This window comes from Micromonospora sp. NPDC048999, assembly GCF_040649295.1.
Classification (GTDB): Bacteria; Actinomycetota; Actinomycetes; order Mycobacteriales; family Micromonosporaceae; genus Micromonospora.
On record NZ_JBEZFI010000012.1, the window covers coordinates 115,344 to 158,949 of the forward strand.

A 43,606-nucleotide genomic window follows, 5' to 3' on the forward strand; every position below is an offset into this window, starting at 1 on the left:
TCAGCTTCCGGCTCCGGACCCCGTCCAACGAGGGGTAGCGGTGGCGGACCAGCTGTATCGGCCCCAGGTCGAGGAACTCCGCCCGCGCGACGAAGTCGTCGGCATGCTCGGTGCGGATCCGCATGAGCGCGGGCGTGTTGGCGAGCATGTCCAGCCACAGTCCGAAGCGGTCGGCGGCGGGCACCTGTTTCGTGTCGAAAATTTGTCGCTTCATCCCGGTGTCCATGCCACGACCCCTCCCTGTGGTTCGTCCCTCCATCCTCGACGACGCCCTGGGTCAGGGTAGTGCCTCGTCATCGCGGCCGAAACGTTGACGCTCTGCCCGGTCGGATCCATTATGAACATATGTTCATGAACATTTGTTCATAAGGAGGCAGGGTGGCGACGACCGGGAACGAGCATCAGGACCAGGCCTGGAACGGTTACGAGGGGCGGCACTGGGCGACCCACCAGGCCCGGTACGACGCGATCAACAGCGGCTTCAACGACGTGCTGCTCGCCGCGGTCGGGCCGGGCGACCGCGCGCTCGACCTCGGCTGCGGCAACGGGCAGCTCACCCGGCTGGCCGCCCGGCGCTCCGGCGCCGGTCACGCCGTCGGGGTCGACCTGTCCGCGCCGATGCTGGACCGGGCCCGGGCATCGGCAGCCGAGGAGGGCGTGGCCAACGTCGAGTTCGTCCGGGGCGACGCCCAGGTCCACCCCTTCCCGCCCGACGGGTTCGACGTCGCGCTCAGCCGGTTCGGGGTGATGTTCTTCGCCGACCCGGTCGCCGCGTTCGTCAACGTCGGCCGGGCGCTGCGCCCCGGCGGCCGGCTCGCCTTCGTCTGCCTCGACGACGTGCGCCGGGGTGACCTCGGCGCGGTCCTCGCCCCGCTCGCCGCGCACCTGCCGCCGATCGACACCGACGGCACCGCCGTCGGCGAGCCGCTCTCCTTCGCGGACCCGGCCGTCGTCCGGGGCGTGCTCGCCGACGCCGGCTTCGCCGACGTGGCCTGCGTCGCCCACGAGGCGACGGGAACCTGGGGGCGGGACGCCGCGGACGCGGCCGGCTTCCTCGCCGGCTGGGGGCCGATCCGGCACCGCCTCGAACCCCTCGACCCGCCGGCCACCGACCGGGTCCGGGCCGCGCTGGCCGAGGCGATGCGCCCGTACGAGAGGCCCGAGGGTGTACGCCTGCGCAACGCCGCGTGGCTGGTCACCGCGCGGCACCCCGGCTGACCGCCGACCGGCTCCGGCCCCGACCCTAGGATGCCGGGTCATGGCACCGAGACGAGCGGCCGCGCTGGGCGGCGGCGAGCAGAGCCTGCGGGAGCACCTGATCGCCGCCGCCGGCCGGCTGGTCGCGCGGCGCGGCGTGGCCGGGCTAACCGTTCGGGACATCGCTCGGGAGGCGGAGGTCGCCGACGGGGTGCTCTACAACCACTTCGCCGACAAGGAAGAACTGCTGGCGTACGCGCTGCACGCGCACGTGCGGACGGTCGAGGCGGCGCAGGAGGGGCCGCCGCCGCAGCCGGGTGAGGGCGCCGTCGAGGCGAACCTGCGGGCGTACCTGCGGCGGGCGCTGGCGCTGCACGCGGCGATTCTGCCGGCCTTCGCGGGGCTGGCCACCCAGCCGAAGCTGCTGGCCCGGCTCGGCGACCTGCCCACCCCGCTCGGCGGTGGTCAGGGACTGCGGGCGGAACTCGCCGGTTACGTCCGGGCGGAGCAGGGGCTCGGCCGGGTCGGGGCGACAGCCAGCCCGGAGGCGGTCGCCACGCTGGTCGTCGGCGTCTGCCACGACCTGGTCCTCGGCCGGCTGCTCGACCCAACCGGACCGCCCCCGGAGCCTTCACCCGAACTGGTGGACGCCCTCGTTACCACCCTGCTGCACGGCATCGCACCCGTGGACAGCTGAGCCCGTCGGGCGTCCGCGCTCCGGCCGACATGCGTCGGTTGACCCGGTGGGCCACCATTCCGGCATGCCCTCGCCGACCATTCCGGCCACCGCTCCCGTCCACCCGTCAGCCAGCACCTGGATGGCCCGCCTCGCGGTCGTGGCGGCGCTGCTCTTCTCGCTGGCGCGGGCGGCGATCGTGCTATCCGGTGGTCTGCGCTCGTCCGGGTGGGACCTCGCGCTGGTGATGACGCCGGTCCTGCTGGCCCTGCTGCTCCTCGCGGGGGTCGGGCTGAGCTTGCTGGGGCCGTGGCGGCGGCCGGTCCGGCTGGTCGTCGTGGGGCCGGGTCGGCTCCGGGCGCCCGCCACCCCGTCCGTCGGCTGGCTCGTCGCCGCACAGGTCATGGTCTTCACCGCAGCGATTACGCAGTTCGGCGTCGTCAGCGTCGACCTGCTTCGCGATCCTGACGCCCCGGAACCGTTCGGCTACCTGTTGGCCGTCGTGACGTGGCTCATGGCGGCGCTGTGGCTGCTGCTGCTGGTCGCGTTCGTGGTGGCGTTCTTCGACGGCCGCCCCCGGATGGACCTCACCCCGTCCGGGATCGAGTACCGCGACCTGCTGGGCCGTCGGCACATCGCGTGGGAGGCCCTGGCGCCGGGCACGCCGGTGCGGGAGCCCTCCGGGAACTCGTTGGTCCTCACGGTGGTCCGCCCCGAGTTGGTCGAGCGTCGTGGCCTGGCCTGGGGTTTGGCCGCCAGGCCCTGGCTGACGTTGAGCTATTTGTCGATCCATCCGTGGTTCCTGACCGATGTGCTGCGCTGGTATGTCGACCATCCGCAGGAGCGGACGGCGATCGGCACCGCAGCCGGCAACGAGCGGCTGTGCCGGGCGTTGGGCGTGGGCTGTTGAGGTCGTAACTGTGGGTGGTCGTCGCATCCAATGAGGTTCTGTCACCCTCTGTGGCGGCGCTGCAGGTGCCGTTCTGCGGGATTTGTCGCCGGCTCAGCCGCGTGACCAGCGAAAACCCCGTGAGTCAGGGCTGGCCGGGAACACTCCTTCACCCGCCTTTGCTCTGCAGCCATATACGCAACCGAGGACGGTGCGTGACTGTTGCGGGTATGGCTGCAGAGCAAAGTCATTCTCGCCCCTCCCTGTCGGGTGTGGATAATGTGACAGAGAGTGGTGGGTGGGTCGGGGCTGGTGGGCGATGAGCCGGCCAGGAGAGGGTTGTGGGCTGTGGTGAGGCCACCCGATGGTCAGCGCAGCCGGGGGAACACCTCGCGCTGATAGAGGTCGAACAGGCCCTGCCAATGGGGGCCGGTGTTGGCCAGGTAGAGCTCGTCGAAGCCGGCCTTGGCGTACCGGTCGATCATCTCCAGGTGGGCGTCCGGGTTGTTGCCGCAGATGAAGAACTCCTTCATCATCTCCGGCCGCACCAGCTGCGCGGCCTGCTCGAAGTACCGCGGCGACGCCAGCACCCGGGACAGCTCGCCCGGCACGCCCTCGTTCGGCCACTTCTCGTACGCGAGCCGCATGCCCTCGTCCTCGCTGTCGGCGTACGCCGCCTTGAAGCTGGCCTGGCACGGCTTGTCGCCGCCGCCGTTGTTCCGGAATCGGCGGACCATCTCCGGGTCGGGTTTGACGCTGATGTAGCCGTCGCCGATCCGGGCCGCCAGGTCGATGGACTTTGGGCCGAGGCCGGAGACGTAGACCGGCGGCGGCGTGTCCGGGCGGGTGTAGATCCGGGCGTGCTGGACGGTGTAGTGCCGCCCGTAGTGGTTGACGAAGTGGCCCCGCCACAGCTTGCGCATCACCTCCACCGCCTCCTCCAGCATTTCCAACCGGACGTCGAGCTGCGGCCAAGGGTCGCCGAGGATGTGTTCGTTCAGCGCCTCGCCGCTGCCGACGCCGAGGACGAACCGGCCGGAGTGCAGGACCGCGCTGGTGGCCGCGGCCTGGGCGATCACCGCCGGGTGGATCCGCACCGTGGGGCAGGTGACCGCCGTGGTCACCGGCAGTGAGCAGACCTGGCTGAGCGCACCGATCGTGGACCAGACGAAGGCACTCTGGCCCTGGGCGTCGACCCAGGGGTGGTAGTGGTCGGAGATCCAGAGCGCCGCGAAGCCGGCCTGCTCGGCGGCGCGTGCCTGCGCGAGCAGCTCCGCCGGGCCGTACTCCTCGCTGGCCAGCGCGAAACCAATCCTCATCGCTCCCCCCTCCGCGGGTGCCGGGCGCACCTTCGGACAGCGACGTACCCGGGAGGGCGCCGGCCCGAACGCCGTGGGGTCAGCGGCGGAACATCGCGCGGATCGCGATCAGCAGGAACAGGCCGCCGACCACCAGGCCGAGCAGGCGTACGCCGGGGATGTCCGCGGCGGAGGTGGCGTCGGCGAGCAGCGAGGGGGACATGGTCGCACTCTCGCACGGCCGGTCCGGGTACGCCAGGTGTTAACAGTAAGGATTGTTGACTATTACCGGGCTCGGTGTGAACAATGGCAGCACCGTCGCAGGCGGCGGGCCGTGGGGAGAAAAAGACGGGGGTACGACAGCGCATGAGCGAGCGGATCGTGGGAGCGACCGGAGACCTGGCGGCCCTCGCCGCCGCCGTCCTGCAACCCGGATTCGTCGGCGCCACCCCGCCGCCCTGGGTGCGCCGGTGGCTCGGCGAGGGGCTCGGCTCGGTGGTCCTCTTCGCCCGCAACATCGTCGACCACGACCAGGTCGCCGCGCTCACCGCGACGCTGCGGGCCGAGCGGCCCGACGTGATCGTGGCAGTCGACGAGGAGGCCGGCGACGTCACCCGGATCGAGTCCGCCCGGGGCAGCTCACGGCCCGGCAATTTCGCCCTGGGCGCCGTCGACGACGCAGGCCTGACCGAGGAGGTCGCCCGCGACCTGGGCGCCGAGCTGGCCGCCCTCGGGATCACCCTCGACTACGCCCCGGACGCCGACGTCAACTCCAACCCGGCCAACCCGGTCATCGGCGTCCGCTCGTTCGGCGCTGACCCGGCCCTGGTGGCCCGGCACACCGCCGCCTGGGTACGCGGGCTCCAGGCCGGCGGGGTGGCCGCCTGCGCCAAGCACTTCCCCGGCCACGGCGACACCCACGTCGACTCCCATCACGACCTGCCCCGCATCGACGGCGACCGGGCCCGGCTGGACGCGGTCGAGCTGGCGCCGTTCCGGGCCGCGGTGGCCGCCGGGGTGCAGGCGGTAATGACCGGGCACCTGCTGGTGCCGGCGCTGGACCCGGAGCTGCCGGCCACGCTCAGCCCGCGCATCCTCGGCGGCCTGCTCCGCGACGAGCTGGGCTTCCAGGGCGCGGTGGTGACCGACGCGGTGGAGATGCGGGCGGTCGCCGACCGGTACGGCTTCGCCGGGGCGGCGGTCCGCGCCCTCGCCGCCGGGGCGGACGCCATCTGCGTAGGCGGGGAGCGGGCCACCGAGGCGGACGCGATCGAGCTGCGCGACGCCATCGTCGCGGCGGTGATCGCCGGTCACCTGCCGGAGGAGCGGCTGGCCGAGGCGGCGAAACGGGTCGGCCAGCTCGCCGCCTGGACCGTCGCCGCCCGGGCGGGCCGGCCGGCGACCGCCCCCGCGGTCGACGGCTCGGCGATCGGGCTGGCCGCCGCCCGCCGCGCGGTGCGGGTGGTCACCGGCCGATCCGGGCTGCTGCCGCTGGCCGGCCCGGCCCACGTGGTGGAGTTCGTCCCGCCCCGCAACATCGCGATGGGCGCGGAGACCCCGTGGGGGATCGCCGCGCCGCTGACCGAACTCGTCCCCGGCACCACCACCGTCCGCTATGCAGAGAGTGATGCCGTCGCCGACCCGGCCGTCGGGGCGGCCGAGCGCCCCCTCGTGCTGGTAGTGCGGGACCTGCACCGGCACGACTGGATGCGGGACGCGGTGGCCCGGGCCCTCGCGGCCCGCCCGGACGGCGTGGTGGTCGAGCTGGGCGTCCCCGAGCTGGTGACCGGCGCGGTCCACCTGGCCACCCACGGCGCCACCCGGGCGGCCGCGTACGCCGCCGTCGAGCTGCTCACCGGCCTGCGCTGATCCGGCGGGCCAGGCCCCTCGGCGACGGTCAGGACTCGGCGACCACCAGGTCGGCGTACTCCGGGTGACGCTGGATGAACGCGGCCACGAAGGGGCACTGGGGCACCAGCCGGTCACCGCGTTCGCGGAGCTGGTCGAGGGTGCCCCGCACCAGCGCCTCGCCGATGCCCATGCCCCGATAGCGTTCGTCCACCTCGGTGTGCGTGAAGACCAGCACGCCGTTGCGTGGCAGGTACTCGGTGAACCCGGCCAGCGCGTCGTCGACCAGGATCTCGAAGCGGCGCTTGGCGGGGTCGTCCTCGACCAGGAAGCTCACCGAGCCATTCTCTCCCCGGCACCTGCCAGCCGGTAAGGGTCGCGGCACATTCATGCCGGGCGCGTTTGTTCCGCCGGTTTCGGGGGACCTGCTGGGCACGTCCCGGTTCCGGTCCGTCTTCGGCGGCCGAGCGTCCCGTGGTGCGCGGCCGGGCCGGCCACGCGCCGCAGGATTGACGGGCGGCGACTCCGGGCATACAGCGCGGGGGTGAGGAAAGGAGGACAGCATGGCTGACGTCGCGAGTCGCAGCACGTCCCGGAACGGGCACGAGCCGTCCACCGCAGAACTGGTGCAGCGGGCCACCGAGCAGGTCACCCGCCTGGTGCGGGACGAGCTGGCGCTGGCCCGGGCGGAACTGGCCCGCAAGGGCAAGCACGCGGGGATCGGGATCGGCCTGCTCGGCGGCGGCGGGATGATGGCCTTCTTCGGCGCCGGCGCGATGGTCGCCACGGTGATCCTGGTGCTGGCGCTGGTGCTGCCGGCGTGGGCGGCCGCCCTGATCGTGTCGGGGGCGCTCTTCCTGCTCGCCGGGATCCTCGCGTTGGTCGGCAAGCAGCAGCTCAGCCGTGCCGTCCCGCCGCTGCCGGAGTCGACGGTCCGCAGCGTACGGGCGGACCTCGACACCGTCGCCGCCGCGGTGCGGGACGGGAGGCGGGGATGACCGGCAACGGAACCGGGGATGTGGAGGCGCTCCGCGAGGAGATCCGCCGGACCCGGGTCGAATTGGGTGAGACGATGGAGCTGCTGGCCGCCCGGGCCGACGTGAAGGCCCGGCTGCGGGAGTCCGCCGAGCACGCGAAGGGGCGGATGCTCGCGCAGGCCGCCCAGACCATGGCCCGGGTGCGGGGGCAGGCGACGGGGAAGGCCCGGTCTACCCGGGAGCAGGCGGCGAGCAAGACCCGGCTCGCGCGCACGCAGGCGCACGAGAAGGGTGCGGTGGTCCGGCGGAGCCCGATGCCATGGGCGGTCGTCGCGGCCGGCGCGGTGGCGGCCGTGGTGGTGCTGCTGATCGTCCGGGGGAGGCGCAGGTGAGCAACAGGATCGGCAAGGCCGCGTACAAGCCGGTCGGCGTGCTGCTCGGCTTGGCCGCCGGTACGGTCGCCGGGGTCATCTTCCGGCAGGTGTGGCGGATGACGGCGGGCGACGGGGAGGCGCCCAGCGCCACCGATGAGGACCGGCGCTGGGGCGAGATCCTGGCCGCCGCGGCGTTGCAGGGGGCGATCTTCGCGATCGTCCGGGCCGCCGTGGACCGGGGCGGGGCGATGAGCGTACGCAAACTCACCGGGCACTGGCCCGACTGAACCGTCCGCGAAGCGGCCCTTTTCCCTGGTGGGAAGGGCCCTTTCGCATAGCCCGCCCGGCCCGGCCAGAGGACCCGCCGCAACCGTCAGGTCACATGTCGGAGAATTTCGTCGGGTAGGCTGTGCAGAGTTTTTGCGTACGTGGTTTGCTGTCTCACGCTGTTGAGAGACGCGTGGGTTGAGAGAAGTCTCCTTCACCGGGGGCCGCCTCAGGCGCCGCTGCTCGAAAACGGCCAATCGGCCGCACGGCATGCTCGGCCGCCAGTTTCAGAAGGAGATACACATGGCGCAGGGAACCGTGAAGTGGTTCAACGCTGACAAGGGCTTCGGCTTCATCACCGTCGACGGCGGGGGTGCTGACGTGTTCGTCCACTTCTCGGCCATCCAGTCCAGCGGCTACCGCACGCTGGAGGAGAACCAGCGGGTGGAGTTCGAGATCGCCCAGGGTCAGAAGGGTCCGCAGGCCGAGCAGGTCCGCCCCATCTGAGCACGGTGCCGGCCTACGCCGGATGCCGCGTAGCCCCGCGTCCCGTTTGGGAGGCGGGGCTTTCCGCGTTCCCGGGGGCATTGTCGACCTCAGGTGCGTCGGCGTCGGGCCCGGATACCGTAGTAGAGGGCGACGAGTCCGATCAGGACGACGACGGGGCCGACGATCGCCCAGATTCGTTGCCCGGTCATCGCGCTGTCGCCCGCGTAGCCCAGCCCCTGCACCGTCCAGAGCGCACCCAGCGCGACGGCCAGCAGCCCCAGGGCGAGCCGGAACCAGCCTCTCATCGTTTCCCCTCCGCCGACGGGCACCGACTCCAGGATGCCCCCGACGGCCGGCCCCCGGCGGCGCCGCGCCGATTCCGCCCGCGGGCCCGGGTCACCACCGGTCGTGCACCCGGGGCCGGATCAGGTCGTCGTAGGTCCGGCGGACGGCGTCCTGCTCCGCCCCGGTCAGCGGCGGCAGGTCGGCCGTCGCGGTGTTGCGCCGGGCCTGCGTGGCGTCGCGGGCGCCGGGGATGACCACGGTGACGCCGGGCTGGTCGAGGATCCAGCGGAGCGCGAACTGGGCCATCGTCCGGTCGTCGCCGACCAGCGGCGCCAGCCGGCGTACGGCGGCCAGGCCGAGGTCGTAGTCGACCCCGGAGAACGTCTCGCCGACGTCGAAGGACTCCCCGTGCCGGTTGAAGTTGCGGTGGTCGTCCGCCGGGAACGTGGTGCGCTCGTCGTACCGGCCGGAGAGCAGGCCGCTGGCCAGCGGCACCCGGGCGAGGATGCCCACCCCGGCCGTCGACGCCGCGGGCAGCACCCGTTCGAGCGGCTTGAGCCGGACCGCGTTGAGGATGATCTGCACGCTGGCCACGCCGGGGCGGGCGATGGCGGTGAGGGCCTGGTCGCAGGTCTCGACGCTGACCCCGTACCCGGCGATCCGCCGCTGCGCGACCAGGGTGTCCAGCGCGTCGAAGACCCGGTCGTCGGCGAAGACGGCGGTCGGCGGGCAGTGCAGCTGCACCAGGTCGAGGGTGTCCACGCCGAGGTTGGCCCGGGAGCGGTCGGTCCAGGCGCGGAAGTTGTCCAGGGTGTACGCCTCCGGCGTCTGCGGCACCCGTCGGCCCATCTTGGTGGCCACGGTCAGGCCGTGCCCGGGGTGCTCGCGCAGGAACCGGCCGATCAGCCGCTCGCTGCGGCCGTCGCCGTACACGTCGGCGGTGTCCAGAAAGGTGACACCGGCCTCGACGGCGGCGGCGAGCACCTCCATCGCCGCGCTCTCGCTGACCTGACCCCAGTCGGCGCCGAGCTGCCAGGTGCCGAGTCCGACGACGCCGACGTGCCGGCCGAGCCGGTCGAAGCTGCGCTGTTCCATGCGGGCAGCGTAATGAGCCGCTTGCCGGCGCGGGAGCCGGGCCGTAGTCTTTAACAAGACGTACGTACGGTTTGGAGAAATGTCATGTGGGACCCGATTACCTACCTGTGCTACGGCGACGAGCGCTCCCGGCCCTTCCACGACCTGATCGCCCGGGTTCCGGCCGAGCGTCCGCGGGCCGTGGTCGACCTCGGCTGCGGCCCCGGCACGCTCACCGTCACCCTGGCCGGGCGGTGGCCGGGGGCCCGGCTCAGCGGGATCGACTCGTCCCCGGAGATGATCGCGAAGGCGAGCGCGCTGGACTCCCCGGCCGCCTTCGCCGTCGGCGACGTACGCTCCTGGCGGCCGGAGCCCGACGTGGACGTGGTGGTCTGCAACGCGGTGCTCCAGTGGGTGCCGGGCCACCAGGAGCTGCTCACCCGCTGGGCCGCCGCGCTGCCGGCCGGGGCATGGCTGGCCTTTCAGGTGCCCGGCAACTTCGCCGCCCCGTCGCACCGCGCGCTGCGCGAGGTCGCCCGGAGTGACCGGTGGCGGGACACACTCGCTCCGCTGCTGCGCGAGGCACCCGTCGCCGACCCGGCCGACTACGCCGCGCTGCTGGTCGGTGCCGGCTGCGCGGTCGACGCCTGGGAGACTACGTACGTGCACCTGCTCCCGGCCGCCGTCGGCGCGGACCATCCGGTGCTGTCCTGGATGGAGGGGACCGCGCTGCGCCCGGTCCGGGCCGCGCTGGACCCCTCCGGCTGGGCCGATTTCCGCGCCGAGTTGGGCATCCGGCTCGCGCAGGATTATCCGGTGCGGCAGGGTCAGGTGTACTTCCCGTTCCGCCGGATCTTCGCGGTGGCCCGCACCGGCGCCCGCGCAGAGGAGACCTCGTGACCGACCTGCCCGCGTTCATCGCCGGACTGCCCAAGGTGGAGCTGCACGTGCACCACGTCGGCTCCGCCTCGCCCCGGATCGTCGCCGAGCTGGCCGCCCGGCACGAGGGGAACAGTCCGGTACCGGCCGACCCGGAGCGGCTTGCCGACTACTTCGCGTTCCGCGACTTCGCCCACTTCGTCGAGGTCTACCTCAGCGTCGTGGATCTGATCCGCGACCCGGAGGACGTCTGGATCCTCACCCACGAGGTGGCCCGGGAGCTGGCCCGCCAGCAGGTCCGGTACGCCGAGCTGACCGTCACGCCGTACTCGCACGTGAGCCGGGGAATCCCGGCGCCGGCGTTCTGCGAAGCGATCGAGGACGCCCGCAAACGGGCCGAGGCGGACTTCGGCATCGCGCTGCGCTGGTGCTTCGACATTCCCGGCGAGGCCGGGCTGCCGGCCGCCGAGGAGACCCTGCGGGTCGCGCTGGAGCAGCAACCGGCCGGGCTGATCAGTTTCGGCCTCGGCGGCCCCGAGATCGGGGTGCCCCGGCCGCAGTTCAAGCCCTACTTCGACCGGGCTCGGGCCGCCGGGCTGCGCTCGGTGCCGCACGCGGGCGAGACCACCGGCCCGGAGACGATCTGGGACGCGCTGCGCGAGTTGGGCGCGGAGCGGATCGGCCATGGCATTTCTGCCGCGCTCGACCCCGAGCTGCTCGCCCACCTCGCCCAGCGGCAGATCGCGTTGGAGGTCTGCCCCACCTCCAACGTCCGGACCCGGGCGGTGGCGAGCCTCGACGAGCACCCGTTGCCACAGTTGGTCGAGGCCGGGGTGCTGGTCACCATCAACTCGGACGACCCGCCGATGTTCGGCACCACCCTGAACGACGAGTACGCCGTCGCCGCCCGGCTGCTGGGGCTCGGCCCGGACGGGCTGGCCGCGCTGGCCCGCGCCGCGGTCACCGCGTCGTTCCTGGAGCCGGCGGAGCAGGCCCGGATCAGCGGCGAGATCGACGCCTACCTGGCGAGTGCGCCTCGCTGAGAGGGCCGCCACCGCACATCGCCGGACGCGGCCCGAGGTGCGGTCGAGGAGGGAGTGGCGCGCGACGGGAGCGAGGTGTGGGGGGACCGATACTCCCGCCGCGCGCACGGCCCCGCCGGCCAAGGGTGGTGCTGGGGGCGTCCGGCCGACGGAACTGCTGGTTTCGGTCTGATCCTGGCACCCGGCCGGGCCGGCACGGCCGTGGTTAACCCAGATCTAAGGAAGATTTGCGCCGGGCCACAGCCACGACCCGGCGACGGTCAGCGCCGGCGGGGCAGGCGGCGGCTCTTCTGCTCCCGGACGTCCCGGGCCATCCGGCCGACCAGCCCGAACCGGTTGACCTGCCGGGGCGTCGCCTCCGGGTCGGCCAGCAGCATCACCACGCTGGCCCCGCCGAGCCGGGCCCGGTCGATGCTGACCGACCCGGAGGCCTGCAACGCGACCCGCCGGGCGATGTCCAGCCCGAGCCCGGTGGAGCCCTGGTCGCTGGCGCCCCGGCACAGCGCCCGGTCCGGGTTGGCGATGCCGGGGCCGGCGTCGTCGATGCGGATCGCCACCCAGCCGTCCCGGCGGCTGACGGCCACCTCGAACGCCGTGCCCTGCGGGGTGTAGCGGAAGACGTTGCCGATCACCGCGTCGAGCGCGGCGGCCAGCTCGGCCCGGGCCACCGGCGCCGGGATACGCAGCTGGGCGCCGACCACCCGGTGCGGCCGGTGCTGGTCGCCCGCGAGGGCCGACCAGAAGACCATCCGCTCCCGGACCACCTCGCTGACGTCGCACGTCGCCGGTCCGGTCTCCTGGCTGACCGCCTTGCGGGTGGTCTTGATCAGCTGGTCGACCTCGCCCTCCAGGGTGACGATCGCCTGGCGGATCCGCCGGATGCCGCGCCGGCGGTCCAGTTCGGCCTCGCTGAACGTCCCGATGCTGGTGTCGTCCGACTCCAACGCCTCCGCGTCCAGCCGCAGCGCGGTCAGCGGGGTGCGCAGCCGGTGCGACAGGTCCGCGACGAGTTCCCGCTCGTCGGCGCGGAGCGCGACCAGCCGCTCCGCCATCCGGTTGAACGCGTACCCGGCCTCGGCCAGCTCCCGCGGGCCGGCCGGCTCGACCCGTACGCCGAGTTCGCCGTCGCCGACGGCGAGGGCCGCCTTGACCAGTTCGCCGGTGGCGGACACCGCCCGCGCGGCGATCCGGTCGACCACGATCACCGCGGCCCCCACCAGCGCCGCCGCCACCGCGAACAGCAACAGCCAGCGCCGGCCGGAACCCTCGTCCAGCACCCGGTCGGGGACGAAGACCTCCACCACGGCGACCTGGTCGCCGAGCACCACCGGGTCCAGCCGGAGCAGCCCGCCGGGCACGTCGGTGACCAGCGAGCGCCGGTCGGCGCGGGTCCGGGCCAGCGCCGCCGCGTCTGCGCGGCCACCGGACTCGTCACCGCCGATGCCGTGTACGACCGGCCGTAGCGCCGGGTCATCGGCGCTGGCCGCGACCGCACGTCCGACGACCTCCGGGTCGGTGCTGGCGGCGAGCGCGCCGGTGACCAGGGCGCTGCGCCGGGCCGCGTCCGCCAGCTTCTCCTGCCGCGACTGGTCGCCGAGGCTGAACCCGAGGGGTACGAGGAAGGCGAGCGCGACGAGGCTGCACATGCCGGCCGTGAGCCAGGCCAGCGCGGTCCTCAGTCCGGCGCCACCAGCCGGAAGCCGACCCCCCGCACGGTGCGCAGGTAGCGCGGCTTCGCCGCGGACTCGCCCATTTTGCGGCGCAGCCAATAGAGGTGAACGTCGATGGTCTGGTCCTCGCCGACCGAGGGCTGCCGCCATACCTCCTCCAAGAGTTCCCGCCGGGACACCACTCGACCGGGACGCGCGGCGAGATACGCCAGCAGATCGAATTCCTTGCGGGTCAGCGCCAGGGGCTGCCCGTCCAGCACCGCGCTGCGTTCGCCCACGTCAACCCGCAGCCCGCCGACGGTGTGCACGGCGGGCGCGACGGTGCGGCTGGCCCGGCCCGCCCGGCGCAGCACGGTGGTGATCCGGGCGTCCAGGTGGGCACCGGTGAACGGCTTGACCATGTAGTCGTCGGCGCCCGCCCGGAGCAGCCGTACCACCGACTGCTCGTCGTCGCGGGCGGTGGCGATGATGATCGGCACGTCGGTGATCCCGCGCAGCATCCGCAGCGCGTCCGAGCCGTCCAGGTCGGGCAGGCCGAGGTCGAGCACGACCAGGTCGGGAATCTCGGCGGCGACCCGACGCAGCGCGTCCAGCGCCGTGCCGACGGCGTGTACGGCGTGGCCCCGGTCGGTGAGGGACCGCAGCATCGCGCCGCGTACGACGTGATCGTCTTCGACCAGGAGGACGGTGGCCACGTCAGAACGGTACTCGGCCTGGCAAGGTCGGCGCGTTGCGGCAGGTGCGGGAAGCGGGCAAGCTGTGACGACGATGACGTTCACCCTGTTCCCCGACACCCGGCTGGCGCTCGCCCGCGACAGCCTCGCCGGGCTGTCGGTCGGTGACGCCCTCGGCAGCCAGTTCTTCGTCCCTGGCCGGCACCCGGGCGACCTCGCCGCGGGCCGGCTGCCGCCCCCGCCGTGGGCGTGGACCGACGACACGGAGATGGCCTGTTCCGTGGTGGCCGCGCTGGGCGAGGCGGGACGGGTCGAGCGGGATTCGCTGGCACTCGCCTTCGCCGAGCGCTGCGAGCCGTACCGCGGCTACGGCCCGGGCGCGGTGACCGTTCTGCGGTTGATCCGCACCGGTACGCCGTGGCCGGTGGCCGCCGCGTCCGCGTTCGACGGGCAGGGCTCCTGCGGCAACGGCGCCGCCATGCGGGTCGCCCCGCTCGGCGCCTGGCACGCCGACTCGACCCGGCACGCCGCCGACCAGGCCCGCGCCTCCGCCGAGGTGACCCACGCCCACCCGGAGGGGATCGCCGGGGCGGTCGCGGTGGCGGTGGCCGCCTCGCTCGCCGCCCGGGCCCGGCTGGACGGGGACCGGCCCGAACCGGCCCGGCTGCTGGGCGCGGTGGCCACCGCCCTGGACCCGGGCGGCGAACTGCACCGGGGCGTACGCCGGGCCGCCGCGCTGCTCGGTCACTCCGCGACAAGGGTCGTCGACATGCTCGGCAACGGCTCCCGGGTGACCGCGCAGGACACCGTCCCGTTCACCCTCTGGGTCGCCGCCACGCACCTGCATGACTACCCGGCCGCGATCCGGGTCTGCGTCGAGGCGGGTGGGGACGTGGACACCACGGCGGCCATCGTCGGCGGCGTGGTGGCCGCGTACACCGGTGTCGGCACGCCGCGTGGGGTGCCTGACGACTGGCTCGCCGCCCGCGAGCCGTTGCCCGCCTGGCTCCCTGCCTGACCCTCCCGTCCTCCGCAAGATCCGCCCGGCGGGTCGCCGGCGAGCTGGGTCTTCTGGCCAGCCCGCGTGGCCAGACCTGCTCGGCCGCTACGAACTTGATGACGTGAGTGAATCGCCGGGCAGCGGTGGCGGAGGAGGAGTCTCGTCGGGTACGCCGGGCGAGGTGGTGGTCGGTCGGCGGGCCCAGCCGAGGAAGCGATCAAAGAGCTGCCCGGGCTCGGGCGCGTGGTCCGGGTGCAGGATGCGCAGCTCGCCGGCTGCGTCGTGCAGCATCCCGCCCAGGTAGACCAGCAGCGCCACCCGGTCGTTGGCGTACTCGCGCAGCAGGGTGAGCCGGGCGGTCGGGCAGGGCCAGGGGGCGGTGCAGGCGCGGCAGAGCCAGAGCGGCCGGATCGGCGTGTGTGGTCTGGTCACCAGCGGCCGCCGTTGGCTCGCCAGGTCTGTGCCGGGGTGAGCCAGCCGGCCCGCCCGACCTGTGGGTTCGCGATGGTCACCTCGTTCCACCATCGGTTGTTCGGTGGCGGTGTGGGCGGCTCGGTGGGGATCGGCGCGTGCCGATCCGGGCAGGCGCTCCAGCGCAGGCCGCACGAGCACCAGCGCCGCCATCGCCGCCAGGTCCGCCGGTGCCGGGGCGCGAGCGGCACCGGCCCCGCGTTCCGTCGCGACCACATCCTCACCACCCCCCATCCGGTACGCGGACCAGCGCCTCACCGCGTTCCGCGAGCCGGTCGATCACGCCGTCGGGCAGGCCGCGCGAGCGCAGCACCCGTCGTCCCCACCGGTGCAGCAGGCAGGGGTACGGGGTCCGGTCGCTGCGGCACAGCGGGCCGGTGGGCCACTCCTCGGGTGCGTGGACCAGCACCGCTCGGATGGCGAGCTTGACGTCTTCCACCGTGACGACCCATGGCATCGGTAGTTCGCCGATCACCTTTTCCATCGCGTCGATCGGTTCATCGACCACTGACCGCACGCTGTCCCACCTCTCGTCAGGGTGCGGCACCGAGACGGGCGGGGTCGGCCGTGCGCGCATGATCGGCCGGAGCCCGGCTCCCGCCCCGGGCCTGCTCACGGGCCCGTCGACATCAGGTCGCGGGCATGGGGTGGCACCCGGCCGACTACCGGGGGAGTGGCCGGGCGGGTGGTCCTACGGGGTGACCAGCTCGCGGTTTGCAGACCAGGTGAGCGGGTCGGCACGAACTTATACTTAGTACTGTGCATGGGTCAACCACCAAGTACCTCTTACTTGTCGGTAGAAGCAGGGCGTGATCAAATGGCGGGGCAGACCAGGGAGAGCAGATGCCCGCCAAGCCCAAGTGGGCGCAGCTCGCGGACCTCATCCGCGAGCAGATCGCGTCCGGAGAACTCGCCCCAGGCGACAAGTTGCCATCCACCGCACAGCTCTGTAGCCAGCATGGTGTGTCGGCGGGAGTGGTCAATCACGCCATGATCGTGCTCAAGACCGAGGGATTGGTCGAAGGGGTGCACGGTCTCGGCGTCTTCGTCAAGGAGCCGCCGGGCGAGCAGGCGTAGCCCGTTCCGCCACGTACGGAAAGTGCCCCTTCTGCCCGCCAAAGCCAATTGGGCGCAGATCGCGGACCAGATCCGTGAGCGGATTCGGGCGACAGGCGATTCTCGTCCTGCGGATGCAGGGCTGGGTGGAGGGCGTGCACGGCGTCGGCGTGTTCGTCGCTGAGCAACTGCCGGATGGGCGGGAATCATCCTGAGAGCGACATGACTCAGAGTCATAAATATTTCTCACAGTCATGTCGCTTTCGAGCGCACGTCGGCCTTCCGCACGACACGCCCGAGAGTGTCCACCGGGCTGCCGGCTCGCGCCCCGACCGGTAGCCCGGCGGGGGAGATCAGGCCGAATGCTCGCGTTCGGGACAGCGCGGCGTCGCCGACGGTGTGGAAAGCCGGACCGATAGCATCGCAGGGGCCGGTAACCGGCAGAGATTTTCCCATCGACGACAGGAGTCACCGTGTCCGCACCCCGTACCCCCGTCGTGGCCGACCCCGTCGTCGTCGCCGCCGGGACGACGGCGGCCGACGCGGTGGCCGCGGCCGGGCTGCCCACCAGCGGCCCGAAGGCGATCGTGGTGGTTCGCGACCCGCAGGGCCAGCTGCGCGACTTGGACTGGAAGCCGGCCGAGGAGACCACGGTCGAGCCGGTCGCCATCGACTCGCCGGACGGGCTGAACGTGCTGCGCCACTCCACCGCGCACGTGCTGGCCCAGGCCGTGCAGGACGTCTTCCCCGAGGCGAAGCTCGGCATCGGCCCGCCGATCGAGAACGGCTTCTACTACGACTTCGGCGTCGACAAGCCGTTCCAGCCGGACGACCTGGCGAAGCTCGAGAAGCGGATGCAGGAGATCGTCAAGTCCGGCCAGCGGTTCCGCCGGCGCCGGTTCAGCAGCCTGGACGAGGCGCGGGGCGAGCTGGCCGCCGAGCCGTTCAAGCTGGAGCTGATCGAGGTCAAGGGGGAGGGGCTGGACTCCTCCGAGGTGATGGAGGTGGGCGGCGGCGAGCTGACCATCTACGACAACCTCGCCGCGAACGAGGACAAGGTCTGCTGGTCCGACCTGTGCCGCGGGCCGCACCTGCCGAACACCCGGCTGATCGGCGCGTTCAAGCTGATGCGCTCGGCCGCCGCGTACTGGCGAGGGTCGGAGAAGAACCCGCAGCTCCAGCGGGTGTACGGCACCGCGTGGCCGACCCGGGACGAGCTGAAGGCATACCTGAAGCTGTTGGAGGAGGCCGCCCGGCGCGACCACCGCAAGCTCGGCGCGGACCTGGACCTGTTCAGCTTCCCCGACGAGATCGGCTCGGGCCTGGCCGTCTTCCACCCCAAGGGCGGCGTGCTCAAGCGGGTGATGGAGGACTACGTCCGCACCCGGCACATCGAGGAGGGCTTCCAGTACGTCGGGACGCCGCACATCTCGAAGGAAGGCCTCTTCCACACCTCGGGCCACCTGCCCTACTACAAGGACACGATGTTCCCTCCGATGGAGATGGAGGGCAGCGACTACTACCTCAAGGCGATGAACTGCCCGATGCACAACCTGATCTACAGGTCGCGCGGGCGGTCCTACCGCGAGCTGCCGATCCGGCTGTTCGAGTTCGGGTCGGTCTACCGGTACGAGAAGTCCGGCGTGATCCACGGCCTCACCCGGGTACGCGGCTTCACCCAGGACGACTCGCACTCCTACTGCACTAAGGAGCAGGCGCCGGGCGAGGTCAAGCACCTGCTGGGCTTCGTGCTCAGCCTGCTGCGGGACTTCGGCATCGACGACTTCTACCTGGAGCTGTCGACCCGCGACGAATCCCGGCCCGACAAGTTCGTCGGCTCGGACGAGGACTGGGCGACCGCGACCGCGGTGCTGGAGCAGTGCGCGCGGGAGACCGGGCTGGACCTGGTGCCCGACCCGGGCGGCGCGGCGTTCTACGGCCCGAAGATCTCGGTGCAGGCCAAGGACGCGATCGGCCGCACCTGGCAGATGTCGACGATCCAGTACGACTTCAACCAGCCGAAGGGCTTCGGGCTGGAGTACCAGGCGACCGACGGCAGCCGGCAGCAGCCGGTGATGATCCACTGCGCCAAGTTCGGGTCGATCGAGCGTTTCATCGGCGTGCTCACCGAGCACTACGCCGGGGCGTTCCCGGCCTGGCTGGCCCCGGTGCAGGTGGTGGGCATCCCGATTCGCGACGAGCACGCCGACTACCTTCAGGACTTCGTCACGACGCTGCGGGCCGAGGGGATCCGGGCCGATGTCGACTTCGGCGACGACCGGATGCAGAAGAAGATCCGCAACGCCCAGCAGCAGAAGATCCCGTTCATGGTGATCGCCGGCGATGACGACGTGGCCGCCGGCACGGTGTCCTTCCGTTACCGGGACGGGTCGCAGCGCAACGGCGTGCCGGTGGCCGAGGCGGTCGCCCACGTGCTCGACGTGGTCGGGTCCCGGACCAACTCGGGGCCCGCGGCGCAGAGCTGACCGTCCGGCGGGGCGAGCCCGGGCACCGGGCCGGCCCCGCCGGCGGCTGGCGTCCGGTGGCGGTGATCGTAGGATCGGCCTGTGACTGGGGCGGATCGGCACTTCGACAGCGGCACCGACAGCGGCACTGGCAACGGTCTGGCGGACGGCCTGGAACGGCTCTGGACGCCACACCGGATGACCTACATCTCCGGCGAGGACCGGCCCGCGGGCGGTTACGACAAGCCCGCGGGCTGCCCGTTCTGCCTGGCCCCCGGCCTGCCCCCGGACGAGAGCCTGGTCGTCGCCCGGGGCGAGCACGTCTTCGCGGTGCTCAATCTCTACCCGTACAACCCGGGGCACCTGCTGGTCTGCCCGTACCGGCACGTCGCCGACTACACCGAGTTGGACGCGCCGGAGACCGCCGAGCTGGCGGCGTTCACCAAGGACGCCATGCGGGTGGTCCGCCGGGTCTCCAACGCGCACGGCTTCAACCTGGGCATGAACCAGGGCGGTGTGGCCGGCGCCGGCATCGCCGCCCACCTGCACCAGCACGTGGTGCCGCGCTGGGGCGGGGACGCCAACTTCATGCCGGTCATCGGCCGGACGAAGGTGCTGCCGCAGTTGCTCGCCGACACCCGGGATCTGCTCGCCAAGGCCTGGCCGGCCTGACCGGGCGCGAAGCAGTCCGACCCGCGATCGTTCAGCGCCACCGGTTGCGGGCCCGGGTCGGCCGGCGGCGCGCGCCGGTGGCGGTCCGCCGGGCCGTCTCGGCCCGGGCGGTGGCGAGTTCGGCCCGGGCGGCGAGGTGGCGCAGCCGTCCCTCGACCATTCGGTCGCCGTGTCGGGCAATCCACACGCAGAGGGCAGCCAGCGGCAGTTCGACCAGCGCGGCCAGCAGCACGGACAGCACCAGGTCCGGCCCGGCGGGGGTGGTGACGACGTCGAACCAGGCGTCCACCACCAGCATGGTCGCGGTGGCGCTGGCCGCCAGCCCCAACTGCCGGTGCCCCCGGTACGCGTGCACCGCGGTCAACGCCAGCAGCGCCACCAACCCCAGGTCGAAGCCCACCCAGGCGACCCGGTAGTGCACGGTCATCGGGTGCCGGGGCAGGGTCAGTCCCAGGTAGCCGATCCAGGGCAGAGTGAGCAGCGCCAGCACCGCGAAGGTGGGTGCCACCCAGCGGGGCAGCGGTCGTACCGTCGTCGCCCGCGCATCCTGTCTCGCCGCCGTGCCCATCGTTTCTCCTGGCCGCGGTAGTGCCTCGCCGCCAAGATCGGCGAACCCCCCGGAGCGTCTCCCTCGACAGTACGATCTTCCGCATGGCCCTGCTGCATCGCGCGGAACTACGCCCGTCCAAGCTCGATCTGCTCGCCACCTGGCTGCCCGGCCGCCCCTGGTTCGCCGGGGCCGCCGGCGCCGACGTCACCCGGGTGGCGTCCTACCGCTTCGACGACCCGGCCGGGGAGGTGGGGATCGAGACCCTGCTCGTCCGGGCCGGCGACGGCCCGGTCCTGCAGGTGCCGCTCACCTATCGGGGTGCGCCGTTGGACGGCGCCGACGAGTGGCTGGTCGGCACCATGGAGCACTCGGCGTTGGGCTCCCGTTGGGTGTACGACGCCTGCGCCGACCCGATCTACCCGCCCGCTCTGGCCGCCGCCGTCCTCGCCGGAGCCGGCCAGGCGGAGGAGTACTTCGAGGTGGACGGGGTGCGGGACGTCCGCCCGCCGAGCATGACCGTGACCGGCGGCCGCGCCCATGGGGTCGAGCCGCCGGCCGTCGGCGCGCCGCGGGAGGTGGTCGACGGCGAGCCCACGCTGATCCGGGCCGACCACGTCGAGCTGGCCGTCGTCCGGCGCCCGGCCCCTGGCGCGGCCCCCTCCGAGGCCGCCCTGACCGGTGCCTGGCCCGGCCAGCCGACCCCTCTCGTCCTGGCGTACGCCCGCTGACCTGAATCGCGGCAGGTGGCTGGGGTCAGCTCCGGGCCGCGTGTTCCTTGCGGACCTGCTCGGCCAGGTGGGCGGGCATCGGTTCGTACCGGGCGAGCTCGCGGCGGAAGGTGCCGGTGCCGGCGGTCATCGAGCGCAGTTCGACTGCGTACCGGAGCAGTTCGGTGGCGGGCACCTCGGCGCGGACCAGTGTGCGCCCCTCGGCCTCCGGATCGGGTTCGGTGCCGAGCACCCGCCCGCGCCGGCCGGAGAGATCGCCCATCACCGCGCCCACCGACGGGTCGGGCACCCGGATGGTCACCTCGTCGACCGGCTCCAGCAGCGTCGGCTGGCCCTTCTCGGCGGCGTCGCGCAGCGCGAGCGCACCCGCGGTCTGGAACGCCGCGTCGGAGGAGTCGACGCTGTGCGCCTTGCCGTCGAAGAGGGTCACCCGCAGGTCCGTCACCGGGCAGCCGGCGACCAGACCGCGTTCCATCTGCGCCCGGACGCCCTTCTCCACCGACGGGATGTAGTTGTGCGGCACCGCGCCGCCGACCACCTTGTCCACGAACTCGAAGCCCGCGCCGCGCGGCAGCGGTTCGACCTTGATGTCGCAGACCGCGTACTGGCCGTGGCCGCCGGACTGCTTGACGTGCCGGCCGTGGCCCTTGGCGCCGACGTTGAACGTCTCGCGCAGCGCCACCCGGACCGGCTCGGTCTCCAGCTCCACCCCGCCCGAGCGCAGGCGCTCGAGCACCACGTCGGCGTGCGCCTCGCCCATGCACCAGAGCACCAACTGGTGGGTCTCGGCGTTGCGCTCCAGCCGCAGTGTCGGATCGCCGGCCACCAGCCGGGCGAGGTTGCGCGCGAGGGCGTCCTCGTCGGCCCGGCTCTTGGCCACGATCGCCACCGGCAGCAGCGGCTCCGGCATCTCCCACGGGGCGATGAGCAGTGGCTCCTCCTTGGCGGAGATGGTGTCGCCGGTCTCCGCGCTGCCCGACTTGGTGATCGCGCAGATGTCTCCGGCGACGACGGCGGGCACCTCGCGCAGCGTCGCGCCGAGCGGGCTGTAGAGGTGGCCGGCCCGCTCGTCGGCGTCGTGGTCGGGGTGGCCGCGCTCGGCCATGCCGTGCCCGGACACGTGGATCACCTGGTCGGGGCGGAGCGTGCCGGAGAAGACCCGGACCAGGGACACCCGCCCGACGTGCCGGTCGACGGTCGTCTTGACCACCTCGGCGACCAGCGGGCCGTCCGGGTCGCAGAGCAGCGGCGGCCGGGGCGAGCCGTCCACCCCGACGACCGCCGGGAGCTCGTGCTCCAGCGGCGACGGGAACGCCGACACCAGGCCGTCGAGCAGCACGTCCAGACCGACACCGGTCTCGGCACAGACCGGCACCACCGGGTAGAAGTGCCCCCGCGCCACCGCCTTCTCCAGGTCGGTGACGAGCACCTCCGGGTCGATCTCCTCGCCACCGAGGTAGCGGTCCATCAGGGTCTCGTCCTCGCTCTCCGCGATGATCCCCTCGATCAGCTCGTTGCGTGCCTCGACGATGGCGGGCAGGTGCTCGGGGTCCGGCTCGCGCACGGCGGCCGGCAGCCCGTTGGAGTAGTCGAAGACCCGCCGGGCGATCAGCCCCATCAGGCCGACGATCGACACGCCGTCGTCGCCGAGCATCGGCAGGTGAAGCGGGAGCACGTTGTCGCCGAAGACGCGCTGGCAGAGCGCCACCGCCTCGTCGAAGTCGGCGCGCGGGTGATCCAGCCGGGCCACCGCGACCGCGCGTGGCATGTCGACCGCGGCGCACTCCTCCCAGAGCGCGGCGGTGGCCGCGTCCATCCCGTCGACGGCGGAGACCACGAAGAGCGCCGCGTCGGCGGCCCGCAGGCCGGCCCGCAGTTCGCCGACGAAGTCGCCGTAGCCGGGGGTGTCCAGGAGGTTGACCTTGACGTCCCGGTGCAGCAGTGGGGCACAGCACAGGCTCACCGAACGCTGCTGGCGTACGGCGGCGGGGTCGTGGTCGCAGACGGTGGTGCCCTCGGTGACGGTGCCCGCGCGGCCGATCGTGCCGCTGGCCGTGAGCAACGCCTCGACCAGCGTGGTCTTGCCCGCGCCAGAGTGCCCGACCAGCACCACGTTGCGAACCCTGCCGGGCTCGGTCACCACCGGCGCGCCGCCGGTGACACCCTTCTCCTGATTTTTCTGCGCCATCGCGGCGCACCTCCCTCAGCCGGTGGTGGTGGTGACCGCCGCGCGCGACGGGAAGCGGGCCCAGGGCGGGTGCCGCGGCGATATCCTCCGGTGGTCTCGTGGACGACGGGTTCTCGGACGGGTGATTCGGTGAGCTGGCTCACTTCCCACACCCGATCTCACACCCGTTGCCGACCCCGCACAAGCCCGCCTGGCGGTTCGCGCCGACCGGTCGTGTCGTCGGCAGCTTCCGGCCGTTATCGTGGGACCCGCCATGGCGAAGATCTTCCAAGTGACGGCCCGAGCGGGCATGACCCGCGTCGTGGAGCCGGTCGCGCGCGGTCTGCTCCGCGCCGGCGTGTCCCCAAACGCGGTCACCGTGACCGGCACCGTCGGCGTACTTGTCGGCGCGCTCGGCTTCGGCGCGCGCGGCCATCTGGTCGCCGGCGCGCTGATCGTCACGGTCTTCGCGCTCACCGACCTGCTCGACGGCACGATGGCCCGGATGAGCGGCGGTTCCACCAAATTCGGGGCCTTCCTCGATTCGAGCATGGACCGGGTCGCCGACAGCGCGGTCTTCGGCGCGGTCGCCTACTGGCTGGCCACCGAGCACCAGTACGCGGGGGTGGCCGCCGCGCTGCTCTGCCTGGCCGCCGGGGGGCTGGTCTCCTACGTCAAGGCCCGCGCCGAGGGGCTCGGGATGACCGCCAACGTGGGCGTCGCCGAGCGCACCGAGCGGCTGCTGATCGTCGGGGTGGGCGGCCTGCTCACCGGCCTCGGCGTCACGCCGGCACTGCAGATCGCGCTCTGGCTGCTCGCCGCCGTCTCGATCTTCACGGTCGGGCAGCGCATGGCGCACGTGTACCGGCAGGCGCAGTCGGTCGGCCACGAGTGAACCTCACCGAGCTGGGCTACGTGGCCGGCTGGCGGCTGGCCCGCGCGCTGCCCCGGCCGGTGGTCGCGGCCGCCTTCCGGGCGGGCGCCGACCGCGCCCACCGCAAGGGCGGCCCGGGTACGACCCGACTCCGCGCCAACCTGCGCCGGGTGGTCGGCCCGGCGTTGCCCGAGGCGGAGTTGGACGAACTGGTCCGGGCCGGCCTGCGCTCGTACGCCCGGTACTGGCTGGAGGCGTTCCGGCTGCCGTCGCTGAGCCGCCGGGAGATCCTCGCCGGGTTCCGCCTCGATGGCGCGGAGATGCTCGCCGCCGACGTCGCGTCCGGCCGGGGCGCGGTGGTCGCGCTGCCGCACGCCGGCAACTGGGACGCCGCCGGTGCCTGGGTGGCCGCCAACGGCTGGCCGATCACCACCGTCGCCGAGCGGCTCAAGCCGGAGGGCGTCTACGAGCGTTTCCTCGCTTTCCGGCAGGGCCTGGGCATGGAGATCCTGCCCACCCACGGTGGCGAGCGGCCGGCCTTCGACGTGCTGGTCGACCGGATCCGGGCCGGCGCGGTGGTGCCGCTGCTCGCCGACCGGGACCTGTCCGCGCGCGGCGTGGAGGTGGACTTCTTCGGCGGACGGACCCGGATGCCGGCCGGCCCGGCGCTGCTGGCGATCCGGACCGGCGCGCCCCTCTACGTCACCTCGATGTGGTACGAGTCGGACATTCCCCGCGGTGCCCTGGCCGGCCCGCTGGAGCTGCCCGACCCGGACAGCGGCCCGCTGGACGCCCGGGTCCGCGTGCTCACCCAGCGGATCGCCGACGGCCTGGCCGCGGGCATCGCCCGGCACCCGGAAGACTGGCACATGTTGCAGCGGATGTGGCTGGACCAGCGGGCCGACGGTTCGGGCGCCCCGGTGCAGCCCCCAGCCACCACCGGAACGATCTGAGGAAGGGGCGCGGTGAGCGCGAGGAGCGCAGCGCAGCGGAGCCCCGCAGTCGCGAACGAAGGGCAATAGCGTGCGGATCGGCATCGTGTGCCCGTACTCCTTCGACGTCCCGGGCGGGGTGCAGAACCACATCGTCGACCTGGCCGAGGCATTGATCGGGTTGGGTCACCAGGTGAGCGTGCTCGCCCCGGCCGACGAGGACTCGCCGCTGCCGCCGTACGTGGTGGCCGCCGGGCGGGCGGTGCCGTTCCCGTACAACGGTTCGGTGGCCCGGATCGCCTTCGGCCCGGTCTCCACCGCCCGGGTGCGGCGCTGGATCACCCGGGGTGACTTCGACGTGCTGCACGTGCACGAGCCGCTCACGCCGAGCCTGTCGATGCTGGCCGTGCTCTGCGCCCGCGGGCCGGTGGTGGCCACCTTCCACACCGCGATGACCCGCTCCCGGGTGCTCTCGGCGGCGCAGGGGATGCTGCGGATCGTGCTGGAGCGGATCACCGCCCGGATCGCGGTCAGCGCCCTGGCCCGCAAGGTGCAGGTCGAGCACCTGGACGGCGGCGCGGTGGAGATCCCCAACGGGGTGGCGGTGGTGAAGTTCGCCGGCGTCGAGCCGCTGCCCGGCTGGCCGGGGGAGTGCGGGCCGGGCACCGGCGGGACGGTGGGCTTCCTGGGCCGGTTCACCGAGCCGCGCAAGGGCTTTGCGATCCTGCGGGACGCCTTCGTCGCGCTCGCCCCGCACCGCCCGGGCCTGCGCCTGCTGGTGGCCGGGCCGGGCGACCGGGACGACCTGTACGGGCAGTTTCCGGCCGGGCTGCGGGATCGGGTCACCTTTCTCGGCATGGTCCCCGAGGTGGACAAACCTCGCATGTTGCGCAGTTTGCACCTATATGTAGCGCCGAATACCGGCGGGGAATCCTTCGGGATGATCCTCACCGAGGCCCTCGCCGCCGGCACCACGGTGGTGGCCAGCGACCTGGACGCGTTCCGCCGGGTGCTGGACGGCGGCCGGGCCGGCCAGCTGTTCCCGACCGGCGACGCGGCGGCCCTGCGTACCGCCCTGGCCGAACTGCTCGACGACGCGGACCGGCGGGCGGCGCTGACCGCCTGCGGTGACCAGGTGGTGGCCGGTTTCGACTGGCCGGTGGTGGCCCGCCGGGTGCTGGAGGTGTACGCGGCGGCGATCGAGGCCACCGACGGTCGGGTCATGGACCAGGAATGGGTTGAGCTGGGCTGAGCACTACGATGCCGGACATGCGGTGGGTGGTGGGCGCGGTCGTGGTCGTCGGGCTCGTCACGGCGTACCTGATCTGGACGGCCAACCGGGTCGAACGGCTACAGAACCGGGCGGAGTCGGCGTCCCGGGCGCTCGACGCCCACCTGCTGCGCCGCGCGGCGGCCGCCGCCGTGCTGGCCGAACAGCGGTACGGCGTGGAGCTGTACGCGGCGGCGCGGATCGCCCTGGACGCCGTCCCGCAGGAGCGGGAGGCCGCCGAGAACGACCTCACCCGCCAGCTGCGCACCGTCGAGCTGGCCCCGGACGATCCGGCCTGCGAGGCGGTGATCGCGGCCAGCCGGCGGCTGGCGCTGGCCCGGCAGCTGCACACCGACCTGGTCCGGGACGCCCGGGCGGTCCGTCGCCGGCCCGTGGTACGCGTGTTCCGGATGGGACGTGGGCACCGGTCGCCCCGCTACTTCGACATCGACGACCCCACCCTGACCATCCCGGCGGACGTGCCTACCGGCTGACCTGGGGCCGGCCGGCGTACCCGGCGGGACCGGTCGTGACGCCGGCCACAGAGCAGGCCACCGTGGGTCTGATTGGCTGTCGGACCGGCGTTGACCTGGCCGTAGCATTTTTCGCAGCCACCCCCGAAGCACGCCAGAGGAGCGATGACTCGTGTCCGAATCCACCCTCCCGAACAGCAACGCCACCCCCGTCGTCGGCACCGCCCGCGTCAAGCGGGGCATGGCCGAGATGCTCAAGGGCGGCGTGATCATGGACGTGGTCACCCCGGAGCAGGCCAAGATCGCTGAGGACGCCGGCGCGGTCGCCGTCATGGCGCTGGAGCGGGTGCCCGCCGACATCCGCGCGCAGGGCGGCGTGTCCCGGATGAGCGACCCGGACATGATCGACGGCATCATCAACGCCGTCTCCATCCCGGTGATGGCCAAGGCCCGGATCGGCCACTTCGTCGAGGCGCAGGTCCTGCAGGCGCTCGGCGTCGACTACATCGACGAGTCCGAGGTGCTGACCCCGGCCGACTACGAGAACCACATCGACAAGTGGGCCTTCACCATCCCCTTCGTCTGCGGCGCGACCAACCTGGGCGAGGCGCTGCGTCGGATTACCGAGGGCGCCGCCATGATTCGCTCGAAGGGCGAGGCCGGCACCGGTGACGTCTCGAACGCCACCACCCACATGCGCAAGATCCGCAAGGAGATCCGCCGGCTCCAGTCGCTGCCGACCGACGAGCTGTTTGTCGCGGCCAAGGAGCTGCAGGCGCCGTACGAGCTGGTCAAGGAGGTCGCCGAGACCGGCAAGCTGCCGGTGGTGCTGTTCACCGCGGGCGGCATCGCCACCCCGGCCGACGCCGCCATGATGATGCAGCTCGGCGCCGAGGGCGTCTTCGTCGGCTCGGGCATCTTCAAGTCCGGCAACCCGGCCCAGCGGGCCGCCGCGATCGTGAAGGCCACCACCTTCCACGACGACCCGGACGTGCTGGCCAAGGTCTCCCGCGGCCTGGGCGAGGCCATGGTCGGCATCAACGTCGACGAGATCCCGCAGCCGCACCGCCTGGCCGAGCGCGGCTGGTGACGTGAACCGGGCGGGCCCCGGACCGGGGGCCCGCCCGGACGACCGAGAGGAGCCAAGGTGACCGCACCGGTCATCGGGGTGCTCGCCCTTCAGGGGGACGTGCGCGAGCACGTCGCCGCCCTGGCCGGCGCGGGCGCGGACGCCCGTCCGGTTCGCCGTCCGGCCGAGCTGGACGCGGTCCACGGGCTGGTCATCCCCGGCGGGGAGTCCACCACCATCAGCAAGCTCGTCGACATTTTCGAGATGCGCGAGCCGATCGACAAGCGGATCGCCGCCGGCATGCCGGTCTACGGCTCCTGCGCCGGCATGATCATGCTGGCTGCCGAGGTGCTCGACGGCCGCCCCGACCAGCGGGGCTTCCAGGGCATCGAGATGACCGTCCGGCGCAACGCCTTCGGCCGGCAGGTCGACTCGTTCGAGGCCCCGGTCGAGATCGCCGGGGTTGAGGGCGAGCCGTTCCACGCCGTGTTCATCCGGGCCCCCTGGGTCGAACGGGTCGGCGCCGGCGTCGAGGTGCTCGGCCGGGTCACCGACGGACCGGCCGCCGATCGGGTCGTCGCGGTCCGGCAGGGCAACCTGCTGGCCACCTCGTTCCACCCGGAACTCACCGGCGACCTGCGGCTGCACCGCTACTTCGTGGAGCTGGTCCGGGCCGCCGCCTGAGCGCCACGCGCCTCCTGCCGATCCGTCGCCACACCCCGGCACGGGTGCCGGGTGTGACAAGCAGACACCTGCTCTCGGTAGGATTGCCGCGGTTCGGCAGGGCCATCGCTCGCCGCAGCCGTCCACGCGGAGCCGACCGGCCAGCTCCATCCGTACCGGTGAGACCGTGGATTCGGCGCGGGCGCTCGACGCAGGCGTGGATCACTTACGGAGGTATGAGATGTCCGGCCACTCAAAGTGGGCGACCACCAAGCACAAGAAGGCCGTCATCGACGCCAAGCGCGGCAAGATGTTCGCCAAGCTGATCAAGAACGTCGAGGTGGCGGCCCGGACCGGCGGCGGCGACCCGGCCGGCAACCCGACTCTCTACGACGCCATCCAGAAGGCGAAGAAGAACTCCGTACCGAACGACAACATCGATCGCGCGGTCAAGCGCGGCTCCGGCCTGGAGGCCGGCGGCGCCGACTACCAGACGATCATGTACGAGGGCTACGGCCCGAACGGCGTCGCGCTGCTGATCGAGTGCCTGACCGACAACCGTAACCGCGCCGCCACCGAGGTGCGCACCGCGCTGACCCGCAACGGCGGCTCGTTCGCCGACGCCGGCTCGGTGTCGTACATGTTCTCCCGCAAGGGCGTGGTGATCGCCCCCAAGGCGGGCACCAGCGAGGACGACGTGATGATGGCCGTCCTCGACGCGGGCGCCGAGGAGGTCAACGACCTCGGCGAGGCGTACGAGGTGGTCTCCGAGCCGGGCGACCTGCTCGCGGTGCGCACCGCCCTGCAGGACGCCGGCATCGAGTACGAGTCGGCCGAGTCCTCCCTCATCCCCAGCGTCAGCGTGCCGCTGGACGAGGAGGGCGCGCGCAAGGTTTTCAAGCTGATCGACGTGCTCGAGGACTGCGACGACGTGCAGAACGTCTACGCCAACTTCGACATCTCCGACGAGATCATGGCGGCGGTCGGCTGAGGCGGCGGTGACCCGTAGGCGGTTCGCGCCGGGCGACATCGTCGTCCGGCGCGAGATCCTGCTCGGCGAGGTGTGGTTCGGCTGCCCGACCATCTGCGTCGAGGACTCGTCCGACCTGCTCGCCCTCTACCTGCCGCCTGGGGCCGAGTTCGGCTTTCCCCGGCATGGCGTCTTTCCGGCCGGCCGGCACCCGTGGGAGATCGCCGGGCACCGGGCCTGGCGCGGGCACGGCAAGGTAATGCTGCACCGCCCTGGTGAGGCCCACTCGGTGGACGTGTTCTGGACCGGCCCGGACCGCGCCTTCGCCGGCTGGTACTTCAACCTTCAGGAACCGTTCCGGCGTACCGCGATCGGGGTGGACACCCTCGACCATGAGTTGGACCTCTGGTGGGGCGCGGACGCCGAGCGCTACGTCTGGAAGGACGTGGAAATGTTCGCCCAGCGCCTCGAGGAGGGGCGTTACCCCGGAATGGCCGAGGCCATCCGCGCCGAGGGTGACCGGATCGCCGCCCGGCTGGACGCGGGCGAGCGCTGGTGGGACGAGGCGTGGGCGTCCTGGGAGCCGGATCCGGCCTGGCCGGTGCCGCGTCTGCCCGCCTCGTGGGAGACCGTCCCTTGCTGATTCCGGACGCACCCGAGCCGGGGCCGGTGCCTCGAGATCGAACCTGGAACGGGCAGTCCTTTTCGGCGGTCGGGCCGGCCCGAGGCGGTTCCCGCGTTCGCTGTGGAGCTGATGTCGCAGGCGATTCAACCGGCACCTACCGGCGGTGAATCGTTGGCGACATCAGCTCCACAGGCTTTCGGGGGAATCTCCCCGGGCCGTGCTCGCCCGGTAACGGCGCGGCCTCGGGAACGGGCCGCTGGGACGGGCGGCCGGGGCGGCCGGCCGGGCGGGCGGTGGCGGCCGTTCTCGCCGGGAGGGTCAGCCGACGGTCTCGCGCTCCCGCCACGCCGCCCGCACCGACGTCCGCCCGTTGGTGCGTAGCAGCGACCCCTCGTACACCCGGGCGCCGGCGGCGACGAAGGCGACCGCCGTGACCAGCAGCAGGGCCAGCGACACCAGTGGCTCCCAGCCGGCCGCGTCGCCGGTGAACATCCGCAGCGGCATCGCCGTCGGCGCCGAGAACGGCAGGTACGACAGGATCCGCATCGCGGCGGCGTTGTCGTGCAGGAAGACCACCGCGAAGAACGGCATCATGACCGCGAGCTGCACCGGCATCGACACCCCGCCGATGTCTTCCTGGCGGGTCACCAGCGCCCCGGCCACTGCCCACAGCGCCGCGATCAGCAGGAAGCCGAGCAGGAAGAACGGTACGAACCAGCCGATCGCCGGGCCGACCAGGGCGAGCAGGCCGCCGTTGTCGCTGAACTGCATGCCGGCCACCGTGGCCACGGCGATCAGCGCGATCTGCCCGAGCGCCAGCACGCACGCCGCCACGATCTTGCCGGCCAGCAGCGCCCGCACCGGCACCGCGGCCACCAGGATCTCCACGATCCGGGTCTGCTTCTCCTCGGTCACGCTCTGTGCGATCTGCACGCCGAACAGCTGGGACGTGATGAAGAAGACGAACGCGAAGGCGAACGGTACGAGGAAGGCGGCCGCCGGGTTCACCGCGTCCGGATTCAACAGCCGCACCGTGGGGCCGTTGCTCAACGCCTTCAGCACGTCGTCCGGGGCCTCGTCCATGGCCAGCACGGTCGGCCCGGCGACCACCGCGGCGTCCACGTCACCGTCGCGCACCGCCCGTTCGGCGGCGGCGTCGTCGTCGACCGGCCGGACGTCGAGGCCGGCCTGGCGCAGCGGGGCGGCGACGGACGCGGTCGCCGCGACCGTCGAGGGTCCGCCGGCCAGCAGCGCCGGCAGGACCGTGGAGCCCACGGCGATCAGCAGGAAGAACAGGGTGCTGACCAGGAACGTCCGGTCCCGCAGCTTGACCCGGATCTCACGGCCGGCGATCAGTCGTACCGCCTGGTAGGTGTTCACTGGTTGACCTCTCGGAAGATCTCGGCGAGGGACGGGGTGACCGGCCGGAAGGCACGGACCGGGCCGCGGGCCAACGCCTCGCGCAACACCCGCTGGTCGTCGGGGCCGGCCAGGTCGAAGACCGCGCGGGGGCCGTCGAGATCGACCAGCGTCACCCCCGGCTGATCCCGCAGCCAGCCCGCGTCGCCGTCGACGACCAGTTCGAACCGGGGCAGGGTGTACGCCGCCCGCAGCTCCTCCCGGCCGCCGGCCGCCCGGATGGTGCCGTCCGCGATGATCACCAGGTCGTCGCAGAGCCGTTCGACGACGTCGAGCTGGTGGCTGGAGAAGAGCACCGGTACGCCGGCGCGGGCCCGTTCCCGCAGCACGGAGACGACGGTGTCCACCGCCATCGGGTCGAGCCCGGAGAACGGCTCGTCCAGCACGAGGACCTCCGGGTCGTGCACCAGCGCCGCCGCGATCTGGGCCCGCTGCTGGTTGCCGAGCGACAGCGTCTCCAGCAGGTCGTCGCCGCGTTCGGCAAGCCCGACCCGCTCCAGCAGGGTGTCGGTGTTGCGTCGTGCCGCGCCCAGGTCGAGCCCGTGCAGGCGGCCCAGGTGGACGACCTGTTCCCGGACGGTCATCTTCGGATAGAGCCCGCGTTCCTCCGGCATGTAGCCGAACCGTCGCCGCTCCTGCCGGGTCAACCGCGAGCCACCCCAGAGGACCTGGCCGGCGTCCGGGGCGAGCACGCCGAGGATGATCCGCATGGTGGTGGTCTTGCCGGCGCCGTTGCCGCCGACGAAGCCGGTCATCCGTCCGGCCGTCACCTCGAAGGAGATGTTCTTGAGTACCTGGCGGTCGCCGAAGCTGCGATCGACACCGTCCAGGCGGAGCGCGCTGGTCATGGCAGTGGACGTTAGTTGCTCCGGGCCGGGACGCCGTCCGTCCGGCGGCTGATCATGGCGGTCCGCCGCGCGGCGGACCCGGTCAGCCGCCCGGATGGACGATGCCGTGCTCGTACGCGAAGATCACCGCCTGGACCCGGTCCCGCAGGTCGAGTTTGGCCAGCACCTTGCTGACGTGGGTCTTCACCGTGGCCTCGCCGAGGTGCAGCGTGGCGGCGATCTCGGCGTTGCTGGCACCCCGGGCGAGCAGCTCCAGGACCTCGTGTTCCCGCTGGGTCAACGCCGCGGGCGGCGGGCTCGTGGGGCGCCGGGCGAGGCCGCCGGCCGGTCCGCCGGGCCGGGCGAAGGCGGCGATGACCCGCCGGGTGAGCACCGGCGCGATCAGCCCGTCGCCCCGGGCCACCACCCGCACCGCCTCGATGAGGTCCTCCGGGGTGCCGTTCTTGAGCAGGAACCCGCTCGCCCCGGCGCTCAGCGCGGCGAACAGGTAGTCGTCCCGGTCGAAGGTGGTCAGGACCAGCACCGCCGGCCCGCCCGGCCCGCCCTCGGCGGTGATCCGGCTGGTGGCCGCCAGGCCGTCGAGGACGGGCATCTGGACGTCCATCAGCACGACATCCGGCCGGGTCGCCCGGGCCATGGCCACCGCCCGCTCACCGTCGGCGGCCTCGCCCACCACCTCGATGTCGTCCTCCACTTCGAGGATGACGCGGAACCCGGAGCGGACCAGGTGCTGGTCGTCGGCGAGCAGCACCCGGACGGGCCGGCGACCGTCCGCCGGGCCGCTGATTCGCTCGCTCATGCTGACCGCTCCCCGGCGAGTGGGATCCGGGCGCGGACCCGGAAACCGCCCTCGGGGCGGGGGCCGGCCTCCAGCACGCCCTCGTGGGCGGCCACCCGCTCCCGCATGCCGATGAGGCCGAGCCCACCGCCGCCCGGCGGCGTGGTGGATCGCCCGTCGTCACTCACGTCGACCTCGATTTCCCTGGCCAGGTAACGGATTCGCACGTCCAGCACGGTAGCGCCGGCGTGTTTCACCGTGTTCGTCACCGCCTCCTGCACGATCCGGTACGCCGCCTGGGACACCGAGCGGGGCAGCGGCGCGGCATCCCCGTACACCCCGACGGTGGCTGTCAGACCGGCCTCGCGGGCGTTCTCGACCAGCTCCGTGACCTGCTCCACGCCGGCGGCGGTCGACCGGACGGCCTCGGCGCCGCCCGGGTCGCGCAGCACGCCGAGCATCCGGCGCAGCTCGTCGACGGCGGTCCGCGCGGTCTGCTCGATCGCGGCCAGCGCCGTACGGGCCTTCCCGGGGTCCCGGTCGAACACCCGTCGGCACGCCGCCGCCTGCACACCCATCACCGAGACGTGGTGGGCGACGACGTCGTGCAGCTCACGGGCGATGCGGACCCGTTCGCCGATCACCGCCCGCTCGGCTGCCTCGGCCCGGGACAGGCGCAGCTCCTCGGCCTGCGTACGTAGCTCGTGCTCGCGGCGGGCGGCCAGCCAGGAGAGCTCGCCGAAGTAGTAGGCGAAGCCGAAGAAGAGCAGGTTGAACAGCACGCCGTTGATGACCGCGGCCAGCACCGGCGGCACCGGCCCGGCCGCGCCGGTGAAGTGCGCCGGCGACAACTTGTCGATCTGCAGCGCCAGGGACAGGCCGAGCCAGGCGAACATCGCTACGATCACCCCGATCCGTACCCGGCCGGCCGTGCGGCGGTCCGGCCCCCAGGCGCCGAGGGTGTAGAGCGCGGCGAACAGCGCGCCGGACGGCAGGTTGGTCAGCGGGATGGCGCGGACCTGCCCGGCGATGAACGCCACCGAGATGACCACGGTGACGGCCACCGGCCACCGGCGTCGCCACACCAGGGGCACGGCGACCGCGAGCGACCACCAGATCTGTTCCGCCAGGGACGGCGGCGGGCCGAACGGGAAGGCTCCGGTGCTGCGGGCGAGGGCGAGTTCGAACAGGGCCAGGACGGTGACGGCGAGCGCGACGCAGGCATCGGCGCGCCGCTGGCCGGCGGTCGGCGCCGGGCGGCGCCACGGGACGTCGAGGGCGGTGCTCACCCGCTGACCATGCCATTCGTCAGCCGGCGGCGAAGCACCGGGCCACCGCGTCGAAGGCGGCCCGGTCTGGAGATCGTCCTCGACGGCATCGCCGGGAACTCGGCTGACCGGTCGGCCGGGCCGCCCGTACCCTGCCAAGATGCTCGTACCCGACCTGCCGCTGCGCACCGACCGCCTGCTGCTGCGCCCGTTCACCGCCGACGACCTCGACGCCCTGCACGCGTACCGTTCCCGGCCGGAGGTCACCCGCTTCCTCTATCACGACCCGTACGACGAGGCTGCCGCCCGGGTGTCGCTGGAGCGCGCGCGTGGGCGTACCGCCCTGCGCGAGCCGGGCGACGTGCTGAACCTGGCCGTCGTGCTGCCGGAGACCGATGAGCTGGTTGGCGACGTGCTGTTGAGCTGGACCAGCGCCGAGCACCGGCAGGGCGAGATCGGGTACGTGCTGCACCCCGACCACACCGGCCGGGGGTACGTCACCGAGGCGGCCCGGGAGCTGCTGCGGCTCGGCTTCGACGGCCTCGGCCTGCACCGGATCGTCGGTCGCCTGGACGCCCGCAACACCGCCTCGGCTCGCGTGCTGGAGCGGCTCGGCATGCGCCGCGAGGCGCACCTGCGGGAGAACGAGTTCGTCAAGGGCGAGTGGACCGACGAGGCGGTGTACGCCCTGCTGCACCGGGAGTGGCGGGCCGGGGCGCCCAACGCCTGACCTCGGCGACGCGCCGGCCCGGCGCCCCCGTGGGGCGCCGGGCCGGGACCGCTTCAGGCGGCGTGCCGTCGCACCTTGACGGCGCCGTCGATGAAGCCCCAGACGACGATGACGGCGGTGCACACGACGGTCACCCGCGCCACGTCCTGCGCGCCGCCCTCGCGCAGCCACTCGAACCGCTGGACCAGCTCCGGGTTGAGCAGCCGGTCGGTGAGCAGCAGCCAGGCCAGCGGCACGGCGAACGCGAGGTCGAGCACCGTCTTGACGGCGACCAGCGGCCAGGTCCACCGGCGGGCTCGGTACTTCGCGATCTCCAGGCCGATGCTGGCGACCAGCACCGCCAGCAGCACCGGCAGCCAGGAGCCCCACAGCGCCGGGTCGATCATCGGCAGCCGGGAGCCGTCGCCCGACACCCAGGGCTGGAAGTGCTGCCAGGCGAAGAACGCGATGGCGCACCCCAGGAACGCGATCGAGGCGCAGGTGTCGACGAGCGTCACCTGCCGCTCCTTCGGCGCCTCGGGCAGTTGGTCGACGCTCCACTCGGGCAGGTTCAGCGGCGTGTTGGTGCGCTCGAGCACGGCGAAGACGACGGTGACCCAGAACGCGAGCTGCACCGCGACCTCGAACGCCGTGGTGATCCCGGTGCCGATCCCCGCGCCGAGATCGCCGTCGACCGTCGCCTTGACCGCGCCGGCCGCGGCGCCCGCGATGGCCGGGATGAAGCTGAGCAGCAGCCGCAGCAGCCGCCACCAGACCAGGTAGTAGCGGGGGCCGATGAGCTGCAGCCGGCGGTCGGTGTAGCGGGCGGCGAGCTGCTCGGGGTTGCCCAGCTCGGTGAGCACCTCCCGCTCGGCGGCGCCGCGGTCCTCGCCGCCGTCGATGCGCCCGTCGATCATGTCCTCGATGGAGGCGCGCAGCTCGTCCGCGATCTCGGTGCGGCGCTGCGTGGGGACCGCCCGGAGCGTGGCGGCGACGTAGCGGTCGGTCAGCGTACTCATCGGTCCACTCCTTGGATCAGCCCGGTGACGGAGGTCTGGATGGCGGCGAGGTCGTCGAGGAGGCGGCTCAGCACGCCCTCGCCCTCGTCGCTGGTGCGGTAGAACTTGCGCGGCCGGCTTTCCTCGGTGTTCCACTCGCTGGTCAGCAGGCCCTGCTCCTCCAGCCGGCGGAGCAGGGGATAGAGCGTGTTCGCGTCGACCGGGAAGCCGTGCGCGGTCAGCCGTTGCAGCAGCGCGTAGCCGTAGTCCGGCCGGCGCAGGGCCAGCAGGCTGGCCACCACGACCGTGCCGCGCCGCAACTCCTGGAGATGGGTTCGCAGGATCTCCTCGCTTGCCATGCCTCACACTATACCGTGTGTCACACACTATTGTGTAGCTCGCACGGAAAGGGGTGGCGGGACGTCTGTCCCCTGTGGCACAGTCCCGGCCTGCGCCGGATGATCATCGATCGCCGCGCGTTCCGACAGTCGCCGTCAACATGGGGGCATGATTGATGATCACGAACAGATCCGCCGCCCTGCGGCTCGCTGCCGCCTGCGCCGCCGTGCTGCTCCCGCTGGCCGGTGCTGGCACGGCCGCCGCGGCGCCCCGCGCCGTCACCGTGGCCCGTCCGTCCCCGCCCACTGGTGGGTGGCATCTGCAGACGTACCCCGGCATCACCCAGGCCCAGGCTCTGGCCGACTGGCAGCCGGCCGTGGGCGGGGACACCCCGCTCACCGGGTCGGGCATCGCCTGGCAGGACGACGCTCGCCTGCTCGGCGGTCAGACCGTCGCCTTCGACGGGGCGTCGTCGTACCTGACGGCCTCGCCGACCACCTTGAACACCGCCGGCACCTTCTCGCTCGCGGCCTGGGTCCGCCTCACCGACACCTCGGCCAGCCGGGTCTTCGTCAGCAAGGCCGGCTCGGGTCAGGCCACCCTCTCGGTCGGCTACGACCGGGCCACCGGCCGCTGGCAGGCGCAAATGCCCTCGAAGACCGGCAGAGGCGGCAAGGTGTCGACCGCTCGCTCCACCTCGGTGCCGAAGACGGGCCTCTGGACCCACCTCGCCGTCGTGCACGACGCCACCGCGCACACCCTCACCCTCTGGGTCGACGGGGTGGCGGAGGCGACCGTCGCCAAGGTCAAGGCGGTGAACGACCCGACCGGGGTGATGCGCGTCGGCCGCGGTGACACCGCCTGGTGGCAGGGGAACCTGGCCGAGATGCGGGTGTACGACCGGACGCTGGTGAGCCAGGACTTCACCGGCTGGTCGGCCGACGACCCGGCCTCCGGCGGCTTCAGCGAGCCGGGCCTGGTCCAGCCGGTCCAGGTGGGGAGGTGGGACTTCGAGGCCGCCGTCGTCTGCTACGACGTGACGATCGACGACCCCACCCTCTGTTCCGCGCCGGACGGCACCCCGTTCGATCGGCAGCTCACCCTTACCCAGGGCGTCGACGTCGTCGCCGGGCACCGGGGGAGCGCGCTCGCCCTCGACGACACGCACTGGATCGACGACCCGTACGATCCGCACTACGGCGAGTCCACCCGGGAGTACGCGCGCACCCAGGCGAAGCTCGGCGACTGGCCGGACCAGGTCTGGCGGGACGCCCCGGTGCTCCGTACCGACCAGTCGTTCAGCGTCTCGACCTGGGTGCGGCTCGATCCGGCCCGGGGCGCCCAGACGGTGCTGTCCCAGGACTCCGCCGACGGCAACGCCTTCCGACTGGCCTGGGAGCCGGTCGACGGCGGGCGCTGGGTGTTCGCGGTGCCGGCCGACCCGGCCGCCCCGGCCAAGGCCAGCACCACGTACGTGACCGCGCCGGCGCCGAGCGCGGACCAGTGGCACCAGCTCGCGGCGGTGCTCGACGCGACGCACCGGCAGGCGCGGCTGTACGTCGACGGGGCACCGGCCGGCGCGGCCGACCTGAACGCAGCCTGGCAGCCGCGGCAGGCGGACGGCCCGCTGCTGGTCGGTCGGGTGACGTTCGCCGCCGGCCCGGCCGAGTGGCTGTACGGGCTGGTCGACGACCTCGGCGCGTACCAGGGCGCGCTGAGCGCCGCCGACGTGCAGGCCGTCTTCGCGAACCAGCGGGTCTGACGGTTGGGAGCGGCGCGGGTGCTGCCCGCGCCGCTCCGGGCGGATCCGGGATCCCATGAACGCCGCCGGTCGGCGGCCGGTCAAGGAGACGGAGGCCACCTCCGGCGCGGACGGTGGAGTCGGCCGGAGGGCCTGGGTAGGGTAGGGCCCGGTCTGGTCCGACCGTCAAGATCCATACCGCCGGGGGGCGTCGCGCATGGCTGATTCGTTCGCGCATCTGCACGTGCACACCGAGTACTCGATGCTCGACGGGGCAGCCCGGCTGAAGGATCTCTTCGCCGAGGTGAGCCGCCAGGAGATGCCGGCGGTGGCGATGACCGACCACGGCAACATGCACGGCGCGAACGACTTCTACAAGCAGGCCATGGCTGCCGGGGTCAAACCCATCCTCGGCATCGAGGCGTACGTCGCGCCGGAGTCGCGGTTCCACAAGCAGCGGGTGCGCTGGGGCCGGCCGGAGCAGAAGAGCGACGACGTCTCCGGCAGCGGCGGCTACACCCACATGACGATCTGGGCGGCGAACAAGATCGGCCTGCACAACCTGTTCACGCTCACCAGCCGGTCGTACACCGAGGGTTATTTCGTCAAGTGGCCCCGCATGGACGCCGACATCCTCGCCCAGCACGCGGACGGTCTGATGGCCACCACCGGCTGCCCCTCCGGTGAGGTGCAGACCCGGCTGCGGCTCGGCCAGTACGACGAGGCGCTGAAGGCCGCCGCCAGATACCAGGACATCTTCGGCAAGGAGAACTACTTCCTGGAGATCATGGACCACGGCATCTCGATCGAGCACCGGGTCCGCAAGGAGTTGCTGGAGATCGGCCACAAGCTGGGCATCCCGCCGGTGGTCACCAACGACTCGCACTACACCCACGAGTCGCAGGCCGAGGCGCACGACGTGCTGCTCTGCGTGCAGACCGCCGCGAACGTGGCCGACCCGAACCGGTTCCGCTTCGACGGCAGCGGCTACTACATCAAGTCAGCCGACGAGATGCGCGCGGTCGACAACTCCGAGGCCTGGCTCGAGGGCTGCCGCAACACCCTGCTGGTCGCCGAGAAGGTTGACCCGGCAGGGATGTTCGAGTTCCACAACCTGATGCCGCGCTTCCCGATCCCCGAGGGGGAGACCGAGGAGTCCTGGTTCCGCAAGGAGACCTTCGCCGGCCTGGCCCGCCGCTTCCCCAACGGGATCCCGGAGACCCACGTCAAGCAGGCGGAGTACGAGCTGGGCGTCATCATCCAGATGGGCTTTCCGTCGTACTTCCTCGTGGTCGCCGACTTCATCCAGTGGGCGAAGAACCAGGGCATCGCGGTCGGCCCGGGCCGTGGCTCGGCGGCCGGCTCGCTGGTCGCGTACGCCCTGGGCATCACCGACCTGGACCCGCTGCCGCACGGCCTGATCTTCGAGCGGTTCCTCAACCCCGAGCGCGTCTCGATGCCCGATGTCGACATCGACTTCGACGAGCGCCGGCGCGGCGAGGTGATCAAGTACGTCACCGACAAGTGGGGCGAGGACAAGGTCGCCCAGATCGCGACCTTCGGCACGATCAAGGCGAAGGCCGCGATCAAGGACTCGGCGCGGGTACTCGGCTACCCGTACGCGGTCGGTGACCGGATCACCAAGGCGATGCCCCCGGCGGTGATGGGCAAGGACATCCCGCTGTCGGGCATCTTCGACCCCAAGCACCCGCGTTACGCCGAGGCGGGCGAGATCCGTGGCCTCTACGAGTCCGACCCGGACGTCAAGAAGGTCATCGAGACCGCGAAGGGCATCGAGGGGCTGATCCGGCAGACCGGCGTGCACGCCGCCGGCGTCATCATGTCCGCCGAGCCGATCATCGAGCACGTCCCGCTGATGCGCCGGGACTCCGATGGGGTGATCATCACCCAGTTCGACTACCCGACGTGCGAGTCGCTCGGGCTGTTGAAGATGGACTTCCTCGGCCTGCGCAACCTGACGATCATCGACGACGCGGTCAAGAACATCCAGCTCAACCACGGCAAGGAGCTGGACCTGCTGGCCCTGCCGCTGGACGACAAGGCCGCCTACGAGCTGCTGGCCCGAGGCGACACGCTCGGCGTGTTCCAGCTCGACGGCGGCCCGATGCGCTCCCTGCTGCGGCTGATGAAGCCGGACAACTTCGAAGACATCTCCGCCGTCCTCGCGCTCTACCGGCCCGGCCCGATGGGCGTCGACTCGCACACCAACTACGCGCTGCGCAAGAACGGCCTCCAGGAGATCACGCCGATCCATCCGAAGCTGGAGGAGCCGCTGCGGGAGATCCTGGCGCCGACGTACGGCCTGATCGTCTACCAGGAGCAGGTGCAGCGCGCCGCGCAGATCCTCGCAGGCTACAGCCTCGGCCAGGCCGACCTGCTGCGCCGGGCGATGGGCAAGAAGAAGAAGGAGATCCTCGACAAGGAGTTCGTCCCATTCCGGGACGGCTGCCGCGAGCGCGGCTACCCCGACGAGGCGATCCAGGCCGTGTGGGACGTGCTCGTCCCGTTCGCCGGCTACGCGTTCAACAAGGCCCACTCCGCCGCGTACGGGCTGGTGTCGTACTGGACGGCGTACCTCAAGGCGCACTACCCGGCCGAGTACATGGCCGCGCTGCTCACCTCCGTCGGCGACGACAAGGACAAGATGGCGCTCTACCTGTCGGAGTGCCGGCGGATGGGCATCCAGGTGCTGCCGCCCGACGTGAACACCTCGGCCGGGCCGTTCACCCCGGTCGGCAAGGACATCCGCTTCGGCCTCGCCGCCATCCGCAACGTCGGCGCGAACGTGGTCACCTCGATCATGCGGTGCCGCGACGAGAAGGACGCCTACGCCGACTTCTACGACTTCCTGTCCAAGGTGGACGCGGTGGTCTGCAACAAGAAGACCATCGAATCCCTGATCAAGGCGGGCGCCTTCGACTCGCTCGGTCACCCCCGCAAGGGCCTGCTCGCCGTGCACGCCGACGCCATCGACGCGTACGCCGACGTCAAGCGCAAGGAGGCGGTCGGCCAGTACGACCTCTTCGGCGCCGGCTTCGGTGATGCCGAGACCGCCACCAGCACCACGGTGATGCCGGCCATCGGTGAGGGAGAGTGGGACAAGCGCGACAAGCTCGCCTTCGAACGCGAGATGCTCGGCCTGTACGTCTCCGACCACCCGCTGTTCGGCCTGGAGCACGTGCTCGGCGCGGCGGCCGACTGCACCATCGCCGCCCTCTCCGAGGAAGGAACCGTGCCCGACGGGGCGGTGGTCACCCTGGCCGGCATCCTCTCCGGGGTGCAGCGCCGGGTCACCAAGCAGGGCCGGGCCTGGGCCTCGGCCACCCTGGAGGACCTGGCCGGCGGCGTCGAGACGCTGTTCTTCCCCAACACGTACGAGGTGATCGGCCAGTACATCGCCGAGGACGCGATCGTCGTGGTCAAGGGGCGGGTGGACCGGCGCGACGACACGCCCCGCATCATGGCGATGGACATGCAGATGCCCGACATCAGCAGCAACCCGGCGAACAAGCCGGTCACCCTGACCATCCCGGTGCACCGGCTCACTCCGCCGCTGGCCGAGCGACTGAAGGAGACCCTGGTGCTGCACCCCGGGGACACCGAGGTGCACGTCAAGCTCCACCGGGGTGGCAAGGTCGAGACGTGGCGGCTCGGGCTGTTCCGGGTGGCGCCCACCACTGCGCTGATGGGCGACCTGAAGAGCGTCCTCGGCCCGGCCAACGTGAGCTGACCCACCGCCGGACACCCGGCCTGACCAGGGAAAATCACTCTGAGTAAACCTGCTCGTCATCTCGGATCCCTACGCTTCCTCGACGGCGTGCCACCCGGTGCGCGCCGCCGGAAGAGGCAACCCGAGGAGAAGAAGATGAGTCAGGTTCTCGTCGCCGTCGCGGTGAACGTCGTCAGCGCCGCGTTGATCGCGATCATCACCGCCGCCGTCCGCCGGCTGCTGACGCCGGCGACGGCCTAGCTGCCCGCCGCGCCGCTCGGTCGAGGTGACCCCGGAGAGCTGGAGACGACCCGTTTCGACCGGAGCGGGAACGGGCGCTGCGTGCGCCCGCTCCCGCTAGAGCCCGGTCGCGGGCTCAGGCCGGCCGGTCGTTCACCGAAAAGCGCCCGTGAAGCCCCCGGCTTTAGCCGTGGGGAGGTAAGGGCGTTCAGGCGTTCCGCTGATTCTGGACATACCGTTTGACCGCCTCCAAGGTCGTGCCGCCGACAGTGGCCACGAAGTAACTGTTGGTCCACAAGGTCGGCAGCCGGGTCTTCAACGTGGGGAACTCTTGGCGTAGCAGCCGTGAGGAACGGCCTTTGATGGCTTTGACGAGCCGGTGGATGCCGAACTGCGGATCGACGGTGACCTGGAGTTTCACGTGGTCGGGCATGGTTTCGAGTTCGACGATGGGTGCGTCCCGTTCGGCGCACACCTCGGTGATGATCTGTTTCAGCCGGGTGTCGACGGGGTCGGTGATGACGGGCCGTCGGTATTTGGGGCACCACACGACGTGGTAGGTGCACCGGTAGACGACGTTGTTGTTCGACCTGATCTCATCCACTCCCGACAGCATATACGGTGACGCTGTATACTGTCTGGTGTGGAGGAAGCAGTGCGCTACACCTACCGGCTGCGCCTCGGCGCGACCGCTGTAGCCGCGCTGACCGCCGAATGGCATCGCTGCCGGTGGCTGTGGAACGAAGCCGTCCACCAGCAGACCCAAGGCAACCGGCCGACCGCCACCACACTGCACGCCCTGCTCACCGAAGCCCGCGCTTGCAGCGCATGGCTGCGGGAAGGGTCCGTGGTCGCCCAGCAGCAGGTGCTGCGGGACTACGCGCAGGCGTTGACGGCCTCTTTCAAGGTCAAAGGCCGGGGCAGGCCGGTGCGGAAGGCGCGGAAGAAGACCCGCCCGTCGTTGAACTACACCCAGCGCGGCTTCTCGATCAGAAACGGCCGGTTGTGTCTGCCCGGCAAAGTGGTCGTGCCGGTGGTGTGGTCCCGTGACCTGCCCGCCGACCCGACCAGCGTCCGCGTCTACCAAGACTCCCTCGGCCACTGGTACGCGTCGTTCGTGACCCGCCGCGAACCGGCCCGGCTGCCCGACGCCGACGGCGGAATCGGCATCGACTGGGGCGTCAAAACGGTCGCCAACACCACCGACCCGGGTTTCGACCTGCCGCACCCCGAGTACGGCAGGCGAGCAGCGCGGGCCCTGGCCACGGCGCAACGACGCATGGCACGGCGGGCACCGAAACCCGGCCAGAAAGCGTCCCGAGGCTACCGCCGGGCCCGCCTCGAAGCCGCGAAGGTGTATGCGAAGACCACCCGGCAGCGGCAGGACACCGCCCGCAAGTGGGCCAAACGAGTCGTAGAAAACCATGCCGTCATCGCGGTCGAGGACTTCAAACCGAAGTTCCTGACCAAGACGAGCATGGCCCGTAAAGCAGCCGATGGGGCTATCGGCGCGACCAAACGTGAACTGATCGACCGTGGCAAGCGGGCGGGCCGGAAGGTGGTGCCGGTGCCGCCCGCCTATACCACGATGACATGCGCCAACTGCCACGCGAGAGCCAAGCAGCGGCTGGTGCTGTCGGAACGGATCTTCCGATGCGAGTCCTGCGATCATGTCGCGGACCGTGACCGGAACGCCGCAAGGGTGATCCTTGCCTCGGCAGGTTTGAACCGAGCTGGTGCCGACGGTGTAAGACGCGTCCTTGACTCCTTCGGAGTTGATGCCGTGCTACCTGAGCCAGGAATCCCCCGCCTTTAGGACTCCGTTGGGAAATCCTCGTTAGCCGTCTTTCGGTGCGTTGACATGATTGTCGGGTCTGTCGGGTGTGGGGGGTACGGGTGTCGCTGGAATCG

At 72.1% G+C, this 43,606-nt stretch carries 47 protein-coding genes (1 of these 47 running past the window's edge); 27 read left to right on the forward strand and 20 right to left on the reverse strand.

The features are described from left to right. Positions 1–214, reverse strand: the 5' portion of a protein-coding gene (locus AB0C02_RS16030; protein WP_357548726.1) for a helix-turn-helix domain-containing protein. The gene continues 818 nt to the left of window position 1, outside the view; only the first 214 of its 1,032 coding nucleotides appear in the window; the start codon lies at positions 212–214; its stop codon lies beyond the left edge, outside the window. A gap of 164 nt (positions 215–378) precedes the next feature. On the opposite strand from AB0C02_RS16030, the gene AB0C02_RS16035 reads away from it, so the two are divergent. From AB0C02_RS16035 to AB0C02_RS16045, 3 genes are all read left to right on the forward strand, one after another. After that, positions 379–1,218 (forward strand): methyltransferase domain-containing protein, encoded by an 840-nt coding sequence (locus tag AB0C02_RS16035; protein WP_357548727.1) that lies wholly within the window; start codon positions 379–381, stop codon positions 1,216–1,218. Between the two features lie 40 nt (positions 1,219–1,258). Beyond that, the gene (locus tag AB0C02_RS16040; protein WP_357548728.1) at positions 1,259–1,894 is read left to right on the forward strand and encodes a helix-turn-helix domain-containing protein; all 636 of its coding nucleotides are present in this window, start codon (positions 1,259–1,261) and stop codon (positions 1,892–1,894) included. A gap of 64 nt (positions 1,895–1,958) precedes the next feature. Then, complete coding sequence (locus AB0C02_RS16045; RefSeq protein WP_357548729.1) at positions 1,959–2,783, forward strand: PH domain-containing protein; 825 nt, start codon at positions 1,959–1,961, stop codon at positions 2,781–2,783. Between the two features lie 347 nt (positions 2,784–3,130). On the opposite strand, the gene AB0C02_RS16050 is transcribed toward AB0C02_RS16045, so the two are convergent. Continuing rightward, on the reverse strand, positions 3,131–4,081 hold the full coding sequence (locus AB0C02_RS16050; protein ID WP_357548730.1) for a TIGR03557 family F420-dependent LLM class oxidoreductase: 951 nt from the start codon (positions 4,079–4,081) through the stop codon (positions 3,131–3,133). A 79-nt stretch (positions 4,082–4,160) separates the two neighbouring features. Beyond that, the gene (locus tag AB0C02_RS16055) at positions 4,161–4,283 is read right to left on the reverse strand and encodes a hypothetical protein (RefSeq protein ID WP_357548731.1); all 123 of its coding nucleotides are present in this window, start codon (positions 4,281–4,283) and stop codon (positions 4,161–4,163) included. Between the two features lie 143 nt (positions 4,284–4,426). Here AB0C02_RS16055 and AB0C02_RS16060 point away from each other — a divergent pair, with 143 nt between their 5' ends. Beyond that, positions 4,427–5,929, forward strand: a complete 1,503-nt coding sequence (locus tag AB0C02_RS16060) for a glycoside hydrolase family 3 N-terminal domain-containing protein (RefSeq protein ID WP_357548732.1) — start codon at positions 4,427–4,429, stop codon at positions 5,927–5,929. A 28-nt stretch (positions 5,930–5,957) separates the two neighbouring features. On the opposite strand, the gene AB0C02_RS16065 is transcribed toward AB0C02_RS16060, so the two are convergent. Continuing rightward, positions 5,958–6,245, reverse strand: coding sequence for a GNAT family N-acetyltransferase (locus tag AB0C02_RS16065; RefSeq protein ID WP_357548733.1), 288 nt, complete (start codon positions 6,243–6,245; stop codon positions 5,958–5,960). 226 nt (positions 6,246–6,471) lie between these two features. Between AB0C02_RS16065 and AB0C02_RS16070 the strand changes: the two genes are divergently transcribed. The 4 genes from AB0C02_RS16070 to AB0C02_RS16085 all read left to right on the forward strand — a co-directional run bounded on the left by AB0C02_RS16070 (position 6,472) and on the right by AB0C02_RS16085 (position 8,033). Next, positions 6,472–6,906, forward strand: a complete 435-nt coding sequence (locus tag AB0C02_RS16070) for a phage holin family protein (RefSeq protein ID WP_357548734.1) — start codon at positions 6,472–6,474, stop codon at positions 6,904–6,906. Beyond that, a complete protein-coding gene (locus tag AB0C02_RS16075) occupies positions 6,903–7,277 on the forward strand; it encodes a DUF3618 domain-containing protein (RefSeq protein WP_357548735.1) in 375 nt (124 codons plus the stop codon). The genes AB0C02_RS16070 and AB0C02_RS16075 overlap by 4 nt, the downstream gene beginning before the upstream one ends. Beyond that, positions 7,274–7,546 carry a DUF4235 domain-containing protein gene (locus AB0C02_RS16080; protein ID WP_357548736.1) on the forward strand — a complete coding sequence of 91 codons (273 nt, stop codon included), beginning with the start codon at positions 7,274–7,276 and terminating at the stop codon, positions 7,544–7,546. Before AB0C02_RS16075 ends, AB0C02_RS16080 begins: the two co-directional genes overlap by 4 nt. A gap of 283 nt (positions 7,547–7,829) precedes the next feature. Next, positions 7,830–8,033: a cold-shock protein gene (locus AB0C02_RS16085; protein WP_091424054.1), complete on the forward strand. Its 204-nt coding sequence runs from the start codon at positions 7,830–7,832 to the stop codon at positions 8,031–8,033. 89 nt (positions 8,034–8,122) lie between these two features. On the opposite strand, the gene AB0C02_RS16090 is transcribed toward AB0C02_RS16085, so the two are convergent. Together AB0C02_RS16090 and AB0C02_RS16095 are read right to left on the reverse strand one after the other, a co-directional pair. Next, positions 8,123–8,320 (reverse strand): hypothetical protein, encoded by a 198-nt coding sequence (locus AB0C02_RS16090; protein ID WP_357548737.1) that lies wholly within the window; start codon positions 8,318–8,320, stop codon positions 8,123–8,125. A 91-nt stretch (positions 8,321–8,411) separates the two neighbouring features. Next, complete coding sequence (locus AB0C02_RS16095; protein WP_357548738.1) at positions 8,412–9,395, reverse strand: aldo/keto reductase; 984 nt, start codon at positions 9,393–9,395, stop codon at positions 8,412–8,414. An 84-nt stretch (positions 9,396–9,479) separates the two neighbouring features. On the opposite strand from AB0C02_RS16095, the gene AB0C02_RS16100 reads away from it, so the two are divergent. Both AB0C02_RS16100 and AB0C02_RS16105 read left to right on the forward strand, forming a co-directional pair. Then, a complete protein-coding gene (locus AB0C02_RS16100; protein ID WP_357548739.1) occupies positions 9,480–10,274 on the forward strand; it encodes a trans-aconitate 2-methyltransferase in 795 nt (264 codons plus the stop codon). After that, the gene (locus tag AB0C02_RS16105; RefSeq protein ID WP_357548740.1) at positions 10,271–11,296 is read left to right on the forward strand and encodes an adenosine deaminase; all 1,026 of its coding nucleotides are present in this window, start codon (positions 10,271–10,273) and stop codon (positions 11,294–11,296) included. Before AB0C02_RS16100 ends, AB0C02_RS16105 begins: the two co-directional genes overlap by 4 nt. A gap of 260 nt (positions 11,297–11,556) precedes the next feature. On the opposite strand, the gene AB0C02_RS16110 is transcribed toward AB0C02_RS16105, so the two are convergent. Both AB0C02_RS16110 and AB0C02_RS16115 read right to left on the reverse strand, forming a co-directional pair. Next, positions 11,557–12,942, reverse strand: coding sequence for a HAMP domain-containing sensor histidine kinase (locus AB0C02_RS16110; RefSeq protein WP_357548741.1), 1,386 nt, complete (start codon positions 12,940–12,942; stop codon positions 11,557–11,559). Between the two features lie 29 nt (positions 12,943–12,971). Continuing rightward, on the reverse strand, positions 12,972–13,661 hold the full coding sequence (locus AB0C02_RS16115) for a response regulator transcription factor (RefSeq protein ID WP_357548742.1): 690 nt from the start codon (positions 13,659–13,661) through the stop codon (positions 12,972–12,974). Between the two features lie 73 nt (positions 13,662–13,734). Between AB0C02_RS16115 and AB0C02_RS16120 the strand changes: the two genes are divergently transcribed. Beyond that, the gene (locus AB0C02_RS16120) at positions 13,735–14,658 is read left to right on the forward strand and encodes an ADP-ribosylglycohydrolase family protein (RefSeq protein WP_357548743.1); all 924 of its coding nucleotides are present in this window, start codon (positions 13,735–13,737) and stop codon (positions 14,656–14,658) included. 87 nt (positions 14,659–14,745) lie between these two features. On the opposite strand, the gene AB0C02_RS16125 is transcribed toward AB0C02_RS16120, so the two are convergent. From AB0C02_RS16125 to AB0C02_RS16135, 3 genes are read right to left on the reverse strand one after another with little or no spacing between them, the layout of a single operon-like run. Further along, positions 14,746–15,075: a hypothetical protein gene (locus AB0C02_RS16125; RefSeq protein ID WP_357548775.1), complete on the reverse strand. Its 330-nt coding sequence runs from the start codon at positions 15,073–15,075 to the stop codon at positions 14,746–14,748. Beyond that, positions 15,069–15,329 (reverse strand): hypothetical protein, encoded by a 261-nt coding sequence (locus tag AB0C02_RS16130; protein WP_357548744.1) that lies wholly within the window; start codon positions 15,327–15,329, stop codon positions 15,069–15,071. The genes AB0C02_RS16125 and AB0C02_RS16130 overlap by 7 nt, the downstream gene beginning before the upstream one ends. Positions 15,330–15,331: 2 nt before the next feature. Then, complete coding sequence (locus tag AB0C02_RS16135) at positions 15,332–15,619, reverse strand: hypothetical protein (protein WP_357548745.1); 288 nt, start codon at positions 15,617–15,619, stop codon at positions 15,332–15,334. Between the two features lie 335 nt (positions 15,620–15,954). On the opposite strand from AB0C02_RS16135, the gene AB0C02_RS16140 reads away from it, so the two are divergent. From AB0C02_RS16140 to AB0C02_RS16150, 3 genes are all read left to right on the forward strand, one after another. Then, the gene (locus AB0C02_RS16140; protein WP_357548746.1) at positions 15,955–16,188 is read left to right on the forward strand and encodes a winged helix-turn-helix domain-containing protein; all 234 of its coding nucleotides are present in this window, start codon (positions 15,955–15,957) and stop codon (positions 16,186–16,188) included. Between the two features lie 452 nt (positions 16,189–16,640). After that, entirely contained in the window at positions 16,641–18,653 is a 2,013-nt protein-coding gene (gene thrS, locus AB0C02_RS16145; RefSeq protein ID WP_357548747.1) for a threonine--tRNA ligase, read from the forward strand. 138 nt (positions 18,654–18,791) lie between these two features. Further along, complete coding sequence (locus AB0C02_RS16150; RefSeq protein ID WP_357548776.1) at positions 18,792–19,304, forward strand: HIT domain-containing protein; 513 nt, start codon at positions 18,792–18,794, stop codon at positions 19,302–19,304. Positions 19,305–19,335: 31 nt separating this feature from the next. Here the strand turns inward: AB0C02_RS16150 and AB0C02_RS16155 are convergent, their stop codons facing one another. After that, positions 19,336–19,872 (reverse strand): hypothetical protein, encoded by a 537-nt coding sequence (locus AB0C02_RS16155; protein ID WP_357548748.1) that lies wholly within the window; start codon positions 19,870–19,872, stop codon positions 19,336–19,338. Positions 19,873–19,955: 83 nt separating this feature from the next. On the opposite strand from AB0C02_RS16155, the gene AB0C02_RS16160 reads away from it, so the two are divergent. After that, positions 19,956–20,582 carry a hypothetical protein gene (locus AB0C02_RS16160; RefSeq protein ID WP_357548749.1) on the forward strand — a complete coding sequence of 209 codons (627 nt, stop codon included), beginning with the start codon at positions 19,956–19,958 and terminating at the stop codon, positions 20,580–20,582. A gap of 25 nt (positions 20,583–20,607) precedes the next feature. Here the strand turns inward: AB0C02_RS16160 and AB0C02_RS16165 are convergent, their stop codons facing one another. Next, positions 20,608–22,770 (reverse strand): elongation factor G-like protein EF-G2, encoded by a 2,163-nt coding sequence (locus tag AB0C02_RS16165; protein ID WP_357548750.1) that lies wholly within the window; start codon positions 22,768–22,770, stop codon positions 20,608–20,610. Between the two features lie 253 nt (positions 22,771–23,023). Here AB0C02_RS16165 and pgsA point away from each other — a divergent pair, with 253 nt between their 5' ends. The 8 genes from pgsA (at position 23,024) to AB0C02_RS16205 (ending at position 29,643) form a co-directional block, all read left to right on the forward strand. Then, complete coding sequence (gene pgsA, locus AB0C02_RS16170) at positions 23,024–23,644, forward strand: phosphatidylinositol phosphate synthase (RefSeq protein ID WP_357548751.1); 621 nt, start codon at positions 23,024–23,026, stop codon at positions 23,642–23,644. Then, positions 23,641–24,576, forward strand: coding sequence for a phosphatidylinositol mannoside acyltransferase (locus tag AB0C02_RS16175; protein ID WP_357548752.1), 936 nt, complete (start codon positions 23,641–23,643; stop codon positions 24,574–24,576). The genes pgsA and AB0C02_RS16175 overlap by 4 nt, the downstream gene beginning before the upstream one ends. A gap of 70 nt (positions 24,577–24,646) precedes the next feature. Then, positions 24,647–25,807, forward strand: a complete 1,161-nt coding sequence (locus AB0C02_RS16180) for a glycosyltransferase family 4 protein (RefSeq protein ID WP_357548753.1) — start codon at positions 24,647–24,649, stop codon at positions 25,805–25,807. An 8-nt stretch (positions 25,808–25,815) separates the two neighbouring features. After that, positions 25,816–26,319: a hypothetical protein gene (locus AB0C02_RS16185; protein ID WP_357548754.1), complete on the forward strand. Its 504-nt coding sequence runs from the start codon at positions 25,816–25,818 to the stop codon at positions 26,317–26,319. A 151-nt stretch (positions 26,320–26,470) separates the two neighbouring features. Beyond that, entirely contained in the window at positions 26,471–27,388 is a 918-nt protein-coding gene (pdxS, locus tag AB0C02_RS16190) for a pyridoxal 5'-phosphate synthase lyase subunit PdxS (protein ID WP_357548755.1), read from the forward strand. A 57-nt stretch (positions 27,389–27,445) separates the two neighbouring features. Then, positions 27,446–28,051: a pyridoxal 5'-phosphate synthase glutaminase subunit PdxT gene (gene pdxT / locus AB0C02_RS16195; protein WP_357548756.1), complete on the forward strand. Its 606-nt coding sequence runs from the start codon at positions 27,446–27,448 to the stop codon at positions 28,049–28,051. Between the two features lie 220 nt (positions 28,052–28,271). Then, positions 28,272–29,021, forward strand: coding sequence for a YebC/PmpR family DNA-binding transcriptional regulator (locus AB0C02_RS16200; protein ID WP_357548757.1), 750 nt, complete (start codon positions 28,272–28,274; stop codon positions 29,019–29,021). Positions 29,022–29,028: 7 nt separating this feature from the next. Further along, the gene (locus AB0C02_RS16205; protein WP_357548758.1) at positions 29,029–29,643 is read left to right on the forward strand and encodes a DUF402 domain-containing protein; all 615 of its coding nucleotides are present in this window, start codon (positions 29,029–29,031) and stop codon (positions 29,641–29,643) included. Positions 29,644–29,943: 300 nt separating this feature from the next. Here AB0C02_RS16205 and AB0C02_RS16210 read toward each other — a convergent pair whose 3' ends face one another. From AB0C02_RS16210 to AB0C02_RS16225, 4 genes are all read right to left on the reverse strand, one after another. After that, complete coding sequence (locus AB0C02_RS16210; RefSeq protein ID WP_357548759.1) at positions 29,944–31,005, reverse strand: ABC transporter permease; 1,062 nt, start codon at positions 31,003–31,005, stop codon at positions 29,944–29,946. After that, entirely contained in the window at positions 31,002–31,892 is an 891-nt protein-coding gene (locus AB0C02_RS16215; RefSeq protein WP_357548760.1) for an ATP-binding cassette domain-containing protein, read from the reverse strand. The genes AB0C02_RS16210 and AB0C02_RS16215 overlap by 4 nt, the downstream gene beginning before the upstream one ends. Positions 31,893–31,974: 82 nt before the next feature. Further along, entirely contained in the window at positions 31,975–32,691 is a 717-nt protein-coding gene (locus tag AB0C02_RS16220) for a response regulator transcription factor (protein ID WP_357548761.1), read from the reverse strand. Beyond that, positions 32,688–33,959: a sensor histidine kinase gene (locus AB0C02_RS16225; RefSeq protein ID WP_357548762.1), complete on the reverse strand. Its 1,272-nt coding sequence runs from the start codon at positions 33,957–33,959 to the stop codon at positions 32,688–32,690. Before AB0C02_RS16225 ends, AB0C02_RS16220 begins: the two co-directional genes overlap by 4 nt. A gap of 139 nt (positions 33,960–34,098) precedes the next feature. Between AB0C02_RS16225 and AB0C02_RS16230 the strand changes: the two genes are divergently transcribed. Beyond that, positions 34,099–34,668, forward strand: a complete 570-nt coding sequence (locus tag AB0C02_RS16230; protein ID WP_357548763.1) for a GNAT family N-acetyltransferase — start codon at positions 34,099–34,101, stop codon at positions 34,666–34,668. A gap of 53 nt (positions 34,669–34,721) precedes the next feature. Here AB0C02_RS16230 and AB0C02_RS16235 read toward each other — a convergent pair whose 3' ends face one another. Then, positions 34,722–35,666: a permease prefix domain 1-containing protein gene (locus AB0C02_RS16235; RefSeq protein ID WP_357548764.1), complete on the reverse strand. Its 945-nt coding sequence runs from the start codon at positions 35,664–35,666 to the stop codon at positions 34,722–34,724. Continuing rightward, the gene (locus tag AB0C02_RS16240) at positions 35,663–36,004 is read right to left on the reverse strand and encodes a PadR family transcriptional regulator (RefSeq protein WP_357548765.1); all 342 of its coding nucleotides are present in this window, start codon (positions 36,002–36,004) and stop codon (positions 35,663–35,665) included. The genes AB0C02_RS16235 and AB0C02_RS16240 overlap by 4 nt, the downstream gene beginning before the upstream one ends. A 155-nt stretch (positions 36,005–36,159) precedes the next feature. Between AB0C02_RS16240 and AB0C02_RS16245 the strand changes: the two genes are divergently transcribed. Both AB0C02_RS16245 and dnaE read left to right on the forward strand, forming a co-directional pair. Beyond that, positions 36,160–37,746 carry a LamG domain-containing protein gene (locus AB0C02_RS16245; protein WP_357548766.1) on the forward strand — a complete coding sequence of 529 codons (1,587 nt, stop codon included), beginning with the start codon at positions 36,160–36,162 and terminating at the stop codon, positions 37,744–37,746. A gap of 196 nt (positions 37,747–37,942) precedes the next feature. Continuing rightward, positions 37,943–41,476, forward strand: coding sequence for a DNA polymerase III subunit alpha (dnaE, locus tag AB0C02_RS16250; protein WP_357548767.1), 3,534 nt, complete (start codon positions 37,943–37,945; stop codon positions 41,474–41,476). A 427-nt stretch (positions 41,477–41,903) separates the two neighbouring features. Here dnaE and tnpA read toward each other — a convergent pair whose 3' ends face one another. Continuing rightward, positions 41,904–42,311: an IS200/IS605 family transposase gene (tnpA, locus tag AB0C02_RS16255; RefSeq protein ID WP_357548768.1), complete on the reverse strand. Its 408-nt coding sequence runs from the start codon at positions 42,309–42,311 to the stop codon at positions 41,904–41,906. A 27-nt stretch (positions 42,312–42,338) separates the two neighbouring features. Between tnpA and AB0C02_RS16260 the strand changes: the two genes are divergently transcribed. Continuing rightward, complete coding sequence (locus AB0C02_RS16260) at positions 42,339–43,511, forward strand: transposase (RefSeq protein WP_357548769.1); 1,173 nt, start codon at positions 42,339–42,341, stop codon at positions 43,509–43,511. Positions 43,512–43,606: the final 95 nt, after the last annotated feature.

Bases quoted from the DNA above. Each gene is read 5' to 3' on its own strand.
- AB0C02_RS16040 (WP_357548728.1), top strand. From the start codon at position 1,259: ATGGCACCGAGACGAGCGGCCGCGCTGGGCGGCGGCGAGCAGAGCCTG.
- AB0C02_RS16045 (WP_357548729.1), top strand. From the start codon at position 1,959: ATGCCCTCGCCGACCATTCCGGCCACCGCTCCCGTCCACCCGTCAGCC.
- AB0C02_RS16050 (WP_357548730.1), bottom strand. From the start codon at position 4,081: ATGAGGATTGGTTTCGCGCTGGCCAGCGAGGAGTACGGCCCGGCGGAG.
- AB0C02_RS16055 (WP_357548731.1), bottom strand. From the start codon at position 4,283: ATGTCCCCCTCGCTGCTCGCCGACGCCACCTCCGCCGCGGACATCCCC.
- AB0C02_RS16060 (WP_357548732.1), top strand. From the start codon at position 4,427: ATGAGCGAGCGGATCGTGGGAGCGACCGGAGACCTGGCGGCCCTCGCC.
- AB0C02_RS16070 (WP_357548734.1), top strand. From the start codon at position 6,472: ATGGCTGACGTCGCGAGTCGCAGCACGTCCCGGAACGGGCACGAGCCG.
- AB0C02_RS16075 (WP_357548735.1), top strand. From the start codon at position 6,903: ATGACCGGCAACGGAACCGGGGATGTGGAGGCGCTCCGCGAGGAGATC.
- AB0C02_RS16085 (WP_091424054.1), top strand. From the start codon at position 7,830: ATGGCGCAGGGAACCGTGAAGTGGTTCAACGCTGACAAGGGCTTCGGC.
- AB0C02_RS16090 (WP_357548737.1), bottom strand. From the start codon at position 8,320: ATGAGAGGCTGGTTCCGGCTCGCCCTGGGGCTGCTGGCCGTCGCGCTG.
- AB0C02_RS16095 (WP_357548738.1), bottom strand. From the start codon at position 9,395: ATGGAACAGCGCAGCTTCGACCGGCTCGGCCGGCACGTCGGCGTCGTC.
- AB0C02_RS16100 (WP_357548739.1), top strand. From the start codon at position 9,480: ATGTGGGACCCGATTACCTACCTGTGCTACGGCGACGAGCGCTCCCGG.
- AB0C02_RS16110 (WP_357548741.1), bottom strand. From the start codon at position 12,942: ATGTGCAGCCTCGTCGCGCTCGCCTTCCTCGTACCCCTCGGGTTCAGC.
- AB0C02_RS16120 (WP_357548743.1), top strand. From the start codon at position 13,735: ATGACGTTCACCCTGTTCCCCGACACCCGGCTGGCGCTCGCCCGCGAC.
- AB0C02_RS16130 (WP_357548744.1), bottom strand. From the start codon at position 15,329: ATGTGGTCGCGACGGAACGCGGGGCCGGTGCCGCTCGCGCCCCGGCAC.
- AB0C02_RS16140 (WP_357548746.1), top strand. From the start codon at position 15,955: ATGCCCGCCAAGCCCAAGTGGGCGCAGCTCGCGGACCTCATCCGCGAG.
- AB0C02_RS16155 (WP_357548748.1), bottom strand. From the start codon at position 19,872: ATGGGCACGGCGGCGAGACAGGATGCGCGGGCGACGACGGTACGACCG.
- AB0C02_RS16160 (WP_357548749.1), top strand. From the start codon at position 19,956: ATGGCCCTGCTGCATCGCGCGGAACTACGCCCGTCCAAGCTCGATCTG.
- AB0C02_RS16165 (WP_357548750.1), bottom strand. From the start codon at position 22,770: ATGGCGCAGAAAAATCAGGAGAAGGGTGTCACCGGCGGCGCGCCGGTG.
- pgsA (WP_357548751.1), top strand. From the start codon at position 23,024: ATGGCGAAGATCTTCCAAGTGACGGCCCGAGCGGGCATGACCCGCGTC.
- AB0C02_RS16185 (WP_357548754.1), top strand. From the start codon at position 25,816: ATGCCGGACATGCGGTGGGTGGTGGGCGCGGTCGTGGTCGTCGGGCTC.
- AB0C02_RS16200 (WP_357548757.1), top strand. From the start codon at position 28,272: ATGTCCGGCCACTCAAAGTGGGCGACCACCAAGCACAAGAAGGCCGTC.
- AB0C02_RS16215 (WP_357548760.1), bottom strand. From the start codon at position 31,892: ATGACCAGCGCGCTCCGCCTGGACGGTGTCGATCGCAGCTTCGGCGAC.
- AB0C02_RS16220 (WP_357548761.1), bottom strand. From the start codon at position 32,691: ATGAGCGAGCGAATCAGCGGCCCGGCGGACGGTCGCCGGCCCGTCCGG.
- AB0C02_RS16230 (WP_357548763.1), top strand. From the start codon at position 34,099: ATGCTCGTACCCGACCTGCCGCTGCGCACCGACCGCCTGCTGCTGCGC.
- AB0C02_RS16235 (WP_357548764.1), bottom strand. From the start codon at position 35,666: ATGAGTACGCTGACCGACCGCTACGTCGCCGCCACGCTCCGGGCGGTC.
- AB0C02_RS16240 (WP_357548765.1), bottom strand. From the start codon at position 36,004: ATGGCAAGCGAGGAGATCCTGCGAACCCATCTCCAGGAGTTGCGGCGC.
- AB0C02_RS16245 (WP_357548766.1), top strand. From the start codon at position 36,160: ATGATCACGAACAGATCCGCCGCCCTGCGGCTCGCTGCCGCCTGCGCC.
- dnaE (WP_357548767.1), top strand. From the start codon at position 37,943: ATGGCTGATTCGTTCGCGCATCTGCACGTGCACACCGAGTACTCGATG.
- tnpA (WP_357548768.1), bottom strand. From the start codon at position 42,311: ATGCTGTCGGGAGTGGATGAGATCAGGTCGAACAACAACGTCGTCTAC.